The sequence below is a fragment of the Burkholderia semiarida genome, from assembly GCF_029268935.1.
Classification (GTDB): domain Bacteria; phylum Pseudomonadota; class Gammaproteobacteria; order Burkholderiales; family Burkholderiaceae; genus Burkholderia; species Burkholderia semiarida.
Window position 1 is genome coordinate 1732338 of sequence record NZ_JAHLCL010000008.1, and the last position, 57671, is coordinate 1790008.

Sequence of the window (57671 nt, forward strand, 5' to 3'; positions counted from 1 at the left end):
CCCGTTCCCAAAGTGCCGCGACGAATGCATGCAGCGGTTCGGCGCGCATGCGCAGCGGTTCGGTATCGGGCGTCGGCAGTGCGGTCATCGGCAACACTCCATCCAGTCGGTTCGGCTCGGGCAATCGATACGTCGAACGCTGCGACGATCAGCGTGCGGTCGCGATCACGTCGGCCACCGCCGCCGTCAGCTTCTTCGCGTACGGCACGTGCAGGAACTCATTCGGACCGTGCGCGTTCGACTTCGGCCCGAGCACGCCGCACACCATGAACTGCGCCGCGGGGAAGCCTTCCTGCAGCACGTTCATCAGCGGAATCGTGCCGCCGAGGCCCATGTACGCGCAGTCGGCGCCGAAGTGGCGGCGCGACGCGGCGTCGAGCGACGACGCGAGCCACGGCGCGAGATCCGGCGCGCTCCAGCCGGTCGCGGCGCCCGCGTCCGGCTTGAACGTGACCTTCGCGTTGTACGGCGGATCGAGTTCGAGCAACGCCTTCAGTTGCTGTACGGCCTGCGCGGCGTCGACGAGCGGCGGCAGCCGCAGCGACAGCTTGAACGCGGTGCGCGGACGCAGCACGTTGCCCGCATCGGCGAGCGCCGGCATGCCGGCCGCGCCGGTGACCGACAGCGACGGACGCCACGTCGAATTCAGCAGCGCCTCGCGCGGATCGGTCGTGGTCGGCAGCACGGGCTTGCCGTCCTGGCCGCACGCCCACGGCAGCCCCTTCCACACCGTGTCGCCGAGAATCGCGGCGGCGGCCTCGGCTTCGCGCACGCGGCTGGCCGGAATCTCGCAATGGAACGCGCCCGGCAGCAGGTTGCCGTTCTTCGCGTCCTCGAGGCGTTCGAACAACTGGCGCATCACACGGAAGCTCGACGGCGCGATGCCGCCATAGACGCCCGAATGAATGCCTTCTTCGAGTACCTCGACCTGCAGGTCGCCGGACACGAGGCCGCGCAGCGACGTGGTGAGCCACATCTGGTCGTAGTTGCCGGCGCCCGAATCGAGGCACACGACGAGCGATACCTGGCCGAGCCGGTCGCGCAACGCGTCGACGTACGGCAGCAGGTCGTAGCTGCCCGACTCTTCGCAGGTCTCGATCAGGCCCACGCAGCGCGGCCGCTCGATGCCCTGCTCGTCGAGCGCGCCGAGCGCCGCGAGGCTCGCGTAGATCGCGTAGCCGTCGTCCGCGCCGCCGCGGCCGTACAGCTTGCCGTTCTCGAACTTCGGCGTCCACGGGCCGAGGTCCGCGCGCCAGCCGTCGAATTCGGGCTGCTTGTCGAGGTGGCCGTACAGCAGGATCGTATCGGTGCTGCCCGAGCGCGTGGCCGGCGACTCGAAGAAGATCACCGGCGTGCGGCCCGGCAGACGGACGATTTCGAGCTTCAGGCCCTTCACCGGCTGCCGTTCGGCCCACTGCGCGGCGTCGGTGACGACGCGCTCGAGATAGCCCCGCTTCGCCCAGTCGGGGTCGAATGCGGGGCTCTTCGCGGGAATCGCGATGTAGTCGGTCAGCGCGTGGAGGATTTCATCGTTCCACTTGCGCTCGATGAAGGTCACGAGCTTGTCATGGTCGAGGACGCGGGTAGTGTCGACGGATGTCATGGTGGGGGTGCCTGGATCGGGCTGACGAAAACCCAGATCATACGCCGATGCTCCCCCGCCGGCGCCCCCTTCCCGGCTGTTCGGACCGCGTTCGGCAACGCGTCGCGCAGCCCGGCCGCGCAGGCGAGCGCGTCGCGCCACAGGCGCCGCGTCGGTTCACCCGCATCCTTCTTCGCGTGCGGGACGGCATCGTTGTTCGGAATGAGCGGCCGCCGCCACATGAGTCGCGCTTTTCATCGTCGCGCACGCGCGGCCCTGCCCGGCGCGCGCTACGTGCCGCCGCGATCCATCCCGCGCCGGTACGCGGCCGGGCTCGTCGCCGCGACGCGCCGGAAATGCCGGCGCAGCGATTCCTCGGAACCGAACCCCGCGCGCGCCGCGATCTGCGCGAGCGACAACGCGGGCTGCGCTTCGAGCATGTCCTTCGCGACGTTCACGCGTTCGCGGATCAGCCACGCGAGCGGCGACATCCCCGTCGCATCCGCGAACTGCCGCTGCAGCGTGCGCGTGCTCATCGCGGCCTGCGCGGCGAGCGATGCGAGCGTGTGCGGCTCGGCCGCATGCGCGCGCATCCAGTCGATCAGCTTCGCGAGCCGGTCGGTGCCGCCCGGTGCGACCGGACGCGGCACGAACTGCGCCTGCCCGCCGTCGCGATGCGGCGGCAGCACGAGGCGCTGCGCGACGCGGTTCGCGATCGCGCCGCCATGATCGCGGCGCACGAGATGCAGCAGCATGTCCAGCCCCGCCGCCGAGCCGGCCGACGTGACGATCCGCCCTTCGTCGACGTACAGCGCATCCGGATTCACGCGCAGCGCCGGATAACGCGCCTGCAGACGTTCCGCATACCGCCAGTGAGTCGTCACGGTCAGGCCGTCGAGCACGCCGGCCGCCGCCAGCACGAACACGCCCGAACAGATCGAGCAGAGCCGCGCGCCGCGCCGGTGCGCGGCCCGCAGCTTCTTCAGCAACGGCTCGGGCGGGCGTTCGTCCGGATCGCGCCAGCCGGGAATCACGATGGTGTCCGCGCGATCGAGCATCGCGAGCCGGTAGGGCGCGGCAACGGTAATGCCGCCTGCCGCGCGCACGGGCCCCGGCTCGCTCGCGCACACCGCGAAGCGATACCAGTCGACGCCGAGTTCCGGGCGCTCGAGCGCGAACAGTTCGACCACGCAGCCGAATTCGAACGTGCAGAGGCGATCGTAGGCGAGCGCGACGACGAGATGATTGTGCATGGCGCGATGTTACCGGAACTTGTCGATCGCGCCACTGCCGCGAAACCGGCCGAACCGCGATACTGCCCTTCATTGCGGCGCGTTCCGTGCCGCTCAACAAGGAGAGCCCGACCATGTCCCACGTCACCGACATCCCGGCCGCCGACAGCCCGGCCGCCCTCGCGCATTTCGAGGCATCGCTGCGCTTCGAGACCGACTGCTGGGACGTACACGATGCCCTCGCGTCCGGCACGCCCGATTTCGTGCTGCTCGACGTGCGCGGCCCCGATCTGTTCGCCGCCGGCCACGTGCCCGGCGCGCGCAACCTGCCGCACCGCAAGATCATCGAAGGCAAGCTCGCCGGTTACCCGGCCGACACGCTGTTCGTCGTCTACTGCGCGGGGCCGCACTGCAACGGCGCCGCGCGCGCGGCGGTCCGGCTCGCGCGCCTGGGCCGCCCGGTCAAGCTGATGATCGGCGGCGTGACGGGCTGGCTCGACGAAGGTTTCACGCTGAGCAACGACGTCCAGCCGGCGGACGCCGAAGCCGCCTGATCGTCACTAAAAGCGCAACAATCAATTGCCTGCACACGAACGGAAAAAGCGCGACAATCAGCCTCATTGCAGTTCGGACGGAGCAGCACCATGCATGATGCAGTCCTGATTCAAGTGGCCGGTTCAGTCGCGGCGATCGCGCTCTATTTCCTGCCGGCCGTCATTGCCGACCGGCGCGGCCGGCACGACAAGCTGACGATCGCGATGTTCAACGCACTGTTCGCATGGACGGGCATCGGCTGGCTGATGACGCTGTACTGGGCATGCCAGCCGAACCCGCGCACCGACGTCGCGCAGACGATCCTCGCGAAGCGCCGCGGCGTCAGCATGCGGACCTTCTCGACCGGCCTCGTCGAACGCGTGCAGCGCCGCGTCGCCGCGCAGGAGCAATGGGCGGAAAAGCAAGGCTGCCGTTAAGCCCCTGCCGTCAAGCCGCTCTTCCCCGCTTCACCGTATCGCGTCGAACTTCGGCATCCTGACGTTGGTCGACGCGCGGTAATCCCACTTCAGCGCGTCGCGCGGCGGCCAGCCGCCCGCGCGCAGCCGCGCCGCGAACGCCCCCGCCGTCACCGCCCGTGCGATCCGCTCGCCCGGACACCCATGCGGCCCCGTGCCGAAACCAAAATTCGGACCCGACACGCGGCCCGGCATCAGCCGGTGCGGATCGCGATGCACGGCCGGATCGCGGTTCGCCGCGGCAAGCACGACGAGGATGGCATCGCCGGCTTCGACGCGCACGCCTTCGATCGTCGTGCGCGCCGCGACGAAGCGGCGCGTGTTCTGCACCGGCGCATCGAAACGCCCGACTTCGGCGACGAATGCGTCGAGCGCGGCGGCATCCGGCACCGTGCCCGCTTCGCCGTTCCATGCCACGAGTGCATTGCCGAGCCATGCGGCCGTCGCCTCGCACGTCTGCGACAGCAACCCGACGAGATTCGCGACGAGCGCGCCGCTCGCGTGCCAGCCCGACGCACGGGCCGCCTGCTGTACCGCGGCGACCAGCGTGCGGTCGTGCGCATGCGACCGCGCGACGCGTTCCGTCATCCGGTCGAGCAGGTGCCGCGCCGCGTCGCTCGCGCGCGCCAGCGCCGCGGCATCCGACAGCGGCGACAGCGCGGCGACGAACTCGACGACCCGAGCAGCAATGTCGTCGAGCTGCGTTTCGTCGAAGCCGAGCAGATCGGCAACCGCGCACACGGGCACCGTCATGCACCACGCGTTCAGCGCATCGACATCGCCGGGCGCCGGCAACCGCCGCGCGGCAAGCACGTCGGCGCGATCGCGCAGCGCATCCGTATCGATCGGCGCGAACGCCGCGCGCAACGCCTGCTTCGGTACGTCGTGTCGCGACGGGCCGTCGTTCATGCGCACCAGTTCGCCGAACAGCGCGCCGGCCGTCGTGCCGCGCAACGCGGGCGGCACCGGCGCGTCCAGCGGCCGCACGCGGCAGGCCGGATGGCCGAGCACGGCCGTCACGGCGGCCGCGCGGCTCGCGACCCACAGGCCGAGCGTCGCGTCGAACGCGAGCGGCGGCCCGTCGACGAGCGCTGCGTAATAGGGATAGGGATCGCGGTGCGTGACCGCGGCAACAGGATCGGTCGGGTTCATGCGCTCAGTATCGGCGCCGCGCGCCGCCGCATGTTTCGGGATGGCGTGAAATGTCGTCGCACGGGCGCCGCGCGCCACGCGTGACACGTCGCGGCATCGCGGCGGCCGGCCGGCGTCAGGCCGCCGACCGCGAGCGGAGCGACTGCATGCGCAGCCGGACCCGTCCGGCCGAAATTGCGCGCGGCTCGGGCACCACCGTGTCGTGATGGAACATTTCCTGCCGGAACTCGCCGCTTTCGTCGAACCACTGGCAGATCAGCCAGTCGCCGTCGTCGAACACGACCGGCCCGGCATACGTGACGGTCATGCGCGGCCCGCCCGTTTTCAGCGTCACGACATCGCCCACGCGAAATCCGACGCGGTGATTTTCTCGGATCGTCATCGCTCTCTCAGCTTTTTATATATTCAATATATTGATATTCCGGCAGGCACTCGCCGATCATTGGAACGTGCCGCAGATTATCAATCAAAAAATCATCCCGCAACTCCCACGCACTGAAACGTTCTGAACTGGAACCTGCAACAATGCGCGGTATCGTCGCGTATGAAGGCCCGCCAAGCCTCATATCCGGCGCGGTTTGCGCGCCGGCGGCAGCCGATCGGAGCGGAATGCGGAGAATAAACGACGATTTTCGCGTCAGCGTCGGCGATTAATGCGGACGCGAAACCGATTGATTATCGTCAACCAATGCTTAAGTGGAAGCGATTCCGGATTTTATTGGGGCTCATTCATCGAACAAAATCGGCGAATTATCCGGCGCCGCAAACCAGCGGTTGATATCGCGCCCCGGCACGGCTGCCCGGCTGAAGGTGAACGTGCCGTCGCGCCGCATCTCCGTCGCCGCGCGCAGGAACGCACCGAACGCGGCCCGCGCCAGCGCGCCGCCGACGCTGACACGCTTCACGCCGAGCGCCGCCAGCGCGTCGAGGCTCAGCAACCCGCCCTGCAGACCCATGACGACATTGACGGGCGCGCCGACCGCCCGCGTCACGGCCGCGATTTCGTCGGGATCCGTGATGCCGGGCGCATAGAGCACGTCCGCGCCGGCGTCGCGATAGGCGACGAGCCGTGCGATCGTGTCGTCGAGGTCGCGGCGGCCGTGCAGGTAATTTTCGCAGCGGGCGGTCAGCGTGAACGGAAACGGCAGCGCGCGCGCCGCGTCGACGGCCGCCGCGATGCGCTCGACCGACGCGTCGCGCGCATAAATCGGCGTATCGGCGCGGCCGGTCGCGTCCTCGATCGAGCCGCCGACCGCGCCCGCCTCGGCCGCCAGCCGGATCGTTTCGGCCACCGTGTCGGGCGCGTCGCCGAAGCCGTTCTCCAGATCGGCGCTCACCGGCAAGCCGCCCGCGGCGACGAGCTCGGCGATATGAGCGAGCATCGCGTCGCGCTCGATCGCGTTGTCGGGGCGCCCTTTCGAAAACGCGTAGCCGGCGCTCGTCGTGGCGAGCGCCTCGAAGCCGGCCATCGCGAGCAGGCGCGCGGTGCCGGCATCCCACGGGTTCGGGATGATGAACGCGCCGGGGCGCGTGTGCAGCGCACGGAAAGCTTCGGCGTGGCGGGCTTGCAGGTCGGAACGGGTCATCGCGAACTCCCGGGAAGGTGTTGACGGATGAGCTTACGCCGGTCGTGCACGCGACGTTTCAGCTTTCGCCGAAATGTCGTCGCGCAACAGGAAAGACGCTGGCGTCGAAGCGGCCCGCCACTACGCCGGGCCGCCCACGTCGGTTCACGTCGATGCGGGCGGTCCGCCGCCGATGCCGAGCAACACGTCGGTGACGGCCTCGGAGAACCGCATCGCGCGACCGTCGATCAGCACGCCCTCCGGATTCGACGGATCGCGTACCGCTTGCGGCACGCCGTGCGCGATCAGCACGCGCGCGCACGCTTCCCAGTCGGGATCGCCGACGCCCTCCGGTTCGTTGACGGACGCCCAGGACAGCGTACCGAGCGCGTCGCTGCCGAATCCGTGCATCTCGCGCCAGCTTGCGCCGTGCGCGAGCAGGAACGCCAGCAGTTCGGCATCGCCGCGGAACACCGCGTGATTCAGCGCGCTCGCGTCCCAGTCGCCGCCTCGCGCGGCGATCGGCCAACCGAGTTCGACCATCGCCTTCACCGCGTCGCGCGAACCCCATGCGGCGGCGTCGGGCAGCAGCCGCAGCCGGTCGTCGGACAGCGCGCCGGGCAATTCGGGATGCTTCGCCTGAATACGCCGTGCGTCGTCGGCATCGGCGCGCGCGCAGGCCGCCATGAACGCGTCTTGCGCATCGAGCGCCTCCTGCGCGCCGGCCGCGCGCAACAGCGCCGCGACCTCGGACAACCCGGTCTGCATCGCGAGCCGATACGCGCTGACGCCCGCGGCGGTCCGCGCGCCGGGATCGGCGCCGGCCGCCAGCAGCGCGGCGACGTGGCGCGCCGGGCAACGCACGGCGATCGCGCGCAGCAACGGCGCGCCCCACGTCTTCGTCGGCCCTTCGCCGGCCGGCTCGTTCGGGTCGCCGCCATGCGCGAGCAGCAACTCGAGCGCGGCCGCGTCCGGCATGTCGAGCGCGCGCCGCAACGCATTGGTCCCGCCCACCCGGGCGCCGTGCTCGAGCAGCAGGCGCGTGCATGCCGGGTTCTCCACCGAGTGATACAGCGATTCGCCGTCGTTCGGATCGGCGCCGGCTTCCAGCAGCATCGCGGTGAGCGCGGGATCGCGATTGACGCCGGCGGCGCCATACAGCGCCGACAGCGGCGCCGACTCGTCGGGCTCGGCGAGCGAGGCCGGCGGATACCGGTTGCCGATCCGCTGGTTCGGATCGGCGCCCGCGTCGAGCAGATGGCTCGCGCACGCACGCAACCTGGCCGCGAATTCGGGAAGCTGCCCGAGCCGCGAATGCGTGACGGCGACGAGCGGCGGCAGCTTCAGCACACCGCCGGCGCGCGCGATCCAGCCGGGATCGGCGGCCAGCGCCGCCTTCACCGCGGCGAGATCGCCGGCCGCGCATGCGATCGCCGGGTCCGCCGACACGAGATCGGGATGGTCGAGCAGCAATTGCGCGGCCACGCGCGGCCGGGCCGCGTCGACGCCGCCGGTCACCTCCGCGCCGTACGCGTGGTCGAGCCAGCGCCGCATCAGCAGCGACCGCGCTTGCCGCGCGAGCGCATGCGTGTCGACGAACGCGCCGAGATCGGCCCAAGACGCAAAACCGTACTCGCGCGCGATGCACGACTGCGCGTCGTGCAGACGAAGCCCCAGCGCGAGCGTTTCGTCATGCGTGCGGTTCGCGGCGGCGGGCAGGAATGCGACGAAGCGTGCGACGGCATCGGCATCGCCCTGCCGGTACAGGCGCAACAACGCCTTGGCCTGCTTTTTCAGATGATCGGGATGGGCGTCGGGAGGCAGCTTTTTCATGCGGATCCTTGTGCATGGATGGCCGAAGGTCCGCAATACCGCCAGCACGAAGGATGGGGAAAGACCGGGTTTGCCGCGACAGGTGGGTTGAACCCTTTCCGCGGACCCGGAAGCGACCTGCATCGCTGCCCGGTATCGTAGGCGACGGCCGTCGGCATCGTCAATCGCGCGGCATCGCGCATGCGCGCAGCAGCGACGCCGTTCAGCCCGCGAGTTTCTTCGTCAGGAAGATGCGCGTGTGCCCGACCGGATAATCTGGCAGCTCGCCGAAGCGGACATAGCCGCGCTTCTCGTAGAACGGCCGCGCCTGGAAGTCGAACGTGTCGAGCCATGCGCTGTGACAGCCGCGCGCGACGGCCTCCTGTTCGGCCAGATCCATGATGCGCGTGCCGGCGCCCTGCCCGCGCGCGGCCTCGGGCACCACGAGCAGGTCGACATGCAGCCAGCCGAACGCCGTGCCGCCCCACAGGCCGCCGACCACCGCGCCGGCCGCGTCGGTCGCGATCACGGCCAGCGGCCGGAAGTCGACCGGGCCGGCCTGGCTTTCGTTGAAGCGAATGAGCGGCGCGACGATCTGCTTGCGCACGTCCGCGTCGCCCGCGTCGGTCACTGCATAGGTCAACGTCATCGATTGCGTCGGGTCATCAATGAAGGTTCGCTGAAACCGCACATCCCGCGCCCGTCAAACGACGTACGCGCCCTTCGCGTGCAGTTCCGCCTCGGTCCGCTCGAGCGCGGCGATCGCATCGCTGCCTTCGAGCGCCAGCAACTGCGCGACCAGCGCCTCGGCCATCGCGTGCGCGGCCACCAGCGACGGAAAGAACGACGGGCTGTCGTGCGTGAAGATCAGTTGCGCGTCCGCGTGCAGCGCGATCGGCGACACCGCGCTGTCGGTGATCGCGACGATCCGGCTGCCCTGCGCCTTCGCGGCCTGCGCGACGCGCGTCGCCTCGGCCGAATACGGCGCGAAGCTGACGATCACGGTCACGCTGTGCTTCGCGATCGTCCGCAACTCCATTTCGAGCGAACCGGCGACGCCGTTGAGCAGCGACACGGTCGGACGGAACAGCCGGTAGCCGTAGACGAAACCGAACGCGACCGGATAGCACGAGCGAAAGCCCGCCACGTGCACGTGCGATGCCTTGCGGATCAGCCTCGCCGCATCCGCGAGCACGTGCGCGTTCTGCGCGGCGGTCGCCGACAGGTTGTGCTGCTGCGCGGCGAGCAGATCGTGCGCGAGCGACGCCTTCGCGTCGGGCCGCACCAGCGAGCGCGCACGCTGCGTGAGCGGCTCGGGCCGCGTGCGCACGCGCGCGACGCACAGGTCGCGCAGCTCGTTCCAGCCTGGAAAGCCGAATTGCTGCGCGAGCCGCACGAGCGACGCGGGCTGCACCTGCGCGCGCTGCGCGACCTTGCGCATCGACGACGTGGCGACTTCGTCGGGATGATCGAGCAGGAAGGCGGCGCCCGCCTGGAATTGCGGGCTCAGCTCGGAAAATTGCGCCCGGATCCGGGACGCGAGTTCGTCGAAATTGGCGGCCATCTTGGTGGGAACGGGAACCGGTCGTCCATGGTATCACCGGCCCCGCGCCCACCTGTCAGCGCAGCACTTCGACGTGATCGGCGTCGACCTTCACGCTGCCCGACCATTTGCGCTCGAATTCGCCGGTCAGCTTCACTTCGTTCTTGTCGCTGACGGGCTGGCCGGCTGCCCACAACTTGTGGTCGATCTCGACGCGGATCGTGCCGGTGGCATCGACGAATTCGTAATCCTCGCCGCCGACGTGCTTGACGATGCGCCCCTGCAACTGCACGTGCTGGTCGTCCTTGCCATTCGCGAGCAGCTCCTTCACCGTCGTCGTGGTCAGCGCGGACGGCCCCGTGTATTGCGCATGGACGGCGGCAGGCAGCGTGGCGAGTGCAATCATCAGGATTCTGGCCAGGTGTTTCATGATCTCGTTCCTCTTCTTCGATGTGGCGCCGCGCTTCGTTGAACGCGACGGCGCCAGATTACGGACCGTAAGATTAAGCAAACCTGAAGGGCATGCCGAAGTGACACGGCGCCGCATCGGACGAGTACGAAACGAGGCCGCGCACCGCGCGCATTTAAGCCAGACCTAAGATGCGCACGCTTATCATGGGAACCCCGGGCGCCGCGGCGCCCCCGTTGAAGAGACACGAATCCATGCGCGTACTGCTCGTCGAGGACGATCCGCTGATCGGCAGCGGGCTCGAACAGGGCCTCAAACAGGAAGGCTTCGCGGTCGACTGGGTGAAAGACGGCGACGCCGCGTCGCTCGCGCTGCGCACGACCGGCTACGGGCTGCTGCTGCTCGATCTCGGGCTGCCGAACCGCGACGGCCTGTCGGTGCTCGCCGCGCTGCGCCGCCGCGACGAAAACCTGCCCGCGATCATCATCACCGCGCGCGACGGCGTGCCGGACCGCATCGCGGGCCTCGACAGCGGCGCGGACGACTATCTCGTCAAGCCGTTCGAGCTCGACGAACTGCTCGCCCGCATCCGCGCGGTCAACCGCCGCCATGCGGGCCGCGCGCAGACGACGCTCGCGATCGGCCCGCTGCGGCTCGATCCCGTCAAGCACCTCGTCTGGCTCGACGACGACGAAGTGCCGCTGTCGCCGAAGGAATTCGTGCTGCTGCACGAGCTGATGCGCGAACCGGGCGCGGTGATTTCGCGCGAACAGTTCGAGGAACGGCTGTACAGCTGGGGCGAGGAAATCGAGAGCAACGCGGTGCAGGTGCATATCCACAACCTGCGCAAGAAACTCGGCCACGACGTGATCCGCACGGTGCGCGGCGTCGGCTACCGGATCGGTGACGGCACGTGACGCGCGTGCAACGCGCGCTCGCGCGCTGGCGCAACGCGTCGCTGCGGCGGCGCCTGCTGACGTGGCTGATGCCGGCCGCCTGCGTGATCGGCCTGGTCGCGAGCGCCGGCACCTACTGGGGCGCGCTGCGCGAACTCGACGACCTGCTCGACGACCAGATGCGCAGCATGTCGAAACAGATCGTCGTCGGCCCGAACGGCGAGCTGTCGTTCAGCAACCATGCCAGAGGCAAGCACGGCTTCGAGGCGAGCGACCCCGATGCGGTGCTGCTGCAGGTGTGGCGCAACGGTACGCTCGTGTATTCGACCGACCGCGACTCGAAGCTGCCACCACCCGCGCAGCAGGGCATCGCGAGCGTCGACGTCGGCGGCCAGCCGTGGCGCACCTATGTGACGGAGCGCGGCGGCACGACGATCCGGCTCGCGCAGGCGCGGCATGCGCGCTGGGAAGCGATCGCGGGCATCGCCGTTCATCTTCTGTGGCCGGTGTTCTCGATGCTCCCGCTGCTCGCGCTGGGCCTGTGGTTCGGCATCGGCGCGGGGCTGCAGCCGCTGCGGGCGATCGCGGCAGGCCTGAAACGCAGGAATGCGAACAACCTCGAGCCGGTCGACGTCGCATCGATGCCGAACGAGGTCCGTCCGCTCGCCGAGGCGATCAACGACCTGCTCGCGCGCCTCGACCGCTCGTTCACGTTGCAGCGGCACTTCATCGCCGATGCCGCGCACGAGCTGCGCACGCCGATCATGGGGCTGTCGATCCAGTCCGAACTGCTGCGGCGCGCGGCGACCGCGGAGGAGCGCGAGCGCATCCTCGCGCAGATCCACGCGGGCACGACGCGCCTCGGCCACCTCGCCGAGCAGTTGCTGACGCTCGCGCGCCTCGAACCCGATGCGCAGGCGGCCGTCGCCGCGTCGGCGCCGGTCGATCTCGCCGCGCTGTGCCGCTCGGTGGTGTCGGACCGCGCGCGCGTCGCCGACGCGCACCGCATCGATCTCGGCGCGATCGTCGACGCACCGGTGATGGCCGCGGGCAATGCCGACACGCTGCGCGTGCTGCTGAACAATCTCGTCGACAACGCGATCCGCTATGCAGGCGAAGGCGCGCGCGTCGACGTGTCCGCGCGCATCGACGGCGCGACGCCCGTGCTCGAGGTGGCCGACGACGGCCCCGGCATTCCGGAGGCAGAACGCACCGACGTGTGGGAGCGCTTCTATCGCGGCGAAGGCGCGCAGGCAGTCACGTCGTCGGGCAGCGGGCTCGGGTTGTCGATCGTCAAGCGGATCGCCGAACAGCATCGCGCGACCGTCGCGCTCGCGACCACGCGCGGCGGGCGCGGGCTGACCGTCACGGTGCGCTTCCCGCGGCCGGCCTGATGCGCGGGCGGCGGACGGCTTGTCCACAGATTATGTTGGCAAGCTTGTGGACAACCCCTCCATTAACGGCACCAAGCCATTGATCGGAAAGGGTTTGTCATCGGTGCGCAGCAAACGCGCCGGACTGCGGCAAGTACGCGTTCACATCGGCCGCTTCACGCTGGCGGCCGCCGACGAAGCCGACTTGCTCGTCGTCTGAAGGCCGACGTGGCGTTCATGAAGCGGCAGCCGGGATTCATCTCGACGCGGCCTCATCCAGAAGGTCGGCGTGGCCGATATCTGCACGGCGGGAGTTCGCATGTGCGACGTGTGGCGGCGCGTGACATCGGCCGAATCGCGACCGCCGACTTCTCCACAGAAAATGTTGGCAAGCTTGTGGATATCCTGCGCACCGCGACGCTAAACCCTTGATCCGATGGACTTTGGCACGCGTGATGCAGACGCGGCGCACGTGATGACCGTCGCGCGCATGCTTCGCCGCACATCGCGTCACGACGCCGCGACAACGGACGCCCGATCCCCGTCATGTCATGACCACTGCATGCGGACCGAACCTGCATCGCCCACTTACCCACAAATTTTGTTGGCAAGCATGTGGATAGCCTGCGCATACCGCGATCAAGCATTTGATCCGAAAGACTTTGTCCGCGCCGCCTAGAAAACGGCACACGGGCGGCCAAGCGCCGGTTGCATGCCGCTGCGGTACGTGATGCGCCGCCCGCCGCGCCGGCTGCGGTGCTTGTCCACAGATTGTGTTGGCAAGCGTGTGGATAGCCTGCGCATACCGCGGCCAAGCGCTTGATCCGAAAGACTTTGTCCGCGCTGCTTCAAACGCGGCACGACGGCGCGCGCCGCGCGGCGCGCCCGCTGCGCGCGGGCTTGTTCACACTTTTTGTTGGCAAGCATGTGGATATCCTGAGCATGCGCGAGCTAAGTCGTTGATCGCACAACGTTTGATCGCGCAGGTCACGACTGCGGCACGATGCGCCCGCAGCGTGCGCGATGCCTGTCGCGCCGTGCCGTGCCGCGCCACTCAGCCGAACGTCCGCGCGACGATGCGAGCGACCGACGCGATCACGTCGTCCTTCGCCCGCGCATCGGCTCGCGTCTGCGTGTAGTACACGGCCAGCACGATCGGCGCGCGCGACGTCGGCCAGATGACGCCCGCGTCGTTCGTCGTCCCGTAGTCGCCCGTGCCGGTCTTGTCGCCGACCGTCCACCCGGCCGGCACGCCCGCGCGGATCCGCTTGTCGCCGACCTTGTTGCAGCGCAGCCAGGCGACGAGCTGCTCACGCTGCGCGGCCGGCAACGCGTCGCCGAGCGTCAGCACGCGCAGGCTGGCGGCCATCGCGGCCGGCGTCGTCGTGTCGCGCGGGTCGCCCGGCAACGCGGTATTCAGTTCGGTCTCCCATCGATCGAGACGGAACGTGTCGTCGCCGATCGAGCGCGCGTAGGCCGTGACCGCCGACGGGCCGCCGATCAGCTTCATCAGCAGGTTCGCGGCCGAGTTGTCGCTGTACTGGATCGTAGCCTCGCACAGCGCGGCGACCGTCATGCCCGCGCCGACGTGCTTCTCCGATACCGGCGAATAGTTGACGAGATCGGCCTTGGTGTAGGTCACGCGCTGTTGCAGCAAGCCCGGTTGCTCGACGCTCCGCGCGAGCACCGCCGCGCTCAGCATCGCCTTGAACGTGCTGCAGAACGGGAAGCGCTCGCCCGCGCGATGCTCGATGACCCGGCCGCTCGCCGTGTCGATCGCGCACACGCCGAGACGGCCGCCCGCGTCGCGTTCGAGATCGGCCAGCGTCGTCGCAGCAGCAACAGGCGCAATGGCGTCCGCGGCAGCCGCCGCTGCCGCCGTGGCGGCGTCCGGCGCAGCGGCCTGTCGCGACGCGCATGCGGTGACGGTAAGAACGAGCGGCGCCGTCGCGGCGGCCAGCAACAGGGATCGACGTTTCGATGAGTAGGTCATGTCGGTTGTCTCGTGGTGGAATGGCGGCGAAACGTGGTTGGCGCGTTGAAAACGGCCGGCCGCCGAGGCAGCACTATCGGCACTTTACGGTTGCCCGACAAGCAACGATAATTGAGCGCTGACAAAAGAAATTCTTATGACTAAGCTCCGCCCTCATCTTCCGCTCAATGCGTTGCGCGCGTTCGAATCGTCGGCGCGCCACCTGAACTTCACGCGCGCCGGCCTCGAGCTGAGCGTGACCCAGGCCGCCGTCAGCCAGCAGGTGCGCTCGCTCGAGGAGCGGCTCGGCTGCACGCTGTTTACGCGGCTGCCGCGCGGCCTCGGGCTGACCGACGAGGGGCGCGCGCTGCTGCCGGTGCTGAGCGACGCGTTCAGCCGCATCGAGACAGTGCTCAAGCAGTTCGACGGCGGGCGTTTCCACGAGGTGCTGACGCTCGGCGTCGTCGGCACCTTTGCCCTAGGCTGGCTAATGCCGAGGCTGAAGCAGTTCGGCGACACGCACCCGTTCGTCGAGCTGCGACTGCGGACCAACAACAACGTCGTCGACCTCGCCGCCGAGGGCCTCGATTTCGCGATCCGCTTCGGTGAAGGCAACTGGCCGGCCACGCGCAACGAGCGGCTGCTCGATGCGCCGCTCACCGCGCTATGCACGCCGGACATCGCGCGGCGCGTCGCGCGGCCGGCCGATCTCGCGAACGAAACGCTGCTGCGCTCGTATCGCACCGACGAATGGCACGGCTGGTTCGACGCCGCGCGGCTCGAACCGTGGGCCGTCAATGGGCCCGTGTTCGATTCGTCCCGGCTGATGGTCGAGGCCGCGATGCAGGGTGCGGGCGTCGCGCTCGCGCCCGCGTGCATGTTCTCGCGCGAACTGCAGCTCGGCCAGCTCGCGCGGCCGTTCGACATCGACGTGCGCGCGGGCGGCTACTGGCTCACGTCGCTGAAGTCGAAGCCGCTGACGCCGGCGATGACGCTCTTTCGCGACTGGATCGTGGCGGAAGCGGCCGGTACGGCGCCGGGCGCCTAACACGGCCGCGCTTGTCCACAGATTTTGTTGGCAAGGATGTGGATATCCTGGGTACGCGGCGCCTAACCCCTTGATCGCGCACGCATTCGCGCGCCGACGCACGGCGCGGGCAGCCTTTGCACGCGGGCTTCGCGCCCCGCTCGCATTCGGGCCGGATCCTCAACCCGTGCGACGCAATCGATTGCGAGTTGTCCACAGATTTTGTTGGCAAGCCTGTGGATATCCGCCGGATCGGACGCGTAACATCTTGATACACAAGGGGATTCGATCCGCGGACCTTGACCGGTCAATGGCGTGGCACCGGAATGATTGTGGAACCGCGCGCCGCGCATGCGTGGCGCGCCCGGCCGATGGCCGGGGCGGTTCTCCACAGATTGTGTTGGCAAGCGTGTGGATATCCTGCGTATCGGGCACCTAACTGATTGAGCGCACGGGGTTTTGTGCCGCGTGCGCAGAATCGGGCAGCGCCTGCGCCACCCGTACGTCAATGGCGGTCGAGCCCGCCGCGCAATTCGCTCGCCTTGTCGCGCAGCGCTTCGTAGCCCGAACGCGCATGCTCGGGCAGGTCGGGATCGCCGATCAACGCGCCGAGCGTTTCGATCAGGCTGAACAGAATGCCCTTCGCCGCGCCGACCGCGATGCTCTGCGATTCGATCGACTTGTGCAGGTGGTCGACCGCCGCTTCCAGATTCTCGAGCTTGTGCTCGCCGTCGTCGGGCCGGTTGTCGGTCGTCATCGTCTACCTCCGCCATCGTTCAAGGGTCATGTCACGATTCTATGCCGCCGCGCGCGAACGTGGCGCGACATCGCGCAACGTTCGCGCGGCGCCCCGCTACAGCACCGCGACCACCTTGACGCGGCCCGGCCGCTCCGCCGCCGCGACGACCTGCCCGTCGACCCGGCGGAACGTCAGCGACACGGTTTCGTCGCCGACGCGCAGCGCATCGATCCGCAGCCAGTCGACGCCTTCCGGCAATGCCGGGCGTTCGACGCGCACCTCGTGGCGCGACGCGTCGATGCTCACGCCGAGGCACGCCTGCAGCATCATGAACGGCGCGCCGGCCGCCCACGCCTGCGGCAGGCAGGCCACCGGATACGCGGTCGGCGGTTCGCCGCGCCGGCGCGGGAACCCGCAGAACAGTTCCGGCAGGCGCATCTCGAAGCTCACCGCCGCCTCGAACAGCGCACGCAGCAGGTTCACCGCGGCCGTCTTGTCGCCGTAGCGCGCCAGGCCGCGCGCGATGAGCGCGTTGTCGTGCGGCCACACCGAACCGTTGTGATAGGCCATCGGGTTGAAGCGCGGCTGGCCGGCCGCGAGCGTGCGGATGCCCCAGCCCGTCTGGAACAGCGCCGAGCCGAGCACGCCGGCGACCGCCGCGCCGCGCTCGGCGTCCGGCAGCCCGAACGCAAGCAGATGGCCCGCGTTCGATGCGAACACGCGGCACAGCTCGCCATGCCCGTCGAGCGCGATCCCGTAGAAATCGCCTTCCGGCATCCAGAACAGCGCGTCGACCTGGTCGCGCAGCGTCTTCGCGCGCAACGCGTAGCGCGTCGCGTCGGCCGCATGGCCGCGCCGGTGCGCGCACGCCGACATCGCGTCGAGCGCCGCGCACGCGTAGGCCTGCACCTCGACGAGCGCGATCGGCCCGTCCGGGAAACGGCCGTCCGCGTGGAACACCGAATCGTGGCTGTCCTTCCAGCCCTGGTTCGCGAGGCCGCGCTCCGACGTGCGCTGGTAGTCGAGCAGTCCGTACGGATTGCGGTCGCACTTGTCGATCACCCATTGCACGGCCCGCTCGAGCGCGGGCCACAGCTCGTCGATCAGCGCATCGTCGCCGGTGCGCTCGGCATAGGCGCCCGCGAGCACGATGAACAGCGGTGTCGTATCGACGCCGCCGTAGTACAGCGCAAACGGCACCTCGCCCGTCGCGGCCATCTCGCTGCGGCGGAACTCGTGCATGATCTTGCCGGGCTCCGCGTCGCGGAACGCGGAGGTCTCGCGCGCCTGATGCTCGGCGAGAAAGCGCAGCACGCCGCGCGCGAGCGACGGCTGCAGCCACAGCATCTGCAGCGACGTGATGATCGCGTCGCGGCCGAACGGCGTCGAGAACCACGGAATGCCCGCATACGGGTACGGCCCCGTGTCGAGCTGCGTCGTGAGCAGCCCGAGATCCGCGAGCGAACGATCGAGCCACGCGTCGAACAGCGGATTGCCGGTGTTCACGCGCGCCATCGACTCGCGCCGTGCCCGCATCTCGCGATGCACGCCGACGAGCGCCGTGCGCAGCGCGACGCGGCCGCACCCGGGCCCTTCGCCCTGCGCGGGCCCGAGCGTCGCATCGACGGTCAGGTAGATCGACACGCACGCCTGCGCGGCGATCGTCAGCGTGTAGTCGGCACGATCGACCGACAGCGCGTCGGGCGCCGGCGAAAAATGCACGGTCACGTTGCGCTCCACGCCGTCGAGGCCGTCGTACCGCAGCCGCACCGCGCCCGCGTCGACGCGCGGCGCGCCCACCGTGCCGCGCTTGGGCCGCCGCGTGCCGCGCACTTCGAACATGTCCTTGAAATCCGCCGCGAACGACAGCGACAGCGGCACCTCGGCTTCGCTCGCGCCGTAGTTCGTCAGCGTCAGCGCTTCGTGCAGCACGTCGCCCGCGAGCACGCGCATGCGCTCGATATGGATCACGCCCTCGGGCGTCTCGTGGCCGCCGAGCGGCGGCAGCGGGCGGTTCGTCAGGTGCGCGGTGAACGACGCGTTGTCGGCGCTCGTCGCGCCCGACAGCAGCGACGGCGCGCGGCCGCCGAACGTCAGGCGCCACGTCGACAGCACGCGCATGTCGTCGACGAACAGGCCGTCGTCATGGCCGGCGATATCGCCGAGCGCGTCGCTGACCACGAACGCGTCGCCGGATTTCAGCACGTACTGGTTGTTGCGCGCGAGGACCTGCGGATCGGCTTCGGGCGCGATGAAAGCGGGACCCGACGCGGTGGCCGGGGGAATCGGCGCGACTTGCGGCGCCTGCGTCGTCGTGGCTTCGGCGTGATTCGGCATCGATGCTCCTGTGTCGAGGCGCAACGCGCGGCGCGCGTCGCGTGTTTCGCACAGGATAGGCCAGAACGGCGAACGTGCGCAGCGACGAAACGGCCGCGGCGCCAGACGACGTTGCTTCGTCGCATGGCGCCGCGGACGGGCACGTCAGTCGCCGGTCAGAATTTCCACAGGATGTTGCCGAGGATCGCGTTGTCGCGCACGCCGCTGCCGTATTGGCCGCTGTACGTGAGGCCGAGCGTCAGGCGCTTCGTGATGTTCGCGTCGATGCCGGCTTCGAGCACCGCGCTGTCGCGAGCAATCGGCACGCCCGATACCTGGAACGACGTGCCGCCGTTCGCGAACGTGAACGCCGACGACGGCCGCACGTTGCCGAACGCATGCCGCCAGCCGACCGTCCCGCGCGCGGTGAACGTGCCGCTCGCGATCGAGCCGAGCTGCGACGCCGCACGCAGGCCGAGCGTCGAGAAGCCGACGTGGGTCGTCTCGCCGCCGGCGCGCAGCGCGGCCGCGCCGCCGGTTTCCGTATAGCCGTCGGTATGCAGGTTCACGTACGCGAGGCCCGCGAACGGTTCGATCGCGACCGGGCCGACCGGCAGCGCGTAGCCGACTTCGCCGAACACCTGCGCCGAATGCGCGTTGTAGCCGGCCGAGTCGTGATCCGAGAAGCCCGCGAAGCCCGGATAGCGGTCGCTGTTGATGCGATACCACGTGTACGACGCGCCGCCGCGCACGCCGAGCGCGCCGTACTGCGCGCCGCCGTACAGCGACAGGTAGTAGCTGTTCACCGCCGCCGACGAACTCTGGTCGTTGTCGAGCGAGCTGTGCGTGACGCCCGCGGCCAGACCCGCACGCCACTTGTCGTTGAACGCCATGTCGGCGCCGGCGATGAAGCCCGTCATGCTGCGGTTGATCGACGACGCGTTGCCGTCGCCGGCGAGCCGGCTGCGGCCGCCGAACGCCTGCCCCCAGACGACCGGCTGATAAGGCGTCCCGCCGTAGCACCCGTCGCGCGAACCGATCCGGCGCTCCGGCGGCAGCGTCGGGTCGGCCACGCCGGCCGTGTTGTCGCCGCACAGCGCGGCGCCGCCCGACGACAGCGCCGCGAGCGGGCCCGATCCGGGCGCGAGACCCTGACGGACGCGATCGGTCACCGCGTCGCGCACATAGCGGCTGTCGAGCAGCAGCATGCTCTTCAGGCTCGCCTGCAGTTCGCCGCCGAGCAGCCCGTACGCGCGGCGCGCGGTCGGCGCGTCGGCCGTCAGCACCGTGTCGTACAGCGGATTGCCGGTGCCGAGCGCGGCCACCGCGGTCGCGACCGAGCGCTGGTTCGGCGTGGTGGCGACGTCGGGCAGCGACGTGCCGTTCTGAGCCAGTTGCAGATAGACGTGACCCGGATCGTAGCTGAGGGTCGGCGTGAGGAACGCATAGTTCGCGCTCACCTGGGTGAACGCGCCCTGCACGCCCGACGACGCGCTGAGGATCGTGTACGTCGTGCCCGGCTGATAGGTGCTCTGGTTCGCGAGCACCTGCACGGTGCCGCCATTCAGCGTCGCCGTGCCGCTCGCCGCGAGGCTGCCGCTTTGCTGCGGCGTCGCGGCGACCTGGAACGTCGAACCCGGCTGGAACGTGACGTTGCCGCCTACGTTCAGCGCGGCGCCCGGCTGCGTGGCGGCCGCCGTCGCGCCGCCTTGCACCACGAGGCCGCCGATCGTGCCGGTGCCCGTCAGCGTCGCGCCGTTCTGCACGGTGACGGTCGACTGGCCGAGCGAACCGTTGACGGCGAGCGTGCCCGCGGCGACCGTGGTCGGGCCGCTCAGCGTGTTCGTGCCGGTCAGCGTGAGCTGCCCGCTGCCGGCCTGGGTCAGCGAACCGGTGCCGGACAGCACGCTCGCGATCGTCACGTTGCCCGATTGATTGACGATCAACGCACCGTTGTCGACGACGTCGCCGGCCACGCTGCCCGACGTGCCGCCGTTGCCGAGTTGCAGCGTGCCGCCGGCTGCGATCGTGGTGCCGCCCGTGTACGTGTTGGCGCCGGTCAGCACCTGCGTGCCGCTCGCCACCGTCACGCCGCCCGAGCCGCCGATCGTGCCGCCGAAGGTATTGCTGCCGCTGCCGTTCAGCGCCAGCGCGTTCGCACCGAGATTCACGTTCGTGCCGGCCGCACCCGACAGCGCACCGATCGTTTGCGTGCCGGTCGCGCCGCTCACGTCGAACGTCGCACCCGTGCCCGCGAGATTCACCGCGCCCGTCGATGCGAGGCTGCCGCCCGCGCCGAGCGCGAGCGTGCTGCCGCCGGCGATCGTCGTGCCGCCCGTGTACGTATTCGCACCCGTCAGCGTTTGCGTGCCCGTGCCGGCGAACGTCACGCCACCCGTCCCGCCGATCGCGCCGCCGAACGTACCGTTGCCGCTGCCGTTCAGCGTCAGCGCATTCGCGCCGAGATTCACGTTCGTGCCGGCCGCGCCGGCCAGCGTGCCGATCGTCTGCGCGGCCGTCGCCCCGCTCACGTCGAACGTCGCCCCAGTGCCCGCGAGGTTCACGGCGCTCCCCGACGCGAGGCTGCCGCCCGCACCGAGGGCGAGTGTGCTGCCGCCGGCGATCGTCGTGCCGCCCGTATACGTGTTGGCCCCCGTCAGCGTTTGCGTGCCCGTGCCGGCGAACGTCACGCCGCCCGTCCCGCCGATCGCACCACCGAACGTACCGTTGCCGCTGCCGTTCAGCGTCAGCGCATTCGCGCCGAGATTCACGTTCGTGCCGGCCGCGCCGGTCAGCGTACCGAACGTCTGCGCGCCCGTCGCGCCGCTCACGTCGAACGTCGCCCCCGTGCCCGCGAGGTTCACGGCGCTCCCCGACACGAGGCTGCCGCCCGCGCCGAGTGCGAGTGTGCTGCCGCCGGCGATCGTCGTGCCGCCCGTGTAGGTGTTCGCCCCCGTCAGCGTTTGGGTGCCCGTGCCGGCGACCGTCAGGCCGCCGGCGCCGCCGATCGTTCCTCCGAACGTACCGTTGGTGGTGCCGTTCAGCGTCAGCGCATTCGTGCCGAGGTTGACGTTCGTGCCGGCCGCGCCGGTCAGCGTGCCGATCGTCTGCGCGCCCGTCGCGCCGCTCACGTCGAACGTCGCACCGGCGCTGGCGAGGTTCACCGCGCCGGTCGAGGCGAGGCTGCCGCCCGCGCCGATCGCCAGCGTGCCGCCGCCGCTGATCGTCGTGCCGCCGGTGTATGTGTTCGCGCCGGTCAGCGTCTGTGTGCCGCTGCCGGCCAGCGTCAGGCCGCCGGTGCCGCCGATCGCGCCGCCGAACGTGTTGCTGCCGTTGCCGCTCAGCGTCAGCCCGTTGCCGCCGAGGTTCACGCTCGTGCCGGCCGCGCCGGTCAGCGTGCCGAGCGTTTGCGAGGCGGTCGCGCCGCTCAAGTCGAACGTCGCCCCCGCGCCCGCCATGTTCAGCGCACTGCCGGACGCAAGGCTGCCGCCCGCGCCGAGCGCCAGCGTGCTGCCGCCAGCGATCGTCGTGCCGCCCGTGTAGGTGTTCGCGCCGGACAGCGTCTGCGTGCCGGTACCCGACAACGTGAGGCTGCCCGTGCCGCCGATCACCCCACCGAACGTGCCGCTCGCCGTGCCGCCGAGCGTCAGTGCGTTGGCGCCGAGGTTCACGTTCGTTCCCGCGACGCCCGACAGCGCGCCGAGCGTCTGCCCGCCTGTCGCACCGCTCAGATCCAGCGCCGCGCCGGCACCGGCGAGATTCATCGTGCCCGTCGGCGCGAGGCTGCCGCCCGCGCCGAGTGCCAGCGTCCCCGCATTGACCGTCGTGCCGCCCGTATAGGTGTTCGCGCCGGTCAGCGTCGTGGTCGCCGCGCCGTTCTTCACGAGGCCACCGCTTCCGTTGATCGCGCCGGTCAGCCCGAGATCGTTGCTGCCGCCGAGCGTCAGCGTCGAGCCGGTCGCGAGATTGACCGCATTGCCGACCGACAAGGCCGCATTCGTATCGAGCGTGGCCGCGCCGCCGACGGTCAGCGCGCCGGAACCCAGCGCCCCGCTGTTGCCGAGCACGAGGCTGCCGCTATTGAGGTTCGTGCCGCCGCTGTAGGTATTGACGCCGTTCAGCGTCTGCGTGCCGGTGCCCGACAACGTGAGGCTGCCCGTGCCGCCGATCACCCCGCTAAACGTGCCGCTCGCCGTGCCCCCGAGCGTCAGTGCATTGGCGCCGAGGTTGACGTTCGCTCCCGAGACACCCGACAGCGCGCCCAGCGTCTGCCCGCCTGTCGCACTGCTCAGATCCAGCGTCGTGCCGGCGCCCGCCAGATTCATCGCGCCGGTCGATGCAAGGCTGCCGCCCGCGCCGATCGCCAACGTGCCCGCGTTGATCGTCGTGCCGCCCGTGTACGTGTTCGTGCCGGTCAGCGTCGTGGTCGCCGCGCCGTCCTTCACGAGGCTGCCCGTGCCGGCAATCGCGCCACCGAGCGTAAGGCTGTTGCTGCCGCCGAGCGTCAGCGCGGCGCCCGTGCCCAGATTGACCGCATTGCCGACCGACAAGGCTGCATTCGTATCGAGCGTGGCCGCGCCGCCGACGTTCAGCGCGCCGGCGCCCAGCGCCCCGCCGTTGCCGAGCACGAGACCGCCGCTATTGAGGTTCGTGCCGCCGCTGTAGGTATTGGCGCCGTTCAGCGTCTGCGTGCCCGTACCCGACAACGTGAGACTGCCGGTACCGCCGATCACCCCGCCGAACGTGCCGCTCGCCGTGCCGCCGAGCGTCAGCGCGTTGGCGCCGAGGTTCACGTTCGTTCCCGCGACGCCCGACAGCGCGCCGAGCGTCTGCCCGCCCGTCGCACCGCTCAGATCCAGCGTCGCGCCGGCGCCCGCCAGATTCATCGCGCCGGTCGATGCAAGGCTGCCGCCCGCGCCGAGCGCCAACGTGCCCGCGTTGATCGTCGTGCCGCCCGTGTACGTGTTCGTGCCGGTCAGCGTCGTCGTCGCGGCGCCGTCCTTCACGAGGCTGCCCGCGCCGGCAATCGTGCCCCCCAGCGTAAGGCTGTTGCTGCCGCCCAGTGTGAGTGCGGCGCTCGCGTCGAGATTGATCGCATTGCCGACCGACAGGTTCGTGGTCGTATCGAGCGTCGCCGCGCCGCCGACGGTCAGCGCGCCGGTGCCGAGCGCCGACGCGTTGCCGAGTACCAGTCCGCCGGCGTTCAGCGTCGTGCCGCCCGCATAGTTGTTCGCGCCCGACAGCGTGAGCGCCGCCGCGCCGTTCTTCACGAGACCGCCGCCGCCGGAAATCGCGCCGCCGAGGCCGAGATCGGTGCTGCCGCCGACCGTCAGCGTCGTGCCCGTCGCGATGTTGACGCCGTTCGCGAGCGACACGTTGGCAGTCGCATCGAGCGTCGACGAACCGTTGACATTCACCGCACCGAGGCCGAGCGACGTATTGCTGCCGACGACGAGGTTGCCGCCGTTCAGGTTGGTGCCGCCCGTGTACGTGTTCGCGCCCGTCAGCGATTGCGTGCCGGTACCCGACAGCGTCACGCTGCCCGAACCGCCGATCGTGCCGGCATAGGTGGCATTGATGCTGCCGCCGAGCGTCAGCGAATTGGCGCCGAGGTTCACGCTCGTTCCCGCGACACCCGACAGCGCGCCGAGCGTCTGCCCGCCCGTCGCACTGCCCAGATCCAGCGTCGCGCCGGCGCCGGCAAGGTTCATCGTGCCCGTCGACGCGAGGCTGCCGCCCGCGCCGAGCGCAAGTGTGCCCGCGTTGATCGTCGTGCCGCCCGTGTACGTGTTCGTGCCGGTCAGCGTCGTGGTCGCCGCGCCGTTCTTCACGAGGCCGCCGCTTCCGCCGATCGCGCCGGTCAGCCCGAGATCGTTGCTGCCGCCGAGCGTCAGCGTCGAGCCGGTCGCGAGATTGACCGTGTTGCCGAGCGTCACGTTCGCGCTCGTGTCGAGCGATGCCGACGCGTTGACGTTCAGCGCGCCGGTGCCGAGCGACGAATTGTTGCCAACCACCAGGCCGCCGGCATTCAGGTTCGTGCCGCCCGTGTAGCCGTTCGCGCCGGACAGCGTCAGCGTACCGCCATCGTTCTTCGTCAGCGCGCCGCCGCCCGACACCGTGCCGGACAGCGTCAGCCCGGTCGCGCCCTGCACCGTCAGGCCGCCCGCGCCGAGCGACACGTTGTTGGACACGTCGAGCCCCGCCGTGCCCACCTGCAACGCACCGCCGTTGCCCGTGACGGTCCCGGTGCCGAGCGACGCGTTGTCGTTGATGATCGCCACGCCGCCCGTCAGCGTCGCGTCCTGCGCGGTGGACGCGCCGTTGATGGTCCAGTTGCCGCTCGTGACGTCGAGGTGATTGAAGTTGATGTAGTTGTTGACCGCGATCGTGCCGTTCGCCGCGGCGCCCTGCTGCAGGTTGAGCGTATTGTTGCCGCCCGCGCCGCCGTCGACGACGCCGGTTGCGGCCACGCCGAGCGTGACCGGGCCGATCGTGATGTTGAACGCGCCGCCGGTGCCGCCGGCCGTGTTGACCGACGAACCCGTCACGGCATTGAACGTGTTCGTGCTGTTCGCCCCCATCGACACGCCGCCGTTGATCGTGCCCGAGTTGGTGAACGTATTGCCCTGCCCCGGCGTGCCGTTCGAACCGAGCGACACGCGGCCGGTGATCGTCCCGCTGTTCGTCATGTTGACCGTGCCGCCGCCGTACGCGGCGACCACCGGCGCATCGGCGCCGACGAGGGTCGCGCCGGGCAGTGGGGACGAGCCGATCGTACCGGTGTTGTTGATCGTCGACGTGCCGCCCGTGCCGTTCTGGACCGACAGCGCCATGCCGGTCACGCCGCTGATCGCGACGCCGGTCGAGCCGTTCATCGTGCCGTTGTTGGTCACGGTCGTGGTGCTCGCCGCCGCGTTGCCGACCACCGCGCCGCTCGACAGCACGCCGAGCCCCGAGCCGAGCACGGACGGGTCGATCGTGCCGTTGTTGGTCAGCGTGACGTTACTGCCGGTCAACGACATCGCCGTGCCGCCGACCCCGAGCAGCACACCGACGCTTGCACCGGGGTTGACCGTCGCATTCAGGTTGTTGGCGCTGTTCGAATAACTGGGCGCCAGCGGGTTCGCGGCGCCGGAGCAGGTCACCGTCGTGCCCGCGGTGCTGCAGGTCGCCTGGGCGGGAACGATGCCCGCGCCCGACAGCGCCAGAAACACGCCCGTGGGCAGCAATAGTCTCGGAAACGGCTCACTCGTTTTTCTCGAACGGGCAGGATTCATGCTTTCCCTCTTTATTGATTTCGGTTTTTGGTATGGGTATTGCGGCCGCACTGGACGGCACGCAGCAGAAAATCGCGGATAAAAGCGTCCTCCCCGGCAATCGCGATGCGCTGTCGGTTTATTCGTGATGATTGTTTTGATCGGCCCGGAAATGCAGCTGCGGAACTAGTCGAATGACATGGTGACGGCCCCTGTTTTTTTGCAGCGACTTTCTGGTTGATTTGATTACTGCCCGCTTTCGTCAGACTAGGCTATATCAAACTCAAACCGTTTTCCAGTCGATATTTTCCTGTCGGATCAACGGCCGACGGTTATGTAGTTTTTTTACTTTCTGACAGATGCGCAGCGATAACATGCAACACACTCTTCGCCGGCCTTCTTGATTTTTCGCAAAGACAACGATTGTTCCGCATCGGTGGAAACACCGATATATCGCCCCGATTCAATACACGCTGATTTTGCAGTGCAATATTCTTACCGCGACGAATGATCCATGCAGATAATCAACATCCGCTTAATAAATCGATCGGACCTCGATTATGGAACTGTCGGCGAAACTGTTTTGATTTTTGTCCCCTCAAGACATCTGAAACGAGAATCGCTATTATTTATTCAGTGCCCATGACACCCGCGCGGCCGGCGCGGACGACAGAAAACCGGAAAAAACAACGAAACCACCCGCACCGGAAGCGCGCGCTTCCGGGCCGCCCCGTCACGAAAACAGGCGCATCGGATAAAGCATCGGCCGAAACGAAACCGGCCGCGCATCGGGATTCACCCACAACCGCACCGCATACACCGCGTAGGCCGGCACCTCGCGCCAGCTCGAATAGAGATCGCGCCACTGGAAGCGGCGCGGATACGCGGCGGAGATGTTCGACCGCGCAATGCCGACGCGCTCGAACGCGAGGCGCGCCCGCGCGAGGTGGTAATACTGGCTGACGATCAGCACGCGCGACAGGCGATGCGCGCGCAGGTAGGCAAGCGTGTGCTGCGCGGTCGCGAGCGTGTTGTCGCCCTGATCGTCGACGGCGATCCGGTCCGCCGGCACGCCGCGCGCGACAAGGTAGTCGCGCATGGCCGTCGCCTCGTTCAGCCCGGGCCCGTCGATCGCGCCGCTGACCAGAAACGCCGGGCACTGCCCCGCGCGGTAACAACGCACGCCGACATCGAGCCGGGCCGCGAGCACCGGCTTCGGCGCGCCGGTTTCGTCGAGCGCGTTGCCGAAGATCACGGCGACGTCCGCCGGGTCGCCCGGCATCCGCATGCCATGGACGACGATCGCGGCCGCCGCCGCGCCCCAGACGCACGCGACGACGGCCAGCACGCGGACGGCCCGGGCCGCGAAGCCCCGTTTGGTTCGATATTTCAAGGTATTCGGTCTCTCAGGTGTCACCGGGGGCGTCGGCCGGCCCGGCCCCGAACAGGCGCGTCACGCTAGCACGGCGCGCCCGCGCCTGTCCATGCGATGGACCGATGCCGGCCGAGTGGGCCGGCCACTGGAAGATCGAAAGAATGTGAGGGCGTGCGCCCGGCCGCGGCCGACAGCACCGCCCGGCTCAATCCGCCGGGCACATCGCGAGCCGCCCCATCGCCTCGCCGGCGCCGCGCACCGCGCAGGTGGACGGCTCGTCGGCGATCCGCGCGACCAGCCCGGTCTCGTCGTACAGCAGGCGTTCGAGATCGGCGAGCAGCGCGCCGCCGCCCGTGAGCACCGCGCCGCGATTCGCGATGTCGGTCACGAGTTCGGCCGGCGCGTTTTCCAGTACCGACTTCACCGCGCCGATCACCTGCTTGAGCGGCGCGGCCAGCGCGTCCGCGACGTCGTGGTTGGACAGCTCGACCGAGCGCGGCAGGCCGTCGCCGATGCCGCGGCCGACGGCGCGGGTCGACGTGCGCGGCACCGCGCTCGTGGCCGAGCCGATCGTCTTCTTCACGTGCTCCGCCGTCTGTTCGCCGAGCAGCACGCCGTACAGGTTGCGGACATGGTTGACGATCGCCGCGTCGAACTGGCTGCCGCCGACGCGGATCGCCTCGCGGTACACGATGCCGCCGAGCGCGATGACCGCGACTTCGGTCGTCCCGCCGCCGATGTCGATGACCATCGAGCCGACCGGCTCGGTCACCGGCAAACCGGCGCCGAGCCCGGCCGCCAGCGGTTCCTCGATCAGTTCGACCTCCGATACGCCGGCCGCGAACGCGGCCTCGCGGATCGCGCGGCGCTCGACGGCCGTCGCGTCGGACGGCACGCACAGCGTGACCTCGACGCGGCGGCCGAAGCGCGAGCGGGTGCGCGACATGTCGATGAAGCTGCGGATCATCTGCTCGGCCGCGTGCGCGTCCGCGATCACGCCGTGCCGCATGGGCCGCACGGCTTCGAGATGCCCGGGTTCGCGGCCGAGCAACGCCTTCGCGAGTTCGCCGACGGCCTCGAGGGTGGGCCGCGCGTCGCTCGCGCCGCCCTTGCGGAAGCAGACGACCGACGGCTGGTTCAGCACCACGCCGCGTTCGTGCGTATAGATTCGCGTACTCGCCGTTCCCGGGTCGATCGCAACGGGTTGCGCAAACAACTTTCCGAACAGCGGTGTCGACATATCAAACCTTTGTGAAGGAGCGGGCCGGGACAGCCGCGCCGCACTTTTCGCCGCGCGTGCATGCCGCCCCATCACGAGCTTAGCGGCAAATCGTTCCGATACTTTAGCCAATTCCAATGATTTTTTCGCGACGAAATTGCCGAAAACGGCGTCCCGCGCACGTCCGGCTACGCAACAGCCGCTCGCATCGGGCCTGTAAAACACGGTAATCTCTCGGTCTTGCCTGTTCCCGGCAGGCCTCCGACGCACGATCACGCCAGGTATGTTCACCATGACAGCGACCGTTTCCTTCCGCTGGGCGCCGCTGCGCCCGCTCTGCACGACGCTCGTTGCCTTCTGGTGCTGCGCGGTTGCCGCGCAACCGCTGCCGGCCGCCGAATCCGCCGCCGCCCCGACCGTTGCGGCCGCAGCCAACGCCGCGGCTGCCGCCGCACCCGCCGCCGCGGCGCACACCTGCGCGGCCGACGGCGGCCCGGCCGGCCGCCCGTCGATCGGCCTCGTGCTGTCCGGCGGCGGCGCGCGCGGCTACGCACACCTTGGGGTCCTGAAAGTCCTGGAGGACAACCGGATCCCGATCGACTGCATCGCGGGCACCAGCATGGGCGCCGTGGTCGGCGGCCTGTACGCGAGCGGGATGGCGGCCGACGAGATGCAGAAGCGGCTGTCGGAGGTCAACCTGGCCGATATCGCGTTCGACGTGACGGACCGCGCGGACCTGCCGCAAACCAGCCGGGAAGACGAACGCCTGTACATCAACGGGCTGACGCTCGGCTTCGGCAAGAAAGGCGTCAAGGCGCCGGTCGGCCTCGTTCAGGGCAACCGGCTGCAGGCGCTGCTCGCGAACTGGACGGCCGCCGTGCCGACCAACCAGCCGTTCGACCACCTGCCCATTCCGTATCGCGCGGTCGCGACCGACCTGCAGACCGGCCAGATGGTCGTGCTCGACCACGGCTCGCTGCCGCTCGCGATTCGCGCGAGCATGGCGATGCCGGGCCTGTTCGCGCCGGCCGAGATCAACGGGCGCGCGCTCGTGGACGGCGGGCTCGTCAGCAACCTGCCCGTCGACACCGCGCGGCAGATGGGCGCGAACATCGTGATCGCCGTCGACATCGGCTCGCCGCTGCGCCCGCTCGATGCGCTCGCGTCGCCCGCCGACGTGATGCAGCAGATGGTCGGCATCCTGATCCGCCAGAACGTGACCGCGCAGCGCAAGCAGCTCGACACGCACGACGTGCTGCTCACGCCGGACCTCGGCTCGCTCGCGTTCACCGATTTCCAGAACGCGAAGCAGGCGATCGCCGCCGGCGAGATCGCCGCGACCGCGGCGCTGCCGAAGCTGCGGCGTTTCGCGCTCACGCCGGAACAGTACGCGGCCTACCGGTCCGCGCATGCGCAGCCGCTGCCGCCGCCGATCCGGATCACGCGCATCGACATCAAGACCAGCGGCGGCGTGCCCAAGCGCGTCGTCAGCAACGCGCTGCACGTGAAACCCGGCGACATCTACGATCCGAAGACCGTCAGCCAGGATCTGCTCGGGCTCACGACGGGCGGCAACTTCGAGAGCGTCACGCAGCAGATCGTGAGCCGCGGCGACGACAACGTGCTCGAGATCGACGCGCGCGAGAAGTACTGGGGGCCCAACTTCCTGCTGTTCGGGCTCGGCATGTCGAGCAGTTCGACCGACGAAGGCGGCTTCCGCCTGCACGTCGGCTACCGGCGGCCGTGGCTCACGGAATCGGGGCTCGAATTCCGCGCGGACACGACGATCGGCAGCGACCTGCAATCCGCGCGCATCGAGTTCCGTCAACCGCTGTCGATGGCATACGGCGTCTATCTGTCGCCGTACGCGGAATACCAGCGCCGCTACGCGAACCTGTACGACGACACCGGCGACGTGAAGATCACGCAGTACCTGATGCAGACGGCGCGCGCCGGGCTCGATCTCGGTTTGCCGATCGGGCGGCTCGGCGATTTCCGGATGGGCGTCGGTTACGTGACCGGGCACGGCTCGCCGACCTACAACCTGCCGTTCGACGACGGCAGCGGCCAGGCGCTGCTGTGGCCGAGCTTCACGTCGCAGGCGCTGATCGCGCGCGCCCGGCTCGTGATCGACCAGCTCGACGATCCGCTGTTCCCGCGCAAGGGCTATTTCACCGAGCTGCGCGTCGAACGCTCGCTGGTGTCGCGCAACGGCGGCTCGGCGCAGGAATTCTCCGACGGGATCAACAACGCACCCTATACCGAGATCTACGGCAAGGCGATGATCGCGCAACAGTTCGGCCGGCACAGCGTCAGCGCGACGATCGAGGGCGGCAAGAGCATCGGCGGCACCAACCTGATCAACGCGTTCAACTTCACGCTCGGCGGCTTCCAGCATCTGTCCGCGTACGCGGCCGACCAACTGAACGGCAACGAGCTCGCGTACGGGCAGGTCACGTACATGAACCAGTTGATGACGTTCAACGCGTCGCCGGTCAAGGCGCTGTCGGTGGGCGCCAGCGCGGAAGTAGGCAACGTGTGGTCGAGCGGCCAGCAGATCGGCGGCGGCGCGCTCAAGCAGAGCTATACGTTCTTCACGAGCCTGTCGACCGCGTTCGGGCCCGTCTATATCGGCGTCGCGCTCGCCCCCGGCGGCCGACGCAACTTCTACCTGCAGCTTGGCCGCACTTATTGAGCATGCGCGGATGCCGCTGCGGCGGTATCCGCGGCGCCGTCTCGACGGCGGCCATCGACTTCACGGTTGCCGCGGATCGGCCTTGCGGCGTGGCGCTAGACCGGCCAGCTGATCTCGAACCGCGCGCCGCCGAGTTCGACCGGATCGACGACCGCGATGCGGCCGTTGTGGGCGTGGAGCACCTGTCGCGTGATCGACAGGCCGAGCCCGTAGCCGCCGGTACGGCGGTCCAGGCGCACGAATGCGTCGAAGATCCGTTCGCGCTCGCTCTCGGGCACGCCGGGGCCGTCGTCCTCGACGAAGATCCCGATGTTGCCGTGCACGAGCGAGATCCCGACGACGATCCGCGATTGCGCGTACTTGCTCGCGTTGCGCAGCAGGTTGCGCATCGCATACGACATCAGCCGCCGGTCCATCTTCACGCGCAGATCCGACCCGATCGCGATGCGCGACTCGATCGCACGGTCCGGATACAGCAGTTGCGCGTCGCTCACCTGATGCTCGAACCACGCGACCGGCGCGGTCATCTCGAGGTTCGACTGCAGCGAGCTGTATTCGAGCCGTGCATACGTGAGGCTCATGTCGATCAGCTCCTCGAGCTCGGTCACGTCCTGCGCGATGCTCTCGAGCGCGCCCTGGTATTCGGCCGCCGAACCCGGTTCGCGCAGCATTTCGAGCGCGAAGCGCACGCGCGCGAGCGGCGTGCGCAGTTCGTGCGAGATCCCGTTCGTCAGGTCGCGCTGCGCGGCGATCAGCCGCTCCATGCGCATCGCGAGCGCATTGAGCGTGCGCGCGAGCGGGCCGATGATCACGCTGTGCGATTCGCGCGCACGCGTGTTGAAGCGCCCGCCGGTGAAGTCGATCGCCCGCTCGCGCACCATCACGAGATCCGACCAGACCGGCCGCATCCACCGATACGCGGCGAGCGCCGGCGCGGTGAACACGAACGCGAGCACGATCCAGATATCGCCCGGCAGCGAATCGAACGCATGCCACACGACCTGCGGCGACAATTCGACGCACAGCGCGAGCGCGGGCACCAGCGCGGTCAGCAGGACGAGGCCGAGCAGATGCAGGTAGGTGCGCAGGTACAGGCGCGACCAGCTCGGAATGCGGTCGGCGCGCGTGTCGGTCCACGCGCGGCGGAAGTGCAGCCAGCGCCATTTGACGTAGCGCAGCGTCGGCAGCGGCGGTGCATCGGGGTGCGAACGGGTTCGTCGGATCATCGCGGCTCCCGGCCGGCGGGCGGCATGCCCGCGCGGAACGTGGCGGCGTCGCGCGAAGGCGGCCTCATTCCCACGCGTGCTTGCTGAATTGATAACCCTTGCTGCGGATCGTCTTGATCCGCTGCGGGTTGCTCGCGTCGTCGCGCAGCTTGCGGCGCAGCTTCGAGATACGCCCGTCGATCGTGCGGTCGAGGCCGTCGAATTCGACACCGCGCAGCTGCAGCATCAGATCGTCGCGGCTGACGACTTCGCCCGCGTGACACACGAGCGCCCACAGCAGGTCGAATTCGGCCGACGTCAGATCGGGCGTGCTGCCGTCGGGCAGCACGACGGTGCGGTCGGTGCGGTCGATCGAGAACTTCCCGAACGCGTAGCGCTCCGGCTGCGGCGCGGTGCCTTCGGCCACGCGCGCGGGCGCGCGGCGCAGTTGCGCCTTGATCCGCGCGAGCAGGATGCGCGGCTCGACCGGCTTGTGCACGTAGTCGTCCGCGCCGAATTCGAGGCCGAGCAGCTCGTCGAACGGCTCGTCGCGCGCCGTCACCATGATGATCACGCCGTCGTACTGCTTGCGGGCCTCGCGGCAGATTTCGAAGCCGTCCTTGCCGGGCAGATTCACGTCGAGGATGACGAGATCGGGACGAATGGACAGGATCGCCGGCACCGCGGCGTCACCATGCAGCACAGTGTCGACTTCATAGTCGTTCTTGCGCAGGTAGCCGGCGATCAGCGTGGACAGACGGGTGTCGTCTTCGACGAGCAGGATGCGAAAAGACATGGGCAGCGGTCGGGTCATCGGGGAAGCCGCGGCGGCGCCGGCCGGTGCCGGACGCCGGCCATCGGCCGAAACGTACCGCATGATACTGCGCCCGCCGCTTGCCTGTTTGGCTGTCTCGAAAATAAGGGCGCGACTCGGGCCGCGCTTGACGAATCGGCGCCGGGACGGTTCCATACGGGCTCGCCGGAATCCCGGCCCTGCTTCCATCCTGCCTGACGCGATGAATTACCAGACGATTCTTGAACGCATCCACACCGAACTCGCCCCCTGGATCGGCCAGGGACGGGTGGCCGACTACATCCCCGAACTCGCGAAAGTACCTGCCGACAAGTTCGGGATGGCGGTCGTGACGCTCGACGGAAACGTTTACACGGTCGGCGATGCGCACGAGCGCTTCTCGATCCAGAGCATCTCGAAGCTGTTCGCGTGCACGCTCGCGTTCCAGTTGCTGGGCGACGCGCTGTGGGAACGGGTCGGCCGCGAGCCGTCCGGCACCGCGTTCAATTCGCTGGTTCAGCTCGAAAGCGAACGCGGCAAGCCGCGCAATCCGTTCATCAATGCGGGCGCGCTGGTCGTCACCGACGTGCTGTGCCGCCGCTTCGTGAAAGCCGAGACGGCGCTCGTCGAATTCGTGCGGCGGCTGATCGGCGCGAACGACATCGACTACGACTCGCGCGTCGCGACGTCGGAGTTGCAGCACGCGGAGCGCAATCGCGCGATGGCGCACTTCATGGCGAGCTTCGGCAACATGCAGATGCCGCCCGATACGGTGATCGACGCGTATTGCCGGCAGTGTGCGATCGAGATGAACTGCGTCGAGCTCGCCAGCGCCGCGCTGTTTCTTGCGAACGGCGGCGTCGCGCCGGCGACGGGCGAGCGGATCGTCGATTCGAGTTCCGCGAAGCGGCTGTCGGCGCTGATGCTGACTTGCGGCACCTATGATGCGGCCGGCGATTTCGTGTATCGCGTCGGGCTGCCGGCGAAAAGCGGCGTCGGCGGCGGGATCGTCGCGGTGCTGCCCGGGGAGATGGCGGTGTGCGTGTGGGCGCCGGGGTTGGATGCGAACGGGAATTCGTTGGCGGGGACCAGGGCTTTGGAATGGTTGACTACGTATTCGGGGCGGTCGATTTTTTGAAGCGTCGAAGTCAAGCGTGCCTCATGTGGCGCGACGGCGGCAGATTCATATCGGCGCGAGCTAGAGCGTTTAACGGGGAATTCGGCCATCGGCAGCGAACGCCGCGCGTCTTCAGGTCATTGAACACCTTCATCCAGAACTTGGCACCCTCTGTGTTCTCGATCCAGCGGCCCAGAATGTCACGGGTGCCGTCGGGCAGCACGCCCAGCGCCAGGTACACCGCCTTGTTGCGCACGACGGCGTCTTCGCGAATCTTGACTCGAAGGGCGTCGAAGCCGGCGAAGCGCCGTTCGTGCTTGGGTATCAGGATGGGTTCGAAGCTGCCGTCGCGGTCGCGAGGCACCTCGATGCGAATCGGGCCGTCTTCGGTCAGGACCGTCTTGGCGCCCCGTCCGTTGCGCTGATTCGTGGCGTTGGCCGGCTTGGCCGCACCGGAGGGGTAGCCAAGATGATGATTCATCTCGCCGCTCAGCGCTCGCTCGATCAGCGCCTTCTTGAGCGCCAGCGTCGCGGCATTGATGGCTTCTGCTGTCATCGGACCGTTGCCAAACTGCTCAAGCAGTTCGGCCGGAACCGCCGGCAGCTCCACCGGCTGGGCTTTCGGTTTGCGAGGCATGCACTCTCCTTGAGAGCATGTTATGCCTTAAACACGAAATTCCTGACAGGCCCTCACGGATCGGTCTCTGAATCTGGACATCTGGTTCGCAGATCCCTACGCCCCTCGGCAACGGGACAACAACGAAAACACCAACGGCCTGCTGCGCCAGTTTCTGCCCAAGGGTGCGGACCTGTCAGGCGTCACCCAGACGCAATTGAACGACATTACCAATTTGATGAACGGCCGCCCTCGCCAAACCCTCGAACGGCCCCCCTGAAGAGGCTATGGCGATGGAATCGGCTGTCGCCGGATTGGATAACCGTTGCACCTGATTCTTGAGGCCGCCTGGTCACCATTGGCTGCGGCGTTCTTAGTCACCCATCCTGTATAGTCCCCGATCTGCCGCAATACCGTATTCGAGATTCACTGCTTACATTCCGCCGTCGTTCCCGAGTTGTACTCCATGGTCAAACCATAAACGTTCATCCGCTTTCCCGGAAACCACTCCGGAACGAGATTCAGCTTCGCCAGCACCTCTTCTTTGCAATACGAAATTTTTTGTGAACTTGAGTCAATGACACGCCATCCTTGATAAGCAAAAGTATCTCGATAAGCGGCCAGCAATTTTTCATCCACCGACCGGGAGTCCATACTCACCATAATCAGCGCAGCACTACCTCGTTCGCTTTCTTTATAAAATACAACCAGCCCACCTTGCCCAAGGATTCCATTGATATCAGACTTCATCTGCCGATATTTTTCAACAGTATCCATAGGAATATTAATCAGCACCCTCGCAAAAAAAACATAAGCCACCGCCGACAGCAATACACTAGCAATCAAAGTCTTTAGCAGTCTCATCAAAAATCATCCATCATTATTGAACCTTTCCTATTCTTGCTCCGTTCCCAACCCCAAGAGCGCCACCCATGCTTGGTATTTTCGTTACGCCTCCTGCATCAACGCCGGGCCTCGCTACGGCTCGTATCCTGCACCGACGTGAGATTCAGGTTGCCACCCACCTCCGCCATCACCCTGTTGGCGTTGACGTTTGCCCCAACGATGTTGGTATTGCCGCCGCTGACGATCGTCGCCGTATTGCTCGCGTCGACGTGTGTATTGTTCTGCGTCGCCGCATCCGAATTCGCGTCGCCGCGCGCAAGCGACATCGACACCGAGACACCGAATCCGCCGGTGCCATATGACACGCCCACGCTCGCGCTCTTCGATTCGTTCGTGCTGCACGTGCTGTCGGTACGCGACCGTCGTATTTACGTCACGGCCCGCCACGATCGCGAGATTGCCACCCGTCGCGATCTGCGTTCCCGTGTCGCTCGACACCGAATGCTCCGCGTGGTTGCGAGAGTCCCCCTCCGCCGCATCCTGACTACTCTGGCGAACCGCCTTCAAATTAACGTCGTTGTTCGCTGCGAGCACGACATCGCCGGTCGTCGCAATAACCGCCGCGTTGGCGTTCAGGTTCCGACCAGCAGCATTCAGCTAAAGAAGATGTTCTTCAACACCACGTACACAATGAAACTCATCATCGCAGTGAAACAGCACCACCAGATGATCTTCTGCTTTCGCGTCTTCGGCGTTTGCCCAGGGAAGCTCATCATAATTACCACCTAACTCCTGTTTTACCTTGGTCGACTGTATAACCCATCCCGGCCGATGCCGGGTTACTAGTTTTACCAAGGTTTGCGCCAGCACCAATACCAATGACTGTCGCAGTTCCATTACCCGGCGAATACACGATACCACCACCGATGACCGATAAGGCACCCGTCCCATTACCAGCGTACCCAGACAAAAAGTTGTTTGTCTGTCCCGGCCGCACCGAGCTTTGGTTAAGCCAACCGAATTGCACGCTTGCAGCGGCATTCACAGAATTTGGCAGTGCCTTGTTCACGCCGTAACCAAAGTACGAGTTCCCATCTCGCGAGAACGTCCCCCACACACTACCCACGAAATAATCAATCTGGAAGTTCACGAAGTCCGGAGCACGAGCCAAGCCCGGATTCTTGCCCGTCGTCGTCGCGTGATACGCGAACCCGCTACCCTGCGCTCCCTTCACAATATACGCCTGCAAATCCGGATCACCCGGCCCCAGCGATTGCGTCCACACCGTCTGACCGGCCTTGTTCACGCCGTACCGTGTCCACTCCGTCCCGTCTTGCGGCTGGTCGCCCGATGCAACGCGTACATTGCCCGGCAGCACACCACCATCGCTCATCACCAGATCCATTTGCGCCATCTGCTCTTGAATCTGCTGCTCCGTATATTTCCCGCCGCTCTCCGCCGCCAGTTTCTTCGCTAGCGTCTGTTCCTTCGCTTTGCTGTCCTCGTGTAACTGCCGATTAAACCGATCAGCACTCGCCCCGGTCAACGCCCCAGTCCCGCCACCGACCAACGCCCCAACTCCACCAGCCAGCACATTCGATGTCAGATTTCCCAGCAGTTCGTCGACATTAGCGTTCCCAGTCGGCCCCGCATCCTTGATCGACTGCGCAATCTCATTCAGTTGCGGAGCGAGCTTCGCCGATACACCAGCACCGGCAGCCCCACCAACCGCACCCAAGCCACCGCCGGTCAACCCACCCGTCAGCGCACCGCCGGCAATGTGTAGCGCAACACGATTGTCACCACCCTCGGCCCAACTGTTGGCCTCCCGCTGGTACTGTGCCTGGAGCGTCGGATCGGTCGCGTTGTTCGCGTTCGTCTGTGCCTCCTCCCGCTTCTTATCGGCATAGCTCCCAATCTGCTTCGCAATCGTCTCCGCCGCCGCCTGCGCCGCGTTGATCAAATCCGACTGATTGCTCAGAACCTGCTGCAGATCCGGCGTCTTGCTGACCGTGCCATTCAGATTCGACGTATCACGGTTGAGCGTCGCCACGTCCTGTTTCTGGTTCGCCTGATCCGCAATCGTGATGGTACCGGCACTGATCGCGCTCTTCGTACTCGCGCTGCTGCTGTCGCTCTCGCTCACATACAGCGGCAACGCACCGCCCGTGTTCTTGCCCGACGTCGGCCCGTGCGTCGCGTAGTTGTTGCCCCCATTCCCCACACCACCACCAGCACTGATCCCGAAGCTGCTCGCGTTGTAGCTCGAACTGTTCTGAATATCCGAGAACGACAACGTCCCGGTCGTCAGCTGGTTCTTGTCCGGCGTCGCCGTGCTCGCGATATACGCCCCCTTCAGGTCCGTATTGCCCTTCACGTTGATGTCGAAACCACCGTCCCCGGCCTGAATCCCCGCCTGCTCGTTCACACCCGCATAGTTACCGCTCGCATGGCCGTTCTGCATGCTGACGCTGGCGCTCGCACCACCCTGGCTGACACTGAACCCGCCGCCCGAACTACTCTGGTGGGCCTCGCTGCGGCTCGTATCCTGCACCGACGCGAGATTCAGGTTGCCGCCCACATCCGCAATCACCTTGTTGGCGTTGACGTTGGCCCCAACGATATTGGTATCGCCGCCGCTGATGATCGTCGCCGTATTGCTCGCGCTGACGTGTGTATTGTTCTGCGTCGCCGCATCCGAATTCGCATCGCCGTGCGCACGCGACATCGACGCCGAGACACCAAATCCGCCGGTGCCATACGACACCCCCACGCTCGCGCTCTTCGATTCGTTCGTGCTGCGCGTGCTGTCGGTATCCGTGCTGTTGACCAGATTGACCTTGTTCGTCGCCTGCAGCAGCACGTCCTTCGCGTTCACGTCCGATCCCTGGATCGTCACGTTTCCTTGGCCCGCGTTCTTGTCGCCCGTCGCGACGAACGCCGCCGTGCCGCCGGCCTTCACGCTGCTGCCGTTGTTCTGCCTGCTGTCCTCGGTGAATGTCGTCTTGCTGTGCGACGAGCCGAAACTCAACTCGATCTTCGCCTCCGGCTTGCCGTTCGGATCGCTCAGCGCCTTGGTCATATTGCCCGTCGCGCCGACCAGATCGGCCATGCCGCCGGCCGCCGCAATCGCATGGAGCGCGGCGGCACGTCCGTCCTGGCTGCCGCCCGCACCCTGCGCCTGCTGGTTCACGTTCTGAATTGCATCGATGACGGGCGACTTCACGGCCAGCGTGAAACCCGAACTCTTCACCTCGTGCGTTTCTTCGTGATGGCGATCCGTCTGCGACGCATCGATCGTCACTTCCTTCGCGATGCCCGTCACGTCCTTGCCCGCAACAATGTCGGAGCCCGTCACGTGGAGTTTGTTGCCCGCTACCATCGACACGCTGCCGTCAGTGCTGCCGATCAGGCTGCCCTGCGAACCCTTCACCGTGTCGCGGCTGGTATCGATGGTCTGGTTCGTGCCGTACGAAATCCCCGCGCCCGCACTGCCGAGGCCCGACTTCTTCACGTCCTTGTAGTGATATTCGCTCGAGGCCGTGTCCCCTGTCGTAACCGTCAGGTCGTGACCCGCGGAAAGACTCACATCGTTGGTTGCCGCAATCGTCGCGGCCTTCGCCGTCAGGTCATTGCCTGCCTGCACCGCGACGGTATTGCCCGACAACGTCGTGCCCACCGCATTGGTGTAACCGCTCGAATCGATCGTGTGCGTTGATTTCGACGACAGGAAGCCGTTTTCCTTGTGATAGTGCTCGTCGTTCGCGCTCGCGCTTTGTTCACCGGCATTCAGATTGACATCATGCCCGGCGCTGATGCCAATCGCACCCTGCGCATTCGCATACGCGGCCGTCGCATTCACGTCATGGCCCGCCACGATCGCCAGATTGCCGCCCGTCGCGATCTGCGTGCCCGTGTCGATCGACGCCGAATGCTCGGCATGATTGCGCGCATCCCACTTCACCGCATCCTGGCTGCTCTGGCGAACCGCATTCAAATTGACGTCGTTGTTCGCTGCGAGCACGGCATCGCCGGTCGTCGCAATCACCGCCGCATTAGCGTTCAGATCCCGGCCGGCGACAGCTTGAAGCGTACCTGCATTGACCGTCGATACACGGTCGATGCCGGTCGCGCTGCCATTCGCAGCCTTCGCCGAGCTGGTCGTGCTCGTCAGATTGAGCTCGCGGCCAGCCGACAGCGCTACAGTGTTTCCTTGAATCAACCCGCCGAGATTATTGAGGTCCTGGCTCGCGCTCGCGAGCACGGTTCCACCCGACATCGTGCCGCTGTTGTCGATCGAATCGGCATGAATGATCGTGACGTTGCGGCTGGCGATCGTGCCGGAGTTCTTGTACGCGCCATTGGCATCGACCGTGACGTTCTTGCCGGAGATGATCGTGCCTTCGCCAGTCACGTCCGCCGCGTTCGCGCGCAGATATACCTGCGGCACCAGCACCGTCTGCTGACTGCCGTTCGCCAATGTCACCGTCTGATTCACGAGCCACACGATGTCGCTCGTCAGCGCAGCCATCTGCGCATCGGTCAGCGCCGTGCCGACATTCAGCCCGAACTGCTGCGACGCCTTCACGCCGTTCGCCATCAATACTTCGTATTCTTTCTGATTGTCCGTATAGTCACCGATGAACCGCTGGCCGGTGGTCTGGATGATCTGCTGCTGAACGAGCTGCTGCTCGTAGAAGCCATCGCCGATGCGCTTGAGGACCGTATTGGGATCGACCTTGAGCGCATCCAGCATCGTGTCGCTGGACAACCACTTCCTGTAATCGGTAAAGCGCGGGTCCGTCTCGATCAGGAAGTGGCTGCCCGGGTCGCTCGTCACCCGATACAGCGCGTTGTTCGGCAGGCGTGTATTCGGCGTGACCGTGCGCACGACTACATCGCCGACGTTGGCCTTCACGGCCGATACGGTCCCGACGCCGACGCCCGACACACCCGAGCCGACCAACACTTGCCCGCCAACTTCCTTGCCCGCTACTGGCGTCACGCCCGTACCGCTTGCACCCTGCGCAGCGGATGTCGCCGCCGCCACGCTCTTGATCGGATCGGACGGTTTGCCCGGATCGGCCAGCACCACCGGCAGATCGATCGTTTGTGACGGAATAGCCGGCGAGTAGTTGGTCGTCGAGGTCGCGCGCTCGTCACCGCTGAAGGCCCCGCCGGACTGCACCCAGGTATAGATCGCCTTGCCCGAGCCCGTGAACGTTTCAGTACCGGTCGCGCCGATGTTCTGCACGTTCCTCGGATGGTTGCCGTCGCCGGCCACGATCTGGCTCTTGTCGTTGACGCCGGACGGCGTGTTGATCGTGATATGACGGCCAGCGGTAACCGTGCCGGGTTGCGAAGCCGTTACAACGTCCTTGGTCGATTTCACGTCTACCGTGTAGACGGTATAGGTCTGGACGAGCCGGCTCGCGACATCCCCGTTATACCCAACGAGCGCCTGATTCAGATTTTGGTAGGCCGCGACGGTGGCCTTGTACCACTGTTGGAACGGTGCGCATGCCGCGTTTGTCGAGGTCAGACATGAAGGACTCGGTGGGCTGAAGGGAGGCGGTTTTGCGCCCGTCACATCAGCTTCAGTAGGGGGCTTGATCGCGAACCAATCGCTGCCAACGCCGCGTCTGCCAGTAACCAGTCCAGCACCCGCAGTCATGGCGAATGGCCCCGACGTCATCCATGCCGGATTCGCGTCCGGCGGCGGCGCTACGCCGAACGTCGCCCAGATGTCAGCCGGGACCGTCCGATACGCACCAGTTTGTGTAGCTGCGCCGCCCCCACCAAAGTTGATTGCGGCATACGCCGTGTTATCGATCTTGCCCGCCACCCCGTTCATCGTGTACTTCGCATACTCGGCAAACGGATATTTCGTCGACGGCAGCAGGATGAATTTCTGATCGTCGTCCAGCGCCCACTGGTAATCCGTGCCCGGATGGATTTCCTGGCTGTTCTTCTGGTACAGGTAGACCGTCGACGGGTCGATCTTCTCCGTCGAGCCCGGCACCTGATACCAAAGCTGATTCCCGCTGTCGGTCGTGACGGTCGTGGTCTGGAAGTTCGAATTCAGGTTCGCGAACCGGTTTGCGCCGATCGTGATGTCGCGACCGGCGTCGATCTGCGCGCCGTTGTTCGTCACGGTCTGCGCAGCACCGGTTGCCTGATGGTTCGCGTCCAGCGCGCCGCCGACACGAATGTCGTTGCTCGCGTACATCAGCGCGTTGTTCTGGTTCATGAGCGTCTGCGCCCCGATGTCGAGGTCACCGCGAGAAGCAATCACGCCACCGACACCCTGGGCATTCCGGTCGTTGACAACCATGTTCGCGCCCACTGCGACCGTGTCGCCGTAAATCCGGCCACCGGCATTCGTGATCGTGTCCCCGGCCGTCACCGTCGTTGTGCCGCCATCGATCAGACCTTCGTTCGTGATCGACTGGTTCGCGTGAATGTTGGTCGCGTTGCCACCGATAATCTCACCGGTCGCACGGTTCCGGATCGCATTGGCGCTCACATTGGCGACATTGCCCGCCGACAGCGTGCCGCTGTTGTCGAGCGTGCCGCCGGCCGTGGTCGTCAGATCATGACCGGCCACGATCTGGCCGGTGTTGGTCAGATCGCCTTGCGCCGTTACGTCGACGTCGCCCGATGATTGGAGCTTGCCGTCGTTGCTCAAAGTCCCGGTCGAGACCGTCAGTTGCTGACCACCATTGATGTCGCCCTGGCTGTTGACCACCGTATTCGCTGCCGTCAACGTTGCAGAGCCTTTCGACTGGATGCTGCCCGACGTGTTGTCGATGATCGGTGCGGTCAGCTTCGCATTCCTGTCCGCTCGAATCGAGCCGGACGTATTGTCGATCGCCTGATTCGCATCAAGGGTGACGCTTGCGCCTTCCATCCCGGCAGTCAATCCCGGCACGCCTGCGGTGGTCGGCAGCGTTGAATTGGCAGTCTGCGCATTGCGGATCGTATCGCCCGTCACCCACAGCGCGCCGCGCGCATGCATGGCGCCGCGCGTGTTATCGACCGTCGTACCGGACACCGTGACATCGCTGTTGCCGCCGATCTGGCCGGCCACGTTCGACACCGTACCGGCGCTTCGCACCGTCAGTACGCCGTCCGCCACGAGCGATCCCGCATCGTTCGTCACGGAAGCAGCGTTGACGGTTGCCGCACCGCTCGACGAAATCGCACCACCTGCGTTGCTCAGTGCTCCCGTTGTCAGCGTGACGCCATTGCCGAGAACCTGCCCCCCTGTGGATTGCCCTGCCAGTATGCCGTTGTCGAACGTCTGGCCGTGCGTATCGAGATCGACCGATCCCGTCGCCTGCACCAATCCCGACCGGTTATCGAACGCCCCCGAACGGCTCGTCAGCGATTGGCTCGCCGCCACGTTGCCGAGCGTGTTATCGATCGCACCTTGTCCGGACGCGAGCGTGACGTTCGCCCCCGTGATCGTACCGCCCGAGTTCAGCAGGCCGGAATTGGTCAGCGTCGTGTCCCCCGAGGCCAGCAGCTTGCCCCCGGCATTGTCCGTCGTACCGGATGTCGCCACCGACAATGCGCCCGACACGGAGCCGATGGTGCCGCCGCGGTTCGTCACGGTGTGCGCCGCCACGGTCGTGTCGTGTGTCGTCGCGATCGTGCCGCCTGCATTCGTCAATGCGCCTGCAACATTGAGCTTCGCCGCGTCCGCCGAAACCGCGCCTTGCGAATTGTCGAACGTGCCGGCCTGCGTGTTCAGCGCACCGGCAGCGGTAATCTTGCCTTGGGTATTGTCGAGTACCTGCGAGACGATCAGCGTCATGTCGCCGTTGGACGCGCCGATCTGGCCTGCACGGTTACTGAGGATGCCGGCTGTCGCGGACAGCCCGCTCGCCCCAACCAGCTTGCCGCTGTCGTTCGACACCGTGCGGGTTGCGGTCAACGACAACGCATCAGACGATGACCCGATCTGACCGCCCGCATTGACGAGATCCCCCGCCTGGACCTGTACGCCGCGCACGGCCGTCATACTGCCGTTCGAGTTGTCGATCGTGTCGCTTGCAACGACGAGCGCATTGGCCGAACTTACCGTACCGCCAACGTTCGTCAGAGACTTCGTCGCACGCAGCGCCGTGTCGCCGGCGGCCGATCCGATCGTGCCCGCCGCATTGCCAACGCTGTTTGCCGTCACCGACAGACCATTGCCGCCGACTATCGCGCCGGACTGATTCGAGACCGCGCCCGTCGCCGTCACGGTCAGCATATCGGTGGTGCCGATCTTGCCGCCCGTATTGACGACATCGGTCGCGGTGATCCGTGCGGCGTGCGCGCTCACCGATCCAGCCGAGTTGTCGAGATGGGCCGTGTGAATCGACAGATCGTTTCCGGACGCGACCTTGCCGTTTGCGTTGTTCAGCGATTGCGTGACGTCGAGCGAGGTATCGCCCGCGACGGAGCCGATCTGGCCCTGTGCGTTGGAAACCGCATTCGCCGTCAGCGTGAGACCATTGCCGCCCGCGATCTTCCCGTTGTCGTTCGACACGTTCCCGGTCGCCGTCAATGTCAACGCGCCCGTCGAGGTGCCGATCTCGCCGGCCACGTTCGTGAGGTCGGTTGCGGCGATCTGCGCCGTGCGCGCAGTCATGTGCCCCTGCGTATTGTCTAGCGCGCCGGCCGAGTTCAGGGACAGTGTGTCCGCCGCCACCGTCCCCGACCGGTTCGAAACCGATTGCGCGGTTACGTTCGCGAGGCTGTGCGAACTGATGGTGCCGGAGTCGTTGACCAGTTGCCCCGCACTCAGCGTCACGTTCTGCCCGCTCATCGTGCCGGCGACATTCGACAACGTACCATTCGTCGTGACGTTGACCGCGCTGGCCGCGTTCACGGTTCCGTGGTCGAGCGTGACGTCGTTTGCGAACAGATTGACGTTGTCGCCCGCGGCCAGTGTGCCGCTGCTCGTCACGTTCGCGGCGCGCGCCGTGACGGAGCCACCGCCGACGAGATTGCGTGCGGAATCCGCGCCCGCGTATGCCTGCCCGCTATTGTTGAACGACGTGGCGGCTGTCAGGTTCGTGTTGCCGGCCGACGAAATCGTTCCGGCGTTCGACAGCGCCCGAGACGCGTTCAGATCGGTGGCCTGCGTACTGACAATCGTGCCTTGCTGGGCGATGTTGGCGCCATCGATCCGGGTATTCGCGGCCGACTGAAGACGCGCCGTCGGCGCAATCGTCACATCGCCGTTGTTCGAGACTTGAATATCGCCAGTCAGTGACGTGATGGAACCGGCATCTCGCACACCCACGCCGGCCTCGGTCCCGATCATCCGGACGCTATTGGCGAACATGCTTCCCAACGCCTGCACGTCGATCGCGACGCCCGGCGCGGCATCGGTACCGTTCCGCGCCTGCGCGGTGTTGCTCGCATAGTCGACCCGGTTCGTCCCCGCCACCGCGGTGATCGAATCCGCCCACACCTGGCCGTTGATCGTCATCGCGCGTGCGATCAGGTCGATCGCGCTGCCATGCGCGTCGAGCCCCGCACCGGCGATGCCAATCTGCCCCTGCGTCACGTTGAAACCTGCCAACGTGCCATCCGGATTGAAAGTCGGCACGCCGGTCGTCAGCGTGACACGCGGAACATTCAGAAAGCCGCAACCCGCACAGGTGATGCCTGCCGGATTCGCGATCACGAGATTCGCGCGATTGCCGGCGATCTCGGTGGGCCCGAGCAGTTGACTGGGGTTGCCCGACGTGACCTGATTGACGATCACGCGCGCGGCGTTGTTGCCGAGGAATGGATTGCCTTGCACCCAGCCGGCGAGTTGCGTCCGCGAATCCCGGCCGCTGTTGACCAGCACGGCCCCCTTCGTGCCGACGTTGTACTGCGTAAAGTTGTTCAGCGAGACGCCGTTCTTCGGTGCAGTAATGTTGACGAGCGGTACGCCCGATGCCGACACCCCGACGACCGGATGGGTCGGACCGCTTCGATCGGGCGTGATCGGCAGCGTTGCCTGCGCTTCGGCAACGAGCGGCTGCATGCCGAACGTACACAGTGCGGCGAACGCGGTTGCGCGTGCCGCAAACCAGATCGAGATTCCGGAATCCACCGACACGGGTCGAGTGGCTGGCCGCACGCGAGCGCGCTCACCGCCCCCGTGCGCCGATGCGTATTCGTCAACCGCTACCAGCATGCCGCGCACGGCACTGAAGACCAAGCGAAAGATTCCGGAATTCATGATCGTCTTATTCTTGAATGCATGTCGAGCCGGCCGTCCACGCATCGCGAGAATGACCGGCCGCTACTCACGTTACTTGCAGCTCAGTGCCGCCAGACCGTTGATGTTGCCCGTCGTCGCGGCCGGGATGCCGTACGACACCACCAGATACGGTTGCTTCGCGTCCGTGCCCATGACCGTGCTCATCAGCGCCGATCTGGTTTTCGAGCTGAGCTCCGCCAGACCAATCGCGGAGGTTCCAACGAACGACTGGTTCTGGTCGCTGCCGATCGAGTACTGCAGATTCAGCGTGTAGTTGATGGCCGGATGACCAAAGGTGTCGGTACCGCTCGTGAGCGTCGCCGTGGCGCCATTCAGCGAACCCGGCGCCGTATTGCCGTCCGTCGACGTCGGGCGCGTTGCGAAGGCCAGCGAGCATTGCATTTGCACGGGCGACGTCGTATCGATCGCAACCGGCACACCGATTGCCCATACTTGCCCCTGATTGGCGTTGTACGTCGCACCTGCCGAATCGGCGCCGTCCGTCCAGCGGCCGATGGCGATGTCGCCATTGCCGGCGAGATCCGTCACGGTGCCTTTGGTCAGGGTCTTGATCGTGCCCGACGAGTCGTAGGGAATCGCGACATAGGCGCCTGGCGCCTGCTCCTTGAGCGACGCGGTCGGCTGGGACAGGGCTCTGAGCGTGTAATTCCCGTTCGGCATCTGTCCACCGTTCCACGATGCGGGCGGCATCAGAATGCGGACCGTCGAAATCTGGCTCGAGATCGATTGGGATTGCCCTTCCACGCGAATCCCCGTCGAAGACGACGCACTACCCGACGGCGCTCCGTTCGACGACGCGCCATTCGCTGCCGCGCTGCCACCGCCACCACCGTCGTCGCCACCGCCACATGCGCTCAGGCCAAGCGCCGCCACCACCGCAAACGTTGCCGTCGCGGCTTGCAAAAGCCGATGCTTCTCGTACCGGTGCTGCATGGTTACTCCTTCTTCTGATTGACGATCTGATTGACGATCAACAGGACACCGAGTCGAGATCGACACCCCACTCGGCCCGCCCCGCTACGCTTAGAACAACGTGCTGACCTGGAACAGCAACGTCGGCGACCCCGTCTTGAATCCGTCCGGCTTCGACAACGGGAAGCCGAGCGATACGTCGTAGTTCAGCGCGGCGCCGAGCACGTTCTTCGGTGCGAGATTGCCGCGCATGCCGACGACGGCGCCGACCAGCGTTTCGCCGAACAGGTATTGCGCGGCCGGTCCTCGCACGCGCCCGGCATCGATGCCGGCATAGAGCGCCTGCGTACCGACAGACGTCGGCACGTACCAATCGAGTTCGTTGGAAACCACCCAGCCGCTCTCGGCGGCGAGCGTCAGTTGCTGATCGAAGCCGCGCACCGCGTAACGCGTGCCAATCGTGAAATAGTCGGAAGGGGTCAGCGGCGTACGTGCGTTCTGCATGTTCCAGCCGAACTGGTACGAGAACGCCTGACTGCCGATCCTGAAAGGAACTTGAGCGCCGAGGCTTGCCAGTTCGACCTGCGTCTTGCCGTCGAAGTCGGGAGTGCCGACCACCGTGCCCGAATGGCTGGAGAGGCCCGGCAACGATGCGCGCCACGCGAATGAGCCGTCGAGCACGACATTACCGATGTACTGGCGATGCGCGATACCCAGTTCGTAACCGATGATGTCGCGATGCTGCACCGGAATGTCGACACCGTCGATCGCGTTGCGGCTGATCTTGTGGAACAGGTTGCCGTGAATTTCGGTGCGCGCGTGCGCGTTCCGATAGATCACGCCGGACAACCCGGCCTGAAGTTGAGACTGAACACCGCTGTATTCGATCGGCTCGTCAAAACCCGCGACCGTCTGCTTGTACCGCGAGCGGCTCGCGTTCAGCGTCAGCATCGCGTAACCGATCGGCACGCTGTAGTTCGCGGAGACGGACTGATTCCCCTTCCCGGATGCGCCAATGTTTGCGTTCGTCGTGCCTGCGATCTGCAGTTGATCGTACAAGTGAAACGGGGAATCGAACGTGAACGAGCCCGACAGCTCGTACTTGCCGGTCGAATCGAGACCTGCGTTGTCCGCGCCGATGACGGCATGCCAGCGCTTGCCGGTGCCCGGATGGAACACCAGCTCCGAGTCGCCCGGATTCATGCCGGGTGCGATGTCGAACGTCGCATCGGACTGTGACTGGAGACGACGCACGTTCTCGAGCCCCTGATCGATGTCGCGCTGATTCAGCAACGCACCGGCCGATGCCGGCAATGCCGCGTGCGTCCAGCCGATCGTCGGTTTGCCGGCGCGGATGTCGCTGATCCGCCCGGGAACCACACGAAGCGTCAGCGTTCCGGCTTGCAGCGATTGCCCTGGCACGAGCACGCGTGACGTCACGTAGCCACGGTCGATCAGTGCGTTATTGGCCGCGTCCTGAATCTGCTTGAGCGCGGCCTTGCCGACGCACTGGCCGACGACCGGTTGCAGAAAACGCGCAAGCCATGCGAACGCATTGTCTTCCAGTGCGATTGCCTTGATCGGAAAGCACGGATTATCGAGCGGCAAGTTGTCGACGCCGGTTGTCGATGCCTTCTCGCCCGTCGGCGTCAGGACGGTCGGACGAGGATTCAATTCCTTCGTCGCGTCCAGTTGCTGTTGTTGCAAACGCTGGATTTGCGGGCCAGACGTGATCTCGGACGGCGGAATGCCTTGCGCGAACGCAGAAACGCTCGCCAACGCCGAAATCAACGCTGCCGAAGTTTCTCGTTTCTTCACTTGTTAGCCGCGTAATGATTGGTCTCTCGCGCCGCAATTTATCAAAACACTCGAAAGCACAGTGTCAGGAATTGCAATGCCGTACCAATATTCTCAGCCGTGAATGCTCACCCGCCGCGGCTGCATGGTCGGCGATCGCGGCATACTCCAATCAAATATGCACAAGTCAATCCCTCTAAAAAGCAAAAAATTTGACACTTCGAAAAGATTATCCAATAAAAAATCACGTATCAAAAACGAAGCAGTTCCCGTAGGGAGACCGTGAGGCAAGGAGGCGCCATTACCCTCACATCAGCTCAATAAATCATTGATTTATTTAGACCACTCGCAAATCAACAAGGAGTACCAGGCACATCTCCGTGGAGTCGCCCTGCGAGACTTCATCGTTCTCACGAAGATCCCAAAAACCACCCTTAATACTGAGATAGGAAATATCAAAATCTGGACGATTGACATTCCTCACCTCCGTTAATCCACTGATCATCGACAAGTGACAGTAGACGTCGGTGCGATACTAAACGTCTCCAATTTGCAACACGATTTTTGCCACACGCCCTGTTTGGCTCCGGAATGTAGAATTTTTGAGACACATATCACTTTCCCGAACACGGCCAGCTGCGGCCGCTCCGCCGATGTACTGTTCAAGGCTGAGCGGGCCGAATCGGTTTTGGGTGTCCGACCTTCCGCAGCGATTACCGGAGAACGCCACGCATGGATCAAGACAACGCATCGGAACTCGTCGCTTCTTCCCCCGTACACGCGCACAGCGGCGCATCCGCGTCGATCCCGGCCGTCGCGCCATCCAGAACCGCTCTACTCGTCATGCATTACCAGACCGACATCCTCGGCCTCTTCCCGTCGGTCGCGGCCGAGTTGCTCTCCAATACGCGCAAGCTATGCGACGCCGCACGAGCGGCCGGCGTCGGCATCTGGTTCGCGAACCTCCGCTTCAGCCCCGGCTATCCGGAAGTCAGCCCGTTGAACAAGAACGGCCAGGGCATCAAGCAACTCGGCCTGTTCATCGACGACGGCCCGTGTCCCGAACTGGCCCGGCAACCCGACGAACCGCTGATCATCGCCCACCGCGCGAGCGTCTTCTTCGGCACCGATCTGCAAGCGCGGCTGATCGCACGAGGCGTCGATACGCTGATCATGGTCGGCATCGCGTCGACCGGCGTGATGCTGTCGTCGATCGCTCACGCGAGCGACGCCGATTTCCGCCTCTACACGGTCAAGGATTGCTGCTACGACCCGGACCCGATCGTCCACGAGCATCTGTTCGCCACCGCGTTCGAATCGCGCACGACGGTGCTGTCGCTCGCGGATGCGCTGCGGCTGCTGCGTAACGACGGACTCGTGGCACCGCCGTTCGGAATCGTCCGCCGGACGCCGCTTACCGAGCCGCCGCGCCCATTCCCGCCAGAATGAGATCGATGCCAGCCAGGAACTGCGCGCGCTCGTCGTGCGCGGCCAATTGCGCCGCCACCTTGCGCACGAACGGGTACTGCGCCGGATCGAGCTGCGCCCACCGCTGGGCAACGGCCGCGACGATCTCCGGCTGCCCCGTTTCGCGCGGATGCAGCCGCGCGCCGGCCGCGTACTGGCCGGCCAGCCCGAAGATGTAATGCATCAGCGCGGACGCGGCGTCGAATTGCGCGGATTCCGGCACGCCCAGCGCCTGAAGCTGCCCGCCGACGTGCTCCAGGATCCGCAGCACCGCGTGCTGCCACGGTTCGCGGAACAACTGCGCCCCCACCCACGGATGCGCGCTGAACGCGTCGAACAGACGCAGCGCGATGCGCCGGAGCGCGTGCGCCGCATCGCCGTCATGCTCCGTCGGCACGTCCGTCAGCGCAGCCGCGATCACTTGATCCGCGGCCGCCGCGAGCAAGTCGTCCTTGTCGGCGACGTGCCAGTAGATCGCGCCGCTTCCGGTCGCCAGGTGTGCCGCGAGCGAGCGAAACGTCAGCGCGCCCTCGCCTGCATGGTCGAGTATCCCGATCGCGGCCTCGACGATCCGCTCTTTCGACAACGCATCCGCGCGCCGCTCGGTCCGGTTGCTGGTTTTCATGCGCGTCAGCTTGACACATCTGGAACATCGTTCCAATATCGCCCCAATGGAACATCGTTCCATTACTTTTCCGAAGCGCGCACGATGCCGGGGGGTACCGCCTTCTCGATCACACCGGGCCGCCCTGGCCTGAAACCGAGCCACCGATGAATCCGCCCGTGACCCATGATGTCGTGATTGCCGGAGCCGGCCCTGTCGGCCTGTTTCTCGCATGCGAGCTGCGCCTCGCCGGTGTGTCCGTGCTGGTGGTCGAGCAGACGGACGATCCCGAATCTCCGCTGAAGCGTCTCCCGTTCGGCATGCGCGGCCTGTCCGCGCCGACCATCGACGCGCTCTACCGTCGCGGCCTGCTCGACGGCATCGCTTTGCCGGCCCACGCAAAGGACACCGCGCACTGGATGCAGCAAGCACGTCGTCCGGCCGGCCATTTCGCCGGCATCCAGTTCTTCCACGACGACATCGATGCGTCGCAGTGGCCGTACCACCTGCCCGGCCCGGCCGGCACGCACATGGCGACCGACATGGCGCGCGTCGAATCCGTGCTGACCGCCCGTGCGGGCGCAACGGGCGTCCAGATTCGGCGCGGTCTTGCCGTCGAGCGCTTCGATCAGTCGGACGATGGCGTCACGCTGTACGCACGCGGCGAGACTTTCCGCGCACGTTGGCTCGTCGGTTGCGACGGCGGCCGCAGCGCGGTCCGCAAGGCCGGCGGCTTCGCGTTCACCGGCACCGACGCCGAGTTCACCGGTTATTCGATCGAAGCCGGGTTCGCCGATCCGGGCGCGCTGCCGCCGGGCCGTCACTACACGCCGGCGGGCATGTACACGTACACGCCGCCCGGTACCGTCGCGCTGGTGGAGTTCGACGGCGGTGCGTTCCATCGCAGCGGACCGGTGACGCGCGAGCATGCGCAGGCCGTGCTGCGTCGCGTGTCCGGCGCCAGCGTCACGTTGAACACGCTTCGGCTCGCCGCCACGTGGACCGACCGCGCGTATCAGGCTGCGACGTATCGCAACGGACGCGTGCTGCTCGCAGGCGATGCCGCGCACATCCACTCGCCGCTCGGCGGCCAGGGGCTCAATCTCGGGCTCGGCGACGCGATGAATCTCGGCTGGAAACTTGCCGCGACGATCCGCGGCGACGCGCCGGCGGGCCTGCTCGACAGCTACACGGACGAACGGCATCCGGTGGGCGCGCGCGTGCTCGACTGGTCGCGTGCGCAGGTCGCGCTGATGCGGCCGTCCTCGGGTTCGCGCGCGCTCGCGGCGATCATGCGCGATCTCGTCGATACGCGCGACGGCGCGACGTACTTCGCCGAACGCCTGTGGGCCGTGTCGCTCGCGTACGATCTCGGCGGCGGCCATCCGCTCGTGGGCCGCAGCGTTCCGGACTTCGAACTGACTGATGGCACGCGGCTCGGCGAACGCGCGAGGCTTGGCAAGGGTGTGCTGCTGGACTTCGATGTCGGCCGGCCACTTCACGCGACGGCAAACCGCTGGCGCGACCGCATCGCCTATATCGCGAGCGACGCGAAAGACCGGCTCGGATTGCGTGCGGTGCTCGTGCGCCCCGATGGTTTCGTCGCCTGGGCATGCGATGACGATGTACACGCGGACGCGGACATCGACGCCGCCACGCATGCGCTCACACGATGGTTCGGCGCGCCGTGCGCGGCAAATTGAGCGCCGCCGCCCGACGCAGGAAGCTGCCGACCGACAAATCTCCATGCGCGCCATCAACGGCACGCCCGACATTCTCGAACGCCCACGCGATCCGCCCTGCCGCAGCCCGGACCACCCGCGACGTGCGCGACATCGCGCACATCGGCCGCGTCCGCCTCACTTCGCGATAAACACCCCCGACGTCGGGCACGTGCCCTGCGTATTGCCATCCGTCACGAGCGACGCCGCGCTCGGAAACTGCGCGGTCGCATTCGTCTTCACCGCAATCCACGCTTCGGTGAAGTAGCTCACGCCGTTCGTCTTCGTGCATTTCAGCGACACCGCGCTGCGCGTGTTGCTGCCGAACGCGCCTTCGAACGCCGACAGCAGCTGGTTGCGCGTGACCGTCTTGCCCGCGTTCGCCTGCAGGAACGCGTTGAACGACGTGTTGCCCAACCGGCTGATCATGCCCGACGCCTGGTTCCAGTAAGCATCGGGCGTCGCCGAATTCGAACAGGTGCCGTGCTTGAACCATTCGTGCTTGTCGAGACACGACGCAACGCCCGGCATGTACGTCGACAGCGTGTCGCGGGTCGCGCTGCTGATCGGGTACGCGTCCATGCTGCACCACTGGTGCGCGTTGTCGAGATCGACGTCGTTCTGCGGCACGCCGCAGTAGAACGGCTGGTTGCCGTCGTAGCGGTTCGGCCACAGCCCGTGCAGCGACAGGCTCGTCGCCGCATACGAGCCGGCGAGGTTCGTGCATTCCGGCGTGTCGTGCGACGCGCAGAAGCCCGGCTCCCACGATGCGGCGAGCAACAGGTAGTCGTAGCTGGTCTGCGCGGCGGCGTGCAGTGAAACGGAAGCGACGGCGAGTGCGGCAGCGGCGCGGGCGAGCGTCTTCAGCATGGCGTGTTTCCTCGGAAAAGGCTTGCGGGCGCGGGATGCGCCGCAAGGTTGTCGAATGTCTGCTCGCGATTGTTGCTGCCGCAACGTGGCACGAATGTGAAGGTGCACGAAAGAAGGCGGGATCGCTCAGGCGCCGAGCTGCGTGCACGCCCGCGCCGATGCTTGCGGGCCTTCGAGCGCGAGAATCTGCCACACGCCGATGCTGACGCGCCGGCGCGCCGCCGTCGATGCGTCGGCCAGCAACGCCTCGACGCGCGGCGCGGCATCGGGCGCCTTCTGCTTCAGCGCCGCATGGTGCCGCGCGCGCGACGCCGGTTCGGGCTCGTACACATCGCACAGGCGCACCATGCCGGCGAGGCCGGCCAGATCGTCGTCCTTGTCGATCGCACCCGGCTCGACAGGCGCGAGCCCGTTGCGTTCTTCCAGCGGCAGCCTGTTGCGCGCGCCTTCGTCGATCGCCGCGGCGGAAGCCGGCGGCAGGCCGCCCATCGCCGCGACGATCCGGCTGCCCGCGGCGATCATGTCGCCCTGGCATGCGATCTTCTCGGCGGCCGCGACGTTCGAGCAGAACGACACCGACGTCCGGTACACGTCGTCGCTCATGCGCAGCACTTCGTCCGTGTCCGCCTGCGCGAGGCCCGCGCTCGCCAGCGCCAGCGCGGCCGGAATCAGGATGCGGAACGCCCTCGTCTCGTTCATGGTTGTGTCATCCGTGGGTGCTGATGGCGGACAATCTCGCCGGGCCGTGCGCAAGCGCCCCTTGTGATGCCGGGCCCGCGGCCGGCGCCACGCGTTTCACTTCATCGACGCCGCCTCCGATCCGCCAGGCGACAACGCCGCGCTGTCCTGCTCGCGCCACGCGCGGCGCGACGCCATGATCGCGCTCACCGCCGAGCGCGCGACCTTCCACCATGCGAACGGGCGCGGATCGGCGAGCATGCTGAGCGCGCGCGCATAGTCGAGCGTGAGGCCTGGCGTCCACGCCATCGTCACCGCGCGCTTGCGGATCTGCGCGGCCACCCACAGCTCGGGCGTGAGCAGCAGCCGCACGAACGCGCCCCACCCGGCCCGCTCGCCCTTCAGCCGCCACACCGCACCGTCGAGCGCGGCCTCGAGCGCATTCGACACGGTACTCGAGCAGTTGCGGTGCGTGAGGTTGTACGTCGTGTTCTGCCGGTACGACGACCAGAACGCGTCGAGCTTGGCCGGATCGTAGTTGCGGATGCGCACGCGCACGGTCGACGGGCACCACGCTTTCGACTCGGTCGCATAGTCGGGCTGGAACAGGCCGGGCACGTCGTTCTCGCGCGTCGCACGCAGGATGCGCGTGAATTCGTCCGGAGAACGATCGATTTCGACGCCCGGATACAGGCTGATGTAGATGCCCTCCGGCGATTCCAGCGCCGCATGGCCGGTCGAGATCACGCCGTTGACGTCCACCGCCGCGATGTAGCGGTCGATCACCGGATAGCGCTGCGCTTCGGCCTTCGACGTGCCGGTCGGCGTCCATACATGCACGGTGAGCGCCCGCTCGCCGTCGGCCGGCGGGCCGTCCCATTCGGATTGCGCGAACTGCGGCAGGCCCTGCGCATCGTCGAGATCCGGCGCGAGCGCCGGCGCGGGCGACGTCGCGAACGCCGGGTTGCGCGTCAGCCGGCGCACGCGTGCGGCGAGGCTCAGCATGTGCATTCCGCCGAACATCAGCAGCAGGCCGAGGCAGTACGGCACGGTGCCCGCGTAGTGCGTCGGGTACGGCTGGAAGAAGAAGATCGCCAGCAGGATCTCGACGACGCCCCACGCGAACGCGACGTGCCAGCGGCGATAGCGCACCATCCACGCGGACGTGCACTGCAGCAGCCCGTCGACGAGAAACAGCGTGCCGAAGATCATCGACAGCAGGAAGTGGCCGTGATGATGGCCAGCGAACACGAGCCCCGCGGCCACCACGACGGCGACGCCCTTCACGTAGCGCAGGATGCGCTGCCCGCCGACCCCGCTGCCGGCCACCGCGAGCGTCGCGAGCCCTTCGATCAGGAACAGCCACGCGAACAGCTCGATCGGGAAATGCAGCGCGCCGTCGAGCGCGTCGAGGAAAATGCCGACGCCCGCGGCCACCCACAGCCAGCCGAGCACGGTCAGCCCGCGCCAGCGGGTTCGCAGATATTCGATGCCCAGCAGCAGCAACACCAGTCGTACCATTGCGCCCTCGTTTTTTCGGGATACGCGCGGCCTCGCGTTCCCGGTCGTTTCGGCCGCGCATGGTGCGACGCGCCTGCCGGATGGCGGTCATCGTTGCCGGCGCGTCATGCCGTCGACATGACCGATAGCGGCCGGCACGCGCCGCTCTGGCCGAATAATAAGATATGACGGAGCCGGGTGAAAGCGCCGCGAAAACGTTTTCGACCGGCGCGAACGCGCCAGGCCGCCCGCTGCCGCGGCAGACTTCCGGTTCGACAACGTGCGGCGGATACGCGAGAATCCGGCTTCCGAGGGCGAAAGCCACTGAACTGAAGCGAACCGCACGGACGGCGTAGCCGTCGCGCCGCGTGCGCCGCGCGACGGCAGCATCGACCGGAGCACCACCATGCCCGCCTCCCCGCTCCATCCCCCGCCGCTCGGCCCGCAACTCAGGCGCTGGCGCGCGCTGCACCGCGTGAAGCAAAGCCACGCAGCCGAACTGTTCGGCGTCGCGCAATCGACGATCTCGCGCTGGGAGGCCGGCCTTCAGCAGATGTCGCCCGACGAGCGCGCAACGGCCGAACGGCTGCTCGCCGCGCGCCTCGACTCCGCGGGCGACCACGCGCTCGCGCGGCTCATCGCCGGCAGCGCGGGCCGCATGCATCTCGTGTGCGACCTCACGCACCGGCTGCTGGCCAGCTCGCCGGCGCGTGCGGCCGAATTCTCGCAGCCGCTTTCGGCACTGCTCGGCACGTCGCTGTGGCGCTACGCGACGCCGGAAATCGTCCGCATGGAAGCCGCGCTCGATCCGCTCGGCTGGCACGACCGCGCGGGGCCGCCGAGCGTCGAGTTCGACACCGGCGCGAATGCGTCGCGCGTCGTGCCGATTCGCGGCAGCCGGTGCCGGTGGACGCGGATGACGCTGTCGGACGGCTCGGCCGTGCGGCTCGTGGAAACGCTCGGCGCGCGCTGACGCACGCGCATATTTCATGCGTGGACGACGCGCGTCCGGCCGGCGTACGCTTGGCGGTTCATCGCAAGGACGCCGATCATGAATCCCGATACGATCCACGCGCGGCTCGCTTTCCTGCGCGAAGCCGAGCGCCTGAAGGACGTGCTGCGCAGCGGCCATACGTCGGCCGGCCGTGCGGAAAGCACGGCCGAGCACAGCTGGCGGCTGTGCCTGATGGCGCTCGTGTTCGCCGACGCGCTGCCCGGCGTCGACGCGCTGAGGCTGCTGAAACTGTGCGTCGTCCACGACCTCGGCGAGGCGCTGCATGGCGACATCCCGGCGATCGAGCAGGCCGCGCACCCCGACAAGAGCACGCACGAACGCGACGACCTGCTGACGCTGACCGCGTCGCTCGACCGCACGATGCGCGACGAGATCGTCGCACTGTGGGACGAATACGAGGCAGCCGCGTCGCCGGAAGCCCGCGCGGCGAAGGCGCTCGACAAGCTCGAAACGATCCTGCAACACAACCAGGGCCGCAATCCGCCCGATTTCGACTACGCGTTCAACCTCGGCTACGGGCGACGCTACACCGACGCGCAACCGCTGTTCAGCGCGATCCGCGCGATCGTCGACGCCGATACGCAACGCCGGATCGACGCGAGCGGCCAGCGCTCGACGAGGAACGCGACCGGCCGATGATGGCGATCGTCGCCGCGCAGCGCTAGCACCGGGCGCCGCACGCGCGGCGGGCCCGTTCCGCGGATCGCGACAAACTCGCCGTTTCGCCCGCCCGATGGTGCGGCGTCCACACAATTCAGCACAATTTCCACACGATTTGGCGCGAATTCCTCGCTTACCATGAGCGCCTGATTCGATTCGGCACGCCCGCGCGATGCGTACGCGGAACCCGTCGCGGGCAACACGCCCGGCACGCGACGCCTACCGGATCGTTCCGCCCGGCCGCACGCATCGCCGGCGCCCGCTTCATCCTCGCTGCATGCTCATGACCCAGAAGACCCATCGCCGCCGGCGCATCGTGCTGGCCACTCTCGCCGTCGTCGCGATCGCCGCCGGCGTCACGCTGAAGGCCTGCGCGCCCGACAAGCATCCGCAGTACCTGTCCGCGCCGGTCACGCGCGGCAAC

The 57671-nt window shown here is 67.0% G+C and carries 39 protein-coding genes and 4 pseudogenes (2 of these 43 cut by a window edge); 15 read left to right on the top strand and 28 right to left on the bottom strand.

From position 1 onward, the window contains the following. The 3 genes from KPB06_RS30990 to ftrA form a co-directional block, all read right to left on the bottom strand. Positions 1–88 carry the start of a malate/lactate/ureidoglycolate dehydrogenase gene (locus KPB06_RS30990; RefSeq protein WP_060012004.1) on the bottom strand. Its footprint begins 1022 nt before the window's first position, so only the first 88 of its 1110 coding nucleotides appear in the window; the start codon lies at positions 86–88; its stop codon lies off the left edge, out of view. Between the two features lie 60 nt (positions 89–148). Next, complete coding sequence (locus tag KPB06_RS30995; protein ID WP_059639823.1) at positions 149–1603, bottom strand: M20 family metallopeptidase; 1455 nt, start codon at positions 1601–1603, stop codon at positions 149–151. A gap of 269 nt (positions 1604–1872) precedes the next feature. Continuing rightward, complete coding sequence (ftrA, locus tag KPB06_RS31000) at positions 1873–2835, bottom strand: transcriptional regulator FtrA (protein ID WP_059584588.1); 963 nt, start codon at positions 2833–2835, stop codon at positions 1873–1875. 113 nt (positions 2836–2948) lie between these two features. Between ftrA and KPB06_RS31005 the strand changes: the two genes are divergently transcribed. Continuing rightward, positions 2949–3368 carry a rhodanese-like domain-containing protein gene (locus tag KPB06_RS31005; protein ID WP_060012006.1) on the top strand — a complete coding sequence of 140 codons (420 nt, stop codon included), beginning with the start codon at positions 2949–2951 and terminating at the stop codon, positions 3366–3368. Between the two features lie 90 nt (positions 3369–3458). After that, positions 3459–3785, top strand: coding sequence for a superinfection immunity protein (locus tag KPB06_RS31010; RefSeq protein WP_006480800.1), 327 nt, complete (start codon positions 3459–3461; stop codon positions 3783–3785). Between the two features lie 30 nt (positions 3786–3815). On the opposite strand, the gene KPB06_RS31015 is transcribed toward KPB06_RS31010, so the two are convergent. The 7 genes from KPB06_RS31015 to KPB06_RS31045 form a co-directional block, all read right to left on the bottom strand. Beyond that, positions 3816–4976 (bottom strand): cytochrome P450, encoded by a 1161-nt coding sequence (locus KPB06_RS31015; RefSeq protein ID WP_060012008.1) that lies wholly within the window; start codon positions 4974–4976, stop codon positions 3816–3818. 115 nt (positions 4977–5091) lie between these two features. Next, positions 5092–5358, bottom strand: coding sequence for a YodC family protein (locus KPB06_RS31020; RefSeq protein WP_059584584.1), 267 nt, complete (start codon positions 5356–5358; stop codon positions 5092–5094). Positions 5359–5701: 343 nt separating this feature from the next. Next, the gene (locus KPB06_RS31025) at positions 5702–6562 is read right to left on the bottom strand and encodes an isocitrate lyase/PEP mutase family protein (RefSeq protein WP_059584582.1); all 861 of its coding nucleotides are present in this window, start codon (positions 6560–6562) and stop codon (positions 5702–5704) included. Positions 6563–6706: 144 nt separating this feature from the next. Beyond that, positions 6707–8374, bottom strand: a complete 1668-nt coding sequence (locus tag KPB06_RS31030) for an ankyrin repeat domain-containing protein (protein WP_059584581.1) — start codon at positions 8372–8374, stop codon at positions 6707–6709. A gap of 202 nt (positions 8375–8576) precedes the next feature. After that, positions 8577–9002 carry a GNAT family N-acetyltransferase gene (locus KPB06_RS31035; RefSeq protein ID WP_059584579.1) on the bottom strand — a complete coding sequence of 142 codons (426 nt, stop codon included), beginning with the start codon at positions 9000–9002 and terminating at the stop codon, positions 8577–8579. A gap of 54 nt (positions 9003–9056) precedes the next feature. Continuing rightward, complete coding sequence (locus KPB06_RS31040) at positions 9057–9917, bottom strand: MurR/RpiR family transcriptional regulator (protein ID WP_059584577.1); 861 nt, start codon at positions 9915–9917, stop codon at positions 9057–9059. A gap of 55 nt (positions 9918–9972) precedes the next feature. Beyond that, positions 9973–10326: a NirD/YgiW/YdeI family stress tolerance protein gene (locus tag KPB06_RS31045; RefSeq protein ID WP_059584575.1), complete on the bottom strand. Its 354-nt coding sequence runs from the start codon at positions 10324–10326 to the stop codon at positions 9973–9975. 233 nt (positions 10327–10559) lie between these two features. Here KPB06_RS31045 and KPB06_RS31050 point away from each other — a divergent pair, with 233 nt between their 5' ends. The 4 genes from KPB06_RS31050 to KPB06_RS31065 all read left to right on the top strand — a co-directional run bounded on the left by KPB06_RS31050 (position 10560) and on the right by KPB06_RS31065 (position 13537). Then, the gene (locus tag KPB06_RS31050; protein WP_059584573.1) at positions 10560–11222 is read left to right on the top strand and encodes a response regulator; all 663 of its coding nucleotides are present in this window, start codon (positions 10560–10562) and stop codon (positions 11220–11222) included. Then, positions 11219–12595: an ATP-binding protein gene (locus tag KPB06_RS31055; RefSeq protein ID WP_059584571.1), complete on the top strand. Its 1377-nt coding sequence runs from the start codon at positions 11219–11221 to the stop codon at positions 12593–12595. Before KPB06_RS31050 ends, KPB06_RS31055 begins: the two co-directional genes overlap by 4 nt. 19 nt (positions 12596–12614) lie before the next feature. Continuing rightward, positions 12615–12794 (top strand): hypothetical protein, encoded by a 180-nt coding sequence (locus KPB06_RS31060; protein ID WP_124657730.1) that lies wholly within the window; start codon positions 12615–12617, stop codon positions 12792–12794. 614 nt (positions 12795–13408) lie between these two features. After that, entirely contained in the window at positions 13409–13537 is a 129-nt protein-coding gene (locus KPB06_RS31065) for a hypothetical protein (RefSeq protein ID WP_269112991.1), read from the top strand. A 91-nt stretch (positions 13538–13628) separates the two neighbouring features. Here KPB06_RS31065 and blaPEN-B read toward each other — a convergent pair whose 3' ends face one another. Then, entirely contained in the window at positions 13629–14567 is a 939-nt protein-coding gene (gene blaPEN-B, locus KPB06_RS31070) for a PEN-B family class A beta-lactamase (protein ID WP_059584569.1), read from the bottom strand. Positions 14568–14703: 136 nt separating this feature from the next. Between blaPEN-B and penR the strand changes: the two genes are divergently transcribed. Then, positions 14704–15594 carry a beta-lactamase transcriptional regulator PenR gene (gene penR, locus KPB06_RS31075; RefSeq protein WP_124657728.1) on the top strand — a complete coding sequence of 297 codons (891 nt, stop codon included), beginning with the start codon at positions 14704–14706 and terminating at the stop codon, positions 15592–15594. A 484-nt stretch (positions 15595–16078) separates the two neighbouring features. On the opposite strand, the gene KPB06_RS31080 is transcribed toward penR, so the two are convergent. From KPB06_RS31080 to mreB, 5 genes are all read right to left on the bottom strand, one after another. After that, entirely contained in the window at positions 16079–16330 is a 252-nt protein-coding gene (locus KPB06_RS31080) for a hypothetical protein (protein WP_006482135.1), read from the bottom strand. Positions 16331–16426: 96 nt separating this feature from the next. Then, on the bottom strand, positions 16427–18649 hold the full coding sequence (locus KPB06_RS31085) for an amylo-alpha-1,6-glucosidase (protein WP_059584565.1): 2223 nt from the start codon (positions 18647–18649) through the stop codon (positions 16427–16429). Between the two features lie 155 nt (positions 18650–18804). Then, positions 18805–25905: an autotransporter-associated beta strand repeat-containing protein gene (locus KPB06_RS31090; RefSeq protein ID WP_275905741.1), complete on the bottom strand. Its 7101-nt coding sequence runs from the start codon at positions 25903–25905 to the stop codon at positions 18805–18807. Between the two features lie 712 nt (positions 25906–26617). Beyond that, positions 26618–27277 (bottom strand): YdcF family protein, encoded by a 660-nt coding sequence (locus tag KPB06_RS31095; protein WP_275905740.1) that lies wholly within the window; start codon positions 27275–27277, stop codon positions 26618–26620. 187 nt (positions 27278–27464) lie between these two features. Beyond that, positions 27465–28499 (bottom strand): rod shape-determining protein, encoded by a 1035-nt coding sequence (gene mreB, locus KPB06_RS31100; protein ID WP_059639835.1) that lies wholly within the window; start codon positions 28497–28499, stop codon positions 27465–27467. Positions 28500–28770: 271 nt separating this feature from the next. Here mreB and KPB06_RS31105 point away from each other — a divergent pair, with 271 nt between their 5' ends. Beyond that, positions 28771–31173 (top strand): patatin-like phospholipase family protein, encoded by a 2403-nt coding sequence (locus tag KPB06_RS31105; RefSeq protein ID WP_124657726.1) that lies wholly within the window; start codon positions 28771–28773, stop codon positions 31171–31173. A 95-nt stretch (positions 31174–31268) separates the two neighbouring features. On the opposite strand, the gene KPB06_RS31110 is transcribed toward KPB06_RS31105, so the two are convergent. Continuing rightward, positions 31269–32399 carry an ATP-binding protein gene (locus KPB06_RS31110; protein ID WP_059584559.1) on the bottom strand — a complete coding sequence of 377 codons (1131 nt, stop codon included), beginning with the start codon at positions 32397–32399 and terminating at the stop codon, positions 31269–31271. 64 nt (positions 32400–32463) lie between these two features. Beyond that, positions 32464–33174 (bottom strand): response regulator, encoded by a 711-nt coding sequence (locus KPB06_RS31115; protein ID WP_059584557.1) that lies wholly within the window; start codon positions 33172–33174, stop codon positions 32464–32466. Positions 33175–33394: 220 nt separating this feature from the next. Here KPB06_RS31115 and KPB06_RS31120 point away from each other — a divergent pair, with 220 nt between their 5' ends. Then, entirely contained in the window at positions 33395–34309 is a 915-nt protein-coding gene (locus KPB06_RS31120) for a glutaminase (RefSeq protein WP_059584555.1), read from the top strand. A 97-nt stretch (positions 34310–34406) separates the two neighbouring features. Here KPB06_RS31120 and KPB06_RS31125 read toward each other — a convergent pair. Further along, positions 34407–34925: pseudogene (locus KPB06_RS31125) on the bottom strand (transposase); the annotation flags it as partial. 85 nt (positions 34926–35010) lie between these two features. Here KPB06_RS31125 and KPB06_RS34600 point away from each other — a divergent pair. Further along, positions 35011–35239, top strand: a pseudogene (locus KPB06_RS34600) (transposase); the annotation flags it as partial. 91 nt (positions 35240–35330) lie between these two features. Here the strand turns inward: KPB06_RS34600 and KPB06_RS31130 are convergent. The 5 genes and pseudogenes from KPB06_RS31130 to KPB06_RS31150 form a co-directional block, all read right to left on the bottom strand. Next, on the bottom strand, positions 35331–35768 hold the full coding sequence (locus KPB06_RS31130; protein WP_143328757.1) for a hypothetical protein: 438 nt from the start codon (positions 35766–35768) through the stop codon (positions 35331–35333). 101 nt (positions 35769–35869) lie between these two features. Further along, positions 35870–36166, bottom strand: a pseudogene (locus tag KPB06_RS34605) (hemagglutinin repeat-containing protein); the annotation flags it as partial. Between the two features lie 362 nt (positions 36167–36528). Next, positions 36529–45981 carry a two-partner secretion domain-containing protein gene (locus KPB06_RS31140; protein ID WP_275905739.1) on the bottom strand — a complete coding sequence of 3151 codons (9453 nt, stop codon included), beginning with the start codon at positions 45979–45981 and terminating at the stop codon, positions 36529–36531. Positions 45982–46053: 72 nt separating this feature from the next. Continuing rightward, positions 46054–46956 carry a hypothetical protein gene (locus tag KPB06_RS31145; protein ID WP_275905738.1) on the bottom strand — a complete coding sequence of 301 codons (903 nt, stop codon included), beginning with the start codon at positions 46954–46956 and terminating at the stop codon, positions 46054–46056. 90 nt (positions 46957–47046) lie between these two features. Beyond that, positions 47047–48753 carry a ShlB/FhaC/HecB family hemolysin secretion/activation protein gene (locus KPB06_RS31150; protein WP_275905737.1) on the bottom strand — a complete coding sequence of 569 codons (1707 nt, stop codon included), beginning with the start codon at positions 48751–48753 and terminating at the stop codon, positions 47047–47049. Positions 48754–49464: 711 nt separating this feature from the next. Between KPB06_RS31150 and KPB06_RS31155 the strand changes: the two are divergent. Next, positions 49465–50094, top strand: a pseudogene (locus KPB06_RS31155) (cysteine hydrolase family protein); the annotation flags it as partial. A gap of 52 nt (positions 50095–50146) precedes the next feature. Here KPB06_RS31155 and KPB06_RS31160 read toward each other — a convergent pair. Further along, positions 50147–50824: a TetR/AcrR family transcriptional regulator gene (locus KPB06_RS31160; RefSeq protein ID WP_275905736.1), complete on the bottom strand. Its 678-nt coding sequence runs from the start codon at positions 50822–50824 to the stop codon at positions 50147–50149. Positions 50825–50970: 146 nt separating this feature from the next. On the opposite strand from KPB06_RS31160, the gene KPB06_RS31165 reads away from it, so the two are divergent. Continuing rightward, a complete protein-coding gene (locus tag KPB06_RS31165; RefSeq protein WP_275905735.1) occupies positions 50971–52506 on the top strand; it encodes an FAD-dependent monooxygenase in 1536 nt (511 codons plus the stop codon). 156 nt (positions 52507–52662) lie between these two features. Here the strand turns inward: KPB06_RS31165 and KPB06_RS31170 are convergent, their stop codons facing one another. The 3 genes from KPB06_RS31170 to KPB06_RS31180 all read right to left on the bottom strand — a co-directional run bounded on the left by KPB06_RS31170 (position 52663) and on the right by KPB06_RS31180 (position 55593). Next, positions 52663–53394, bottom strand: a complete 732-nt coding sequence (locus KPB06_RS31170; protein ID WP_275905734.1) for a ribonuclease T2 — start codon at positions 53392–53394, stop codon at positions 52663–52665. Positions 53395–53520: 126 nt separating this feature from the next. Continuing rightward, positions 53521–54093 carry a hypothetical protein gene (locus tag KPB06_RS31175; RefSeq protein ID WP_059640859.1) on the bottom strand — a complete coding sequence of 191 codons (573 nt, stop codon included), beginning with the start codon at positions 54091–54093 and terminating at the stop codon, positions 53521–53523. A gap of 96 nt (positions 54094–54189) precedes the next feature. Further along, complete coding sequence (locus KPB06_RS31180) at positions 54190–55593, bottom strand: HdeD family acid-resistance protein (RefSeq protein ID WP_226291193.1); 1404 nt, start codon at positions 55591–55593, stop codon at positions 54190–54192. Between the two features lie 385 nt (positions 55594–55978). On the opposite strand from KPB06_RS31180, the gene KPB06_RS31185 reads away from it, so the two are divergent. The 3 genes from KPB06_RS31185 to KPB06_RS31195 all read left to right on the top strand — a co-directional run. Further along, entirely contained in the window at positions 55979–56545 is a 567-nt protein-coding gene (locus KPB06_RS31185; RefSeq protein WP_060968510.1) for a helix-turn-helix domain-containing protein, read from the top strand. A 78-nt stretch (positions 56546–56623) separates the two neighbouring features. After that, positions 56624–57226, top strand: coding sequence for an HD domain-containing protein (locus tag KPB06_RS31190; RefSeq protein WP_099317732.1), 603 nt, complete (start codon positions 56624–56626; stop codon positions 57224–57226). A 304-nt stretch (positions 57227–57530) separates the two neighbouring features. Continuing rightward, positions 57531–57671: the start of an efflux RND transporter periplasmic adaptor subunit gene (locus KPB06_RS31195; RefSeq protein ID WP_059640876.1), read on the top strand. 1056 nt of this gene lie beyond the right edge of the window; 141 of the gene's 1197 nt are visible here — the first part of the coding sequence; the start codon lies at positions 57531–57533; the stop codon falls past the right edge of the window.

Bases quoted from the DNA above. Each gene is read 5' to 3' on its own strand.
- KPB06_RS30995 (WP_059639823.1), bottom strand. From the start codon at position 1,603: ATGACATCCGTCGACACTACCCGCGTCCTCGACCATGACAAGCTCGTG.
- ftrA (WP_059584588.1), bottom strand. From the start codon at position 2,835: ATGCACAATCATCTCGTCGTCGCGCTCGCCTACGATCGCCTCTGCACG.
- KPB06_RS31005 (WP_060012006.1), top strand. From the start codon at position 2,949: ATGTCCCACGTCACCGACATCCCGGCCGCCGACAGCCCGGCCGCCCTC.
- KPB06_RS31010 (WP_006480800.1), top strand. From the start codon at position 3,459: ATGCATGATGCAGTCCTGATTCAAGTGGCCGGTTCAGTCGCGGCGATC.
- KPB06_RS31015 (WP_060012008.1), bottom strand. From the start codon at position 4,976: ATGAACCCGACCGATCCTGTTGCCGCGGTCACGCACCGCGATCCCTAT.
- KPB06_RS31020 (WP_059584584.1), bottom strand. From the start codon at position 5,358: ATGACGATCCGAGAAAATCACCGCGTCGGATTTCGCGTGGGCGATGTC.
- KPB06_RS31025 (WP_059584582.1), bottom strand. From the start codon at position 6,562: ATGACCCGTTCCGACCTGCAAGCCCGCCACGCCGAAGCTTTCCGTGCG.
- KPB06_RS31030 (WP_059584581.1), bottom strand. From the start codon at position 8,374: ATGAAAAAGCTGCCTCCCGACGCCCATCCCGATCATCTGAAAAAGCAG.
- KPB06_RS31035 (WP_059584579.1), bottom strand. From the start codon at position 9,002: ATGACGTTGACCTATGCAGTGACCGACGCGGGCGACGCGGACGTGCGC.
- KPB06_RS31040 (WP_059584577.1), bottom strand. From the start codon at position 9,917: ATGGCCGCCAATTTCGACGAACTCGCGTCCCGGATCCGGGCGCAATTT.
- KPB06_RS31045 (WP_059584575.1), bottom strand. From the start codon at position 10,326: ATGAAACACCTGGCCAGAATCCTGATGATTGCACTCGCCACGCTGCCT.
- KPB06_RS31050 (WP_059584573.1), top strand. From the start codon at position 10,560: ATGCGCGTACTGCTCGTCGAGGACGATCCGCTGATCGGCAGCGGGCTC.
- blaPEN-B (WP_059584569.1), bottom strand. From the start codon at position 14,567: ATGACCTACTCATCGAAACGTCGATCCCTGTTGCTGGCCGCCGCGACG.
- penR (WP_124657728.1), top strand. From the start codon at position 14,704: ATGACTAAGCTCCGCCCTCATCTTCCGCTCAATGCGTTGCGCGCGTTC.
- KPB06_RS31080 (WP_006482135.1), bottom strand. From the start codon at position 16,330: ATGACGACCGACAACCGGCCCGACGACGGCGAGCACAAGCTCGAGAAT.
- KPB06_RS31085 (WP_059584565.1), bottom strand. From the start codon at position 18,649: ATGCCGAATCACGCCGAAGCCACGACGACGCAGGCGCCGCAAGTCGCG.
- KPB06_RS31090 (WP_275905741.1), bottom strand. From the start codon at position 25,905: ATGAATCCTGCCCGTTCGAGAAAAACGAGTGAGCCGTTTCCGAGACTA.
- mreB (WP_059639835.1), bottom strand. From the start codon at position 28,499: ATGTCGACACCGCTGTTCGGAAAGTTGTTTGCGCAACCCGTTGCGATC.
- KPB06_RS31105 (WP_124657726.1), top strand. From the start codon at position 28,771: ATGACAGCGACCGTTTCCTTCCGCTGGGCGCCGCTGCGCCCGCTCTGC.
- KPB06_RS31110 (WP_059584559.1), bottom strand. From the start codon at position 32,399: ATGATCCGACGAACCCGTTCGCACCCCGATGCACCGCCGCTGCCGACG.
- KPB06_RS31115 (WP_059584557.1), bottom strand. From the start codon at position 33,174: ATGTCTTTTCGCATCCTGCTCGTCGAAGACGACACCCGTCTGTCCACG.
- KPB06_RS31120 (WP_059584555.1), top strand. From the start codon at position 33,395: ATGAATTACCAGACGATTCTTGAACGCATCCACACCGAACTCGCCCCC.
- KPB06_RS31130 (WP_143328757.1), bottom strand. From the start codon at position 35,768: ATGAGACTGCTAAAGACTTTGATTGCTAGTGTATTGCTGTCGGCGGTG.
- KPB06_RS31140 (WP_275905739.1), bottom strand. From the start codon at position 45,981: ATGAATTCCGGAATCTTTCGCTTGGTCTTCAGTGCCGTGCGCGGCATG.
- KPB06_RS31145 (WP_275905738.1), bottom strand. From the start codon at position 46,956: ATGCAGCACCGGTACGAGAAGCATCGGCTTTTGCAAGCCGCGACGGCA.
- KPB06_RS31160 (WP_275905736.1), bottom strand. From the start codon at position 50,824: ATGAAAACCAGCAACCGGACCGAGCGGCGCGCGGATGCGTTGTCGAAA.
- KPB06_RS31165 (WP_275905735.1), top strand. From the start codon at position 50,971: ATGAATCCGCCCGTGACCCATGATGTCGTGATTGCCGGAGCCGGCCCT.
- KPB06_RS31170 (WP_275905734.1), bottom strand. From the start codon at position 53,394: ATGCTGAAGACGCTCGCCCGCGCCGCTGCCGCACTCGCCGTCGCTTCC.
- KPB06_RS31175 (WP_059640859.1), bottom strand. From the start codon at position 54,093: ATGAACGAGACGAGGGCGTTCCGCATCCTGATTCCGGCCGCGCTGGCG.
- KPB06_RS31180 (WP_226291193.1), bottom strand. From the start codon at position 55,593: ATGGTACGACTGGTGTTGCTGCTGCTGGGCATCGAATATCTGCGAACC.
- KPB06_RS31185 (WP_060968510.1), top strand. From the start codon at position 55,979: ATGCCCGCCTCCCCGCTCCATCCCCCGCCGCTCGGCCCGCAACTCAGG.
- KPB06_RS31190 (WP_099317732.1), top strand. From the start codon at position 56,624: ATGAATCCCGATACGATCCACGCGCGGCTCGCTTTCCTGCGCGAAGCC.